Below are 56,370 nucleotides of genomic sequence, written 5' to 3'. Positions count from 1 at the left end.
CGTGGTCACGGACGACGAGCGGGCCGGGGCGGAGCTGGCCGCCCTGGGCGCCTTCGTGGTGCCCGACGCCCCGGCGGCGGGGCTGAACGCCGCGCTGCGGTACGGGGCGGACCGGGTGCGGGCCCGCGATCCGTACGCGGCGGTCGCGGCGCTGAACGGCGATCTCCCGGCCTTGCGGCCCGCTGAGCTGGCGTTGGTGCTCCGGGAGGCCGCGGGCGGCCAGGAACGGGCTTTTCTGGCCGACGCGGCCGGTGTGGGGACAACCTTGCTCGCCGCTCCGCGCGGCTCGGCCCTCTCCCCCGCCTTCGGCGGCGCCTCCCGCGCCCGCCACCTGGCCACCGGGGCCCGCGAGATCGCCCTGCGGCGGGTGCCGTCGGTGCGGCAGGACGTGGACACCGGCGACGACCTGCGCGCGGCCCTCGCCCTGGGCGTCGGCGCGCGTACGGCGCTGGCCGCCGCCGGGCTGCTGATCGCGGACTGACCCACAGGCCGGGCCGCACTAGGCTGCGGCCCATGCAGGCAACCGCGTTCACCTACGACCCCGAGACCCGCGGCGGCAGCGTGCTGCTGGACGACGGGACGCCGCTGCCCTTCGACGCCGCCGCCTTCGACGCGGGCGGCCTCCGCCTCCTGCGCCCCGGCCAGCGCGTCCGCATCAGAACCGACGGCGACGGCCCCACCCGCCACGTCGTCTTCATCACCCTCCAGACCTTCCCGGACGCTTGAGGGTTCGCCGGTAGCCGGCGAGTCAAAGGCGGCGCCGGTATCGAAAGAGACGATGAGCAGGGAGCGAGGAACGAGCGACCGTCGAAGAGGACCGTCGATACCGGATTTAAGCCGCTGGAGGCGAGAGGGCGGCAAAAAAACGAGCGCGGGCCGGGCTCCCCCTGGGGGAACCCGGCCCGTCGCGGTCCGTGGGACGGACTACTTCCTGGTGGCGCTCCGCTTGGCAGCGGTCTTGCGGGCGGTCGCGCGCTTGGCCGGGGCCTTCTTCGCGGTGACCTTCTTGGCCGGGGCCTTCTTGGCCGCCGCCTTCTTGGCGGTGGTCTTCTTGGCCGTGGCCTTCTTGGCGGCGGTCTTCTTCGCCGCCGCGGTCTTCGCCGCGACGGTCTTCTTGGCGGCGGACGCCTTCTTCGCGACCGTCTTCTTGGCCGCGGTGGCCTTCTTGGCCGCCGCCTTCTTGGTGGTGGTCTTGGTGGTGGTGGAAGCACCGCCGCTGAGGCTGCCCTTGGGCGCCTTCTTCACCGCGACATCGTTCTTCGGGAGCTTCTTGGTGCCGCTGACCAGGTCCTTGAAGCCCTGACCCGCGCGGAACCGCGGCACCGAGGTCTTCTTGACCCGGACCCGCTCCCCGGTCTGGGGATTGCGGGCGTAACGGGCCGGACGCTCCACCTTCTCGAACGAACCGAAACCGGTGACCGAGACCCGGTCGCCCGAGACCGTCGCACGGACGATCGCGTCGAGAACCGCGTCAACCGCGTCCGCGGCGGCCTGGCGGCCACCTACCTTGTCGGCAATCGCTTCTACGAGCTGCGCCTTGTTCACGTCTTCCCCTTCGGAAACTTGCCCGGCGAATGAGTGCGGGCTTTTTCGCACGCTAGGCGGATATATACCGCAAATCAAATACGAAACGGGCGAATCACCCTTGTGCCGCAACGAACTCGGTGCTCTACGGGATCAGCGATCCGGGATTCCGAGGTCGTCCAACTCAGCCGTTAACACGTCCAGGCGCCGTGCCGCGTCGGCGAGATCGTGCTTCGCCACAGCGGTCACCGCGAGCAGCCGGCGACTCAACTCCCGCCGTGTCCCATCAGGGACTTCGGGATTCGCGACGCGCAGATGCGCCTGCTTCAGACGCGCGGCGAGAACCCCGTAGAGCTGGAGTTGGCCGTCGCGTTCCATGCGTCGATTGTGCCATCTGCGGCGAGTTGTCGGGAGCGACAGGGCCAACCGGGTGTTCCGGGCCGTTTTCCGGACACTCCTGGACCGTCCGGAAGGGCCCTCCTGGGCCGCCCCCACGGGCACTTCGGGACCGGACCAGACATCGCCGGAACACGCAGAAGCGCCCTCTGCGGACGGGCAGAGGGCGCTTCTTGGGTCCGGACGGGGCCGAACGGGTCGGTCAGACCTGCACGGTGCTCGGCTTGAAGGACGGCCGACCGGCTTCGAACGCCGAGATGTCGGCCTCGTTGGCGAGGGTCAGGCTGATGTCGTCCAGCCCTTCCAGCAGCCGCCAGCGGGCGTTGTCGTCCAGTTCGAACGGCGCCGTGACACCTTCGGCGCGCACCTCGCGGGCCACCAGGTCGACGGTGATCTCGGCCTGCGGATCGGCCTCGACCAGTTTCCAGAGCGATTCCACCGTCTCCTGCGGCAATACGACCGTGAGCAGGCCGTTCTTCAGCGAATTACCGCGGAAGATGTCCGCGAAGCGGGACGAGATCACGGTCTTGAAGCCGTAGTTCTGGAGGGCCCAGACCGCGTGTTCGCGCGACGAACCGGTGCCGAAGTCGGGGCCGGCGACGAGCACGGTGGCGCCGCGTCGCTCGGGGGCGTTGAGGACGAATGTCTCGTCCTTGCGCCAGGCTTCGAACAGCCCGTCCTCGAATCCGTTGCGCGTGACCTTCTTCAGCCAGTGCGCGGGGATGATCTGGTCGGTGTCCACATTGCCGCGGCGCAGCGGTACGGCCCGCCCGGTGTGCGTGGTGAAGGCTTCCATGGGGGCTCAGACCTCCGTCAGGACAGGGGCGTCGGACAGGTCGGCGGGCGAGGCGAGGTGGCCGAGCACCGCGGTGGCGGCGGCGACCTGCGGCGAGACCAGGTGCGTACGGCCGCCCTTGCCCTGCCGTCCCTCGAAGTTGCGGTTCGAGGTGGACGCGGAGCGCTCGCCGGGGGCGAGTTGGTCCGGGTTCATACCCAGGCACATCGAGCAACCCGCGTGCCGCCATTCGGCGCCGGCGGCGGTGAACACCTTGTCCAGGCCCTCCTCGACGGCCTGCAACGCGACCCGCACGGAGCCCGGCACGACCAGCATGCGGACGCTGTCGGCCACCTTGCGGCCCTCGACGACCGACGCGGCGGCCCGCAGGTCCTCGATCCGGCCGTTGGTGCAGGAGCCGACGAAGACGGTGTCCACGGCGACCTCGCGCAGCGGCTGGCCCGCGGACAGGCCCATGTACTCCAGCGCCTTCTCGGCGGAGAGCCGGTCGCCGGGGTCGGCGAAGGACGCCGGGTCCGGTACGGCCGCGCTCAGCGGCGCGCCCTGGCCGGGGTTGGTGCCCCAGGTGACGAACGGCGCAAGGGTGGCGGCGTCGATCCGCACCTCGTGGTCGAAGGCCGCGTCGTCGTCGGTGCGCAGCGTCTTCCAGTACGCCACCGCCGCGTCCCAGTCCGCGCCCTTGGGGGCGTGCACGCGCCCTTCCAGGTAGTCGAACGTGGTCTGGTCGGGGGCGATCATGCCGGCCCGCGCGCCCGCCTCGATCGACATGTTGCAGACGGTCATCCGCGATTCCATCGACAGCTTCTCGATGGCGGAGCCGCGGTATTCGATGACATAGCCCTGGCCGCCGCCGGTGCCGATCTGCGTGATCACGGCGAGGATCAGGTCCTTGGCGGTGACGCCGGGCGGCAGTTCGCCGTCCACGGTGATCGCCATCGTCCTGAACGGCGCGAGCGGCAGCGTCTGGGTGGCCAGCACGTGCTCGACCTGGGAGGTGCCGATGCCGAACGCCAGCGCGCCGAAGGCGCCGTGCGTGGAGGTGTGCGAGTCGCCGCAGACCACGGTGGTGCCCGGCTGGGTCAGCCCGAGCTGCGGGCCCACCACGTGGACGACGCCCTGCTCGACGTCGCCCAGCGGGTGCAGCCGTACGCCGAACTCCGCGCAGTTCTTGCGCAGCGTTTCGAGCTGGGTGCGGGAGACCGGGTCGGCGATGGGCTTGTCGATGTCGATGGTGGGGGTGTTGTGGTCCTCGGTGGCGATGGTGAGGTCGGTACGCCGCACCGGTCGGCCGTTCATCCGCAGCCCGTCGAACGCCTGGGGGCTGGTCACCTCGTGGAGCAGGTGAAGATCGATGAAGAGCAGATCGGGCTCGCCCGGGGCGCGGCGGACGACATGGTCGTCCCAGACTTTTTCCGCGAGTGTCCTACCCATCGCTGTCCCTCCGGCCCGCACCCTCGCGGGCCAACTCGTGTGTGGTGCACGTGTATGCCGGACGCCGTCGGTTCCCCTGGTGTCTCCGCGGGAGCACGGCGGTCCTGCCCTGTGCCCCCAGCCTGACGGCTTCCCCGGAAAATTGAGCTTGCGTTTCACAGTGTGAGACGCGAATATCGTTGCATGGACAATTCTAGCGGCGTCGGCGTTCTCGACAAGGCGGCTCTGGTGCTCAGCGCACTGGAGTCGGGACCGGCCACCCTGGCCGGCCTCGTCGGCGCCACGGGCCTGGCCCGCCCCACCGCGCACCGCCTGGCGGTCGCGCTCGAACACCACCGCATGGTGGCCCGCGACATGCAGGGCCGCTTCATCCTGGGACCGCGGCTGTCGGAGCTGGCCGCCGCCGCGGGCGAGGACCGGCTGCTGGCGACGGCGGGCCCGGTCCTGACCCACCTGCGGGACGTCACGGGAGAAAGTGCCCAGCTCTACCGCCGTCAGGGCGACATGCGCATCTGCGTGGCCGCGGCGGAGCGCCTTTCCGGCCTGCGGGACACCGTGCCGGTCGGCTCCACGCTGCCGATGAAGGCCGGGTCGGCCGCGCAGGTCCTGATGGCCTGGGAGGAGCCCGAGCGGCTGCACCGCGGCCTCCAGGGCGCGCGCTTCACCGCCACCGCGCTGTCGGGCGTACGCCGCCGCGGCTGGTCGCAGTCGATCGGCGAGCGGGAGCCCGGTGTCGCCTCGGTGTCGGCGCCGGTCCGCGGCCCCTCCAACCGCGTGGTCGCCGCCGTCTCCGTCTCGGGACCGATCGAGCGGCTGACCCGGCACCCGGGCCGGATGCACGCGCAGGCCGTCATCGACGCCGCGGCCCGGCTGAGCGAGGCGCTGCGCCGCAGCGGCTGAACCGCCCCCGGCAGGGGCCGCCGGTGCGAACGCCCCTGCCCGGTACGGCGGTTGGACCCGTGCATGGGTACTGAACCGGCAACGAAAAAGGCCCCCACCTGAGTGAGGACCTCGGCCGTACCGTTACTTCTCTGCTTGCGTACCCCCGACCGGATTCGAACCGGCGCTACCGCCTTGAGAGGGCGGCGTGCTAGGCCGCTACACAACGGGGGCCCTAGCGATCCTGCATCATGACCAACGGGTGCGACCCAGGTGATCACGCGGGAAGGATCTGTACCCCCGACCGGATTCGAACCGGCGCTACCGCCTTGAGAGGGCGGCGTGCTAGGCCGCTACACAACGGGGGCTCGCACTGCAATGCACTGAACTATGCGCTGGGGTACCAGGACTCGAACCTAGAACAACTGAACCAGAATCAGCCGTGTTGCCAATTACACCATACCCCATCAAAACGCAACCCCTTGCGGGACTGTGCTTGGATCACGCCCCCCTGCCGGACCTTTCGGCCCTCTCGGGCGGCGCAGGAAGAACATTACCCGATGCGGGACACCGCTCCAAAACGAGTATCGCCGCGCAGCAGGTCAGCAAGCTCGGCGAGACCGGTGATGCGGGTGAGGTCGGGACGGGAGCCGAGGTCGTGGCGGTCCAGCCAGATGCCGACCAGGCCCGCGTCGGCCGCGCCACGGGCGTCGATGTCCGGCTCGTTGCCCACGTACGCGACCTCGTACGGCTCCAGGGACAGCGCCTCACAGGCCGCGTGGAAGGCCGCCGCGGCCGGCTTGGACACCCCCAGCTCCGCGGCGCACAGCAGCACCTCGAAGCGGTCCCGTACGCCCAGCGCCCGCAGCTTGCGGTCCTGTACGACGAAGGCGGAGTTGGACAGCACCGCGTGCCGGTAGTGGGGGGTGAGGCCGTCCAGGGCGGGTACGGCGTCGGGGAAGAGCGACCAGGCGGCCTCGTAGTGCGTGCGGTGGCGGTCGAACCACTCCTCGGCCTCCGCGTCCGTCAGCGGCAGCCCCAGGAAGTCCCGCACGCGGTCCCTGCGCTGCGCCTCGAAGTCGCACTCCCCCGCCGAGAACCGCGCCCAGTGGAGCTCGGTGAGCTCGCCCCAGCGCAGCACGGCGGCGTCCACGCTCGCGCACCCGTCCGGCAGTCCCTCGACGGCCAGATGGGCCCGCAGGCCGACGCGGTCGGCGCTCGCGTAGTCGAAGATCGTGTCGTCGATGTCCCAGAGAACCGCTCGTATCGGCATAACGCCCAGGGTACGAAGCGGGTCAGCTCCGCGCGACGACCTTGTTGGTCAGGGTGCCGATGCCCTCGACCGTCACGGAGACCTCGTCACCCGGCCGGATCGGGCCGACGCCCGCCGGGGTGCCGGTGAGCAGCACGTCACCGGGGAGCAGCGTCATCGCCTCGGTGATGTTGACGATCAGGTCCTCGATCGAGTTGATCATCTGGGCGGTGCGGCCCGCCTGGCGCAGCTCGCCGTTGACCGTCGCGGTGACGGCGAGGTCGGAGGGGTCGAGGTCGGTCTCGATCCAGGGGCCGAGCGGGCAGGAGGAGTCGAAGCCCTTGGCGCGCGCCCACTGCTTCTCGGTGCGCTGGGTGTCGCGGGCCGTCACGTCGTTGGCGCAGGTGTAGCCGAGGATGACGTCGCGGACCCGCTCACGCGGCACCTCGCGGCACAACCGGCTGATGACGACGGCCAGTTCGGCCTCGTGGTGCACCTCCTGCGAGAAGGAGGGATACACGATCGGGTCGCCGTGGCCGATCACGGAGGTGGAGGGCTTGAAGAAGGCCCAGGGCGCCGTCGGCACCTCGTGGCCCAACTCCTTCGCGTGGTCGGCGTAGTTGCGGCCGATGGCGACGACCTTGTTCGGCAGCACGGGCGGCAGCAGCCGCACCTTGTCGAGCGGGACCCGCGTACCGGACAGCTCGAAGTCCGCGAAGGGGATGCCCTTCATGATGTTGATGACGAGGCCGTCGTGGCCGGCTGTTACGCCGTCGCCTTCGCCGCCGTCGGTGCCTTCGGCCGCTTCGACAGCTCCAAAGGCGACATTGCCGTCGATCGAGAACCTCGCGATACGCATGGGCCCAGCTTAGTGGCCGGGCCCATACGCGCCGATCAGGCGGTGGGCAGCTCGTGCAGGACGGTGCGGCGCGGGTTCGCGGTGACCTGCGGCAGCGGCTCGGCGACGGCCTGCTCAGCGGTCGTGGCGGCCTCGGTGTCCGACGCTGCGGGGACCCCGAGTTCGGCGGCGTCCTTGAGGTGCGCGAGGGTGGTGCGGCGCGGGTTCGCGATCGGACGGAACAGCATGGTGGTCTTCATCGGCCGTGTGGACCTCGGTGGCTCGGGGCGCCCGCAGGGCGCGGGTTGACAGAAAACCGCGATGTGTAAAGCACCAGGCTAGTGCGGCCCTTTCCCGGAACAACGTGGCCCAGACATGCATCGGGCTGTGATTTTGCTCACGAAGTGAGTCGCAAAGCAGGCATTGCTCACATCCGACCGGCAGACTCAAACCGGTCAACTCCCACACAGTCGTACGATTCAGTCGTCATCGACCCGACTGGGACAGCGGATGACTCGTGCGAACAGGGGGTCGCTAAGTCCGGAATCCCCCGCTTTCACCGAATCAGATGTCAACACTCAGTGCTTGGCCCGACGCGACGAGTAACGGATTCCAACAGGTCGGCTACGGCCCTTGTTGGGAGATCCAGCACTGTGCTGGAATTCCCCGGACCGCCGCATCACATCGTGCCGGCGCGCAGGGGGCGCGTTCGAGCACCGAGCGGTGGTGAAGGGCATCAATCGGCCTCCTCGTAACCCGGGGTGGTCTGAGCCCCCATGACTCGACACCGTCCTGTCCGCTTCATCGCGGGGGACGCCTGGTCCAGAGGTTGCGACGCTAGTGCAGGGACGTTTCAAGAGGGACAGCGGCGCTGCGGGCGACCCGGAGCAGCAGCCCGGCGGGACCGGCAACGGCCCGACACCGCAGCAGGCGGGTGATTCGGCGAGCACCGCGCCGGGCACGACGGCTGCCACCGGACGGCCGAGCACGCCCAGCGGCATCGAGGCGGGCAAGATCACCGGCCTGGCGGGCAAGCCGGGGCCCCGAATAGCCATGCGCAACTGGCGCATCAGCACCAGACTCGTCTCCCTGCTCGCCCTCCCGGTGGTCACGGCCACCGTCCTGGGCGGCATGCGCATCAACAGCTCGCTGGACAACATCAACCAGCTCGAGCACATGAAGACGCTGACCGACATCACCGAGCACGCGACGCAGCTCGCCGCCGCGCTCCAGGAGGAACGGGACAGCTCGGCCGGACCGCTGTCGTCAGGCGACAAGACCAACGACGCGGTGGAAGCCTCACGGCAGGCCACCGACCGCGAGTACAAGCAGTATCTGAACGCCAGCGACAACGTCTCCGAGCGCGACCCGGTCTTCTCCGGCGTCCGCGCCACCCTGCTGGCGATCGGCACGCAGCTCGCCAACCTGGCGGAGATCCGCGACGAGGCGTACACCTCGACCTCCACCATCTCGCAGACGGTCTCGCAGTACGACGACCTGGTGCAGTCCCTGCTCTCGCTGTCCCAGGACATGGCGCAGGCGACCAACAACCCCGAGATGATCCAGAGCACCCGCGCGCTGGCGGCCTTCTCCTCCGCCAAGGAGTACGAGTCGATCCAGCGCGCGGTGATCAGCGCCGCGCTGGCCACCGGCGGCAAGCTGAACGCCAACGACTACCAGTCGGTGAAGTACGGCGCCGCGAACGAGGACACCGCGCTCACCCGGTTCCAGAAGATCTACGGGCCCAAGAGCGCGGCGCTGCTGACCCCGATCGAGGGCGGCAACCTCACGATCAGCGCGCACGACACCACGCGCCAGCGCATCGCCGCCTCGCAGAACGCGATCTCCAAGATCGACAGCTCGTACCTCGACTGGGACGACGCGGCCAAGACCAAGATCCAGGCGATGAGCCAGATCGAGCGGTCGCTGCTCAACGAGATGCAGCAGAAGGCCCTCAAGCTGCAGAGCGAGGCCAAGCAGTCCGCGCTGATCTCCGGCGCGATCATCCTGCTGGTCCTCGGCGTCGCCGTGGTCGGCGCCTTCATCGTGGCCCGCTCGATGATCCGGTCGCTGCGCAGGCTCCAGCAGACCGCCAACGACGTGGCCCAGAAGCGGCTGCCCGAGCTGGTCAAGCAGCTCTCCGAGACCGACCCGCAGGACGTCGACACCTCGGTCGCGTCGATCGGCATCAACAGCCGCGACGAGATCGGCCAGGTGGCGCGGGCCTTCGACGAGGTCCACAGCGAGGCCGTACGACTCGCCGCCGAGCAAGCCCTCCTGCGAGGGAACGTCAACGCGATGTTCACCAACCTCTCGCGCCGCAGCCAGGGCCTCATCCAGCGTCAGCTCTCGCTCATCTCCGAACTTGAGTCCCGCGAGGCCGACCCGGACCAGCTCTCCTCGCTCTTCAAGCTCGACCACCTCGCGACCCGCATGCGCCGTAACGGTGAGAACCTGCTGGTCCTCGCCGGTGAGGAGCCGGGCCGCCGGTGGACCCGCCCGGTCCCGCTGGTCGACGTGCTCCGCGCCGCCGCGTCCGAGGTGGAGCAGTACGAGCGGATCGAACTGACGTCGGTACCGTCGGCCGAGGTCACCGGCCGTATCGTCAACGACCTCGTCCACCTGCTCGCCGAGCTGCTGGAGAACGCGACGTCGTTCTCCTCGCCGCAGACCAAGGTGAAGGTCACCGGTCACTCGCTGCCGGACGGCCGGGTGCTGATCGAGATCCACGACACCGGTATCGGCCTGTCGCCCGAGGACCTCGCGGACATCAACGAGCGTCTGGCGAACCCGCCGACGGTGGACGTCTCCGTCTCCCGCCGCATGGGTCTGTTCGTGGTCGGCCGCCTGTCCCTGCGGCACGGCATCCGCATCCAGCTCCGCCCGTCCGACTCCGGCGGTACGACCGCGCTGGTCATGCTGCCCGTGGACGTCACGCAGGGCGGCCGTAACCCCAAGAACATCGGCCAGATGGGCGGCGGGCGCCCCGCGGGCGCTCCCCCGGCCGCCGCGGGCTCCGGCATCGCCGGCGCCTTCGGCAACTCGCCCAACTCCGCGCCGGTCAACCGGCCGCCGCAGCGCACCCCGGTCGCGGGCGGCCAGCAGCGTCCGGCGCTGAACCCCGGTGCGGGCCGTCCCGGCGGTCCCCCGCAGCAGGGCGGCGCGCCGCGCTGGGCACAGGACCAGAACGGCGGCCAGCAGGGCTTCCCCGGTCTCCAGGACACCCCGCGCGGCCACGAGGACGTCGAGGCGGCCTCCGCCTTCGACGCTCCCGGACAGGGCCCGCGCGGCGACTTCCAGCAGCCCGGTGGCGCCTTCGGCCGCCCCCCGGGCGGCGGTCAGGACTTCGGCCAGGGCGGTCAGGGCGGCCAGGGCGGTCAGCAGGGCGGCCAGAACTTCGGCGGCAGGCAAGGCGGGCAGCAAGGCGGCCAGCAGCAGGGCCAGTTCCCGCCGCCGCAGCCGCAGAGCACCGGCCCCTCCGGCTTCCGTTCCGACGTGTTCGGCGGTCGTTCGGGCCCCGCGCCGCGGCAGAACGACCCCGCTGACACCACGCAGTTCCCGCCGGTCCGCGACGACGGCTTCGCACCGACCGGCCAGGGCGGCCAGGGTCACGGCAACCAGAGTCACGGCAACCAGGGCCAGGGCAACCAGGGCCAGGGCGGCGGTCGCGGCAACAGCGACACCGGGCAGTTCCCGGTGCAGGGCGGCCCCAACCCGGGTCTCCCGCAGCGCGGCGCCCGCAGTCCCGAAGAGACGTACAGCACCGGCCAGTTCTCGATGCCCGGCCAACCGCAGGGCGGTCAGGGCGGTCCCGGCGACACGGCCCAGTTCCCGGCCCTGCAGGCCGACAGCACCGGCGAGTTCCGGATGCCCGGCCAGCAGCCGCAGGGCCGTCCGGGCCAGGGCGGTCAGCAGGGCCAGCCCGGTCAGCCCGGACAGCAGCAGGGCTTCCCCGGCAACAACCAGTACCAGGGCCCGCCCCCGAGCGGCCCGCGCCCCGACGCCTTCCCCGGCCAGGGTCTGCCGCAGCGCGGCGGCCCCCAGCAGGGCAACGGCGGCCAGGGCTACGACCAGAACCAGCAGCAGTACCAGGACCCGTACGGGACCGGGCAGTTCCCCGTGCAGCCGCAGCAGCCGCAGCAGCAGGGCAACACCGGTCAGTACCCGGTCCAGCAGCCGATGCAGAGCCCGCAGCAGCCCCAGGCGCCGCAGCCTCAGCAGCAGCCCCAGCAGCCCGCCGAGCCGATGGCGCTGCCCCCGGCCCCGACCCGCGGGGACGAGCCGACGCCGATCTTCTCGTCGATCGAGTCGGACTGGTTCCGTACCGGCCAGGCCGAGCGGATGCAGCAGATCCACGTGGAGCGAAGCGCGCGCGGCCAGGAGGCCCCGCCGGTCCGCCCGGTGGGCCGTACGGCTCCGCCCGCGGCCCCGCAGCGGTTCCGCCCGCAGCGCCCCGGCACGACGGCGCCCGGTGTCGGCAACGACAACGGCAACGGCGGGAACGGGAACGGCGAGAACGGGAACGGGAACGGCGGCCGGCACTCCGGCGGCGGTCAGCAGCAGCCCGTACAGGCGCCGCCCGCCTCCGTGCCCGCTTCGGCGCAGTACCAGGGCCAGGCGCCCGCCGCTCCGGTGGCGCAGCCGCTGCCCAGGGAGACTCCGAACTGGCGGTCCTCGCCCAATGACGCGCTGCGTCAGCGGGCCGAGCAGGTCCGCGAACCTTCGGCCGGCGGGGTCACTCCGTCGGGGCTGCCGCGCCGGGTGCCGAGGGCCAACCTCGTCGCCGGTGGCGCGGCGCCGCAGCAAGCGCCGCAGGGCGGCCCGCAGATCTCGCGGGCACCCGACGACGTACGCGGACGTCTGACCAACCTCCGCCGTGGTATCCAGCAGGGCCGCGAGGCCGGGGGCAACACCGACGGCCGTGGTTTCGGTACGAATCAGGAGCGTTAGTTGAGTGCGATGAGCCAGGCGGCACAGAACCTGAACTGGTTGATCACCAACTTCGTGGACAACACCCCCGGGGTGTCCCACACGGTGGTGGTCTCCGCCGACGGCCTGCTGCTCGCGATGTCCGACGGATTCCCCCGCGACCGCGCCGACCAGCTCGCCGCCGTCGCCTCCGGGCTGACGTCGCTCACGGCCGGGGCGTCCCGGATCTTCGAGGGCGGCGCGGTCAACCAGACCGTGGTGGAGATGGAGCGCGGCTTCCTCTTCATCATGTCCGTCTCCGAGGGTTCCTCCATCGCCGTGCTGGCGCACCCGGAGTGCGACATCGGCCTGGTCGGCTACGAAATGGCCCTGCTCGTCGACCGAGCGGGCACCGTCCTCACCCCGGACCTCCGTGCAGAGCTCCAGGGCAGCCTTATGCACTGAACCATCCGTCTCCCCCCATGTTTTTCCGTACTTCCCGCACCGCGACAGCACTGCCCGGACACGGAGGACCCTCATGACCCCGCCACCCGCTTCGCCGGGCCCGTACGGCGCGTCCCACCACGCGCCGTACGGGGATGAAGGCGATCAGCCGCTGGTTCGGCCGTACGCCATGACAGGTGGCCGCACCCGGCCCCGCTACCAGCTCGCCCTCGAGGCGCTGGTCAGCACGACCGCCGACCCGGGGCAGTACGCGGGGCTGCTGCCGGAACACCAGCGGATCTGCCATCTCACACGCGAGATCAAGTCGGTCGCGGAGATCTCCGCTCTGCTCGCCATCCCGCTCGGTGTGGCCAGGATTCTTGTGGCCGACCTCGCCGAGGCCGGCATGGTCGCCATCCACCAGCCGGGCAGCGGCGAGGCTGGCGGCCAGCCTGATGTGACACTGCTTGAGAGGGTGCTCAGTGGACTTCGGAAGCTCTAGGCCGCAACCGCAGCCGGCGTACGGCGCGCAGCAATCGGTGCGGTCCACCACGTCTGCGAAGATCGTGGTGGCGGGTGGCTTCGGTGTCGGCAAGACCACGTTCGTGGGTGCCGTCTCCGAGATCAACCCGCTGCGCACCGAGGCCGTGATGACCTCTGCCTCGGCCGGGATCGACGACCTGAGCCACGTCCAGGACAAGACCACCACCACGGTGGCCATGGACTTCGGCCGTATCACCCTGGACGACGACCTGATCCTGTACCTGTTCGGGACGCCCGGCCAGGACCGTTTCTGGTTCATGTGGGACGACCTGGTGCGCGGTGCGATCGGCGCCGTGGTGCTGGTGGACACCCGCAGGCTCGCGGACTGTTTCCCGGCCGTCGACTACTTCGAGAACAGCGGCCTGCCGTTCGTCATCGCCCTCAACGGCTTCGACGGACACCAGCCGTACCGTCCCGAGGAGGTCCGCGAGGCCCTCCAGATCGGCCCCGAGGCCCCCATCATCACGACCGACGCCCGCCATCGCGGCGAGGCGAAGAGCGCGCTGATCACGCTGGTCGAGCACGCGCTGCTTGCCCGGCTGAAGTAGCGGGCAGGACTCTGACGTAGGCGGAAGAAGGCTCAACAGATAGGCGCCAGCGGCGAGTTGCTGGTGAAAACAAGCCACGGGGACCGGCTGTGTCAGGAGACACGGCCGGTCCCCGTCTTCATAACATTTCGAGAGAGTTTCGACGGCCGTCGAACACGGCTCGCGCTCAGCCGGTGTCGCAGCGCGTACATCTGTCATATGGTTTGACGGGGGATTTTACTTATGCCCGTTTTATCTTCGCCGTTACTGCGCCACGTCCCCTATGCCGGACGTTTGGCTGGGGCCTACATGACGTGCTGGAATTCGCAGAACCCGAGAGTAGTAACGGCCTTCGTTCGTGCCGTCGCCGAGAGGTTGTTGGTCCAGTGAGGAACACGAGGCGAGCAGAAGCGGGCCCTGCTCAGGGTCCGCGGGGGAACTTCACGCCGCCCCAACGTCCCGGGGGCGCACCCGCCATCTCGGCTCCCGAGCCGCCGGACGACCCGGGCACCCGGCTGAGCATGCGCAACTGGCGGGTCGCGACCCGCCTCAACGTCATCCTCCTGATCCCGGTCCTGGTCGCCCTCGTCTTCGGCGGCTTCCGGGTGAAGAGCTCGGTCGACACCTGGAGCCAGGCCGACGACGCCGTGCGTACCGCGAATCTGGTACGCGCCGCCACGACCTACAGTCACGCACTGATCAACGAACGTGATGTCACCGCGGTTCCGCTGCTGGCCGGAAAACGCGACGATCCGGCGGTCTCCACCGCCCGCGCCGCCACCGACGAGGCGGCCCGCGAATTCGACGTCGCCGCGGCCAAGATCCCGCACGAGGCCGGGCTCGAGCGCCGGATGGCCAACTTCAGGACCGTCGAGCCGCAGCTCGCCACGCTCCGCAAGGTCGCGTACACCCGTCAGCTCTCCGGGGTGCAGACCGAGGAGTTCTACGTCAAGATCCAGCACCCGCTGCTGGAACTGGACAATGAGCTGGGGTACGGCACCAGCAATGTCACCGCCTACGGCCGCACCCTCTACGCGGTGTCACTGGCCAAGGCCGCCGAGTCGCTGACCAGGTCGATCGGCACGCACATCCTGGTGCAGAAGCCGGTCTCCGACAAGGAGCTGGCCCTCCAGAAGACCGCGCTCGGCTCGTACGAGTACCTCCAGGGCATCTCGGTCGCGGAGTACAACGGCAGCGGTACGGCCGCGGACGTGCAGCGGCTGAAGGACGCGCAGGCCGCCGCGGAGAAGAACGGCACCGACCAGATCGCCGCGGCGCAGCGCAAGGCGGAGGCCGCGCACACGGCGTTCGTCGTACCGCCGGACCTGCCGAAGATGGTCACCGAGATCGCCACGCCGGGGAAGACCGTCGCGCAGCTGCGCGCCGAGGGCATCACGCCCGAGTCGTACTTCGCCGCCTCCACGCTCTCCTTCGACGCGTATCACACGGTCGAGAACTCGCTGGCCGACCAGGCCGCGGCCGACGCCTCGACGATCGCGTCGAACGCCAAGCGGGACGCGATCGTGAACTCCGCGATCGTGATCGTGGCCCTGATCCTGGCCTTCATCGTGGCGGGCATGATGGCCCGCTCGATGAGCCGGGCGATGCGGCGGCTGCGCGGCGCGGCCTTCGAGATCGCCGAGACGCGGCTGCCGTCGATGGTCGACCAGCTCTCGCGGACCGATCCGGGCCGGGTGGACACCACCGTGGCGCCGATCCCGATCAACAGCCGGGACGAGATCGGCGAGGTCGCGCGCGCCTTCGACCAGGTGCACCGCGAGGCCGTACGGCTCGCCGCGGAGCAGGCGCTGCTGCGGGGCAACGTCAACGCGATCTTCACCAACCTCTCGCAGCGCAACCAGGGCCTCATCCAGCGCCAGCTCACCCTGATCACCGAGCTGGAGAACAACGAGGCCGACCCCGACCAGCTCGAACACCTCTTCCAGATGGACCACCTCGCCACCCGCATGCGCCGCAACGGCGAGAATCTGCTGGTCCTCGCGGGTGAGGAGCCGGGCCGGCAGTGGAATCAGCCGATTCCGCTGGTCGACGTGCTCCGCGCCGCCGCCTCAGAGGTGGAGGCGTACGACCGCATCGAGCTGGTGGGCATACCGGAGACCGACATCCACGGCAGCGCCGTGACCGACCTGGTGCACCTGCTGGCCGAGCTGCTGGAGAACGCGACGACGTTCTCCTCGCCGCAGACCAAGGTGCGGGTGACCGCGACCCGGCTGCCGGACGGCCGGGTGATGGTGGAGATCCACGACAAGGGCATCGGCCTGACCGCCGAGGACTTCGCGGACATCAACCACAAGCTGGCCGACCCGCCGACCGTCGATGTCGAGATCGCCAAGCGGATGGGCCTGTTCGTGGTCGGGCGGCTGTCCGACCGGCACGGCATCCGGGTGCAGCTCAGGCCGTCGGGCGAGCAGGCGGGTACGACGTCGCTGGTGATGCTGCCCGAGCCGATCACCCACGGCGGTGGCGGCGAGACCCTGCTGCCGGAGGACGACGAGCGCGACTTCACGGTCTCGCGGATCGTGCCCGAGCAGCCGGTGCAGGACGTCGGCCACCTGCCGACCGCGGCCGAGCTGGGCTTCGACGACTCGCGTTACGAGACCGCCGACGGCACGGCGGCCCCGACGCTCGACCCGGTGGGCCGGTCGCTGGTCCGCGAGGAGCGCCGCGCCCAGCTCGAAGCGGCCACGTCGGACCGTCCGGGCGACGAACCGGGCTTCCCGGAGCAGAACGGCTACCCGGAGCAGGGCCGGCAGGCGCAGCCCGCGTACGACCAGAGCTTCGACCCCGGCTATCAGCAGCAGACCTACGAGCAGGGCTTCCAGTCCGGTTACGAGCAGCAGGGCTACCAGCAGAACGGGTTCCCCGAGAGTGCGCGGGCCTTCGACGACGGCGCGGTGCCGGGCTACGGACAGGGCGCCCAGCAGGGCTATGACCAGGGCGTCCCGCAGGGCTTCGACCAGGGATTCGACCAGCCCTACGACCCCGCGTACGGCCAGAGCTTCCAGCCGGAGTTCACCGGTTACCAGGCCCCGTCGCAGGAGTGGCCGGTTCCGGAGCCCCCGCGGGAGCCCCGGCCGCAGGCGGACGTAACGGAATCCGCTCCGTCGCTCCCCCAGCGGCCGTCCGAGAGCGTAGGCTCCCCCTCGCTGACGGACGCGGGTTTGCCGCGCCGTGACCGCCAGCGGCCGGAACCACCTCAGGAACAGCCTGCCCAGGAGGCTCCAGAGCCCCGGCAGCACCGGGAACCGGAGCCGACGACCGAATGGCGGTCGACGAATGACGAGAACTGGCACCGGGCCGAGCAGGTCCGCGAGCCCAAGGCGGGCGGGGTCACCCCCTCGGGCCTGCCCCGACGGGTGCCCAAGGCCAATCTGGTCCCGGGTACCGCGGCGCAGACCCCGCAGGGCGGCCCACAGGTCTCCCGCGCCCCCGAGGACGTACGCGGCAGGTTGAGTAACCTGCGGCGTGGCGTCCAGAAGGGACGCACTGCTGGAACTGACACGAACGGACAGGCCACCGAGCACCCATTCGGCGGCCCCCAGAACCAGGAGCGCTAGTTGAGTCCGATGAGCCAGGCGGCACAGAACCTGAACTGGTTGATCACCAACTTCGTGGACAACACCCCCGGGGTGTCCCACACGGTGGTGGTCTCCGCCGACGGCCTGCTGCTCGCGATGTCCGACGGATTCCCCCGCGACCGCGCCGACCAGCTCGCCGCCGTCGCCTCCGGGCTGACGTCGCTCACCGCCGGAGCCTCCCGCATCTTCGAGGGCGGCTCCGTCAACCAGACCGTGGTGGAGATGGAGCGCGGCTTCCTCTTCATCATGTCCGTCTCCGACGGATCCTCGCTGGCCGTGCTGGCGCACCCCGAGTGCGACATCGGCCTGGTCGGCTACGAAATGGCCCTGCTCGTCGACCGAGCGGGCACCGTCCTCACCCCGGACCTGCGGGCCGAGCTCCAGGGCAGCCTGCTCAACTAGCTCGAACAGCGTCAACAAAGTGAAGGGCAGCGGTCGTCCGAGTACCAGCCGGGTACTCGGACGGGGGATCGCAGCCGTATCAGGAGGAGGACTCGTGAGCACGTCCCCCGGTGGAGACCCGTACGGCAGCCAGCATCAGCCGCCCCTCAACCCCTACACCTTCCCCTCGGCGCCCGCTCCGGAGCCCGAGCCGCAGTACCGGCAACCGCGTATCCAGCCCTACGCGCCGCCGCAGGGCCCCCGCCACGGCGGCGGCAGCGGCGGCGGTCACGGGGGCGGCGGCAGTTACGGGAACGGCGGTGGGAGCGGCGGCGCGGGCAAGCGGCCCCCCACCCCGACCGGGCTCGTCCGCCCTTACGCGATGACCGGCGGCCGCACCAGGCCGCGTTACCAGCTCGCCATAGAGGCGCTGGTCAGTACCACCGCCGACCCCGAGCGACTGCGTGGGCAGTTGCCGGAACACCAGCGGATCTGCCTGCTCTGCCGGGAGATCAAGTCGATCGCGGAGATCTCCGCTCTGCTGACGATTCCGCTCGGTGTGGTCCGGATTCTCGTGGCCGACCTGGCTGAGGCCGGACTGGTCCAGATCCACCAGCCCGGCGGCGACGAGTCCTCGGGCGGACAGCCAGCCGTGACATTGCTTGAAAGGGTGCTCAGTGGACTTCGGAAGCTCTAGCGGGGGCTCCAGCGGGGGCGATACGGTCCGCCGGTCGACCACGTCTGCGAAGATCGTGGTGGCCGGCGGGTTCGGCGTGGGCAAGACCACGTTCGTCGGGGCCGTGTCGGAGATCAATCCGTTGCGCACCGAAGCAGTGATGACGTCCGCGTCGGCCGGTATCGACGATCTGACGCACGCGCCGGACAAGACCACGACGACCGTGGCGATGGACTTCGGCCGCATCACGCTCGACGAGGATCTGATCCTCTATCTGTTCGGCACGCCGGGGCAGGACCGTTTCTGGTTCATGTGGGACGACCTCGTGCGCGGCGCGATCGGCGCGATCGTGCTGGTCGACACGCGGCGCCTGGCGGACTGCTTCCCGGCCGTCGACTACTTCGAGAACAGCGGCCTGCCGTTCGTCATCGCCCTCAACGGCTTCGACGGACACCAGCCGTACCGTCCCGAGGAGGTCCGCGAGGCCCTCCAGATCGGCCCCGAGGCCCCCATCATCACGACCGACGCGCGCAATCGCGGCGACGCCAAGAGCGCGCTCATCACGCTGGTCGAGCACGCCCTGATGGCGCGGCTGCGGTAGGCGCCGGGTCCCCCTCCCGTAACGACGTCGGGCCCCACCGCTTTCGCGGTGGGGCCCGATGTCGTCGTGGGCCGCGCCGGGCGGCCCGTGGAAGGTGCGGCTCAGCCCTGCCAGGAGTGCGGGGCGCGGAAGCCAGGGGTGCGCTCCAGGCGGCGCCAGCCGGCCGTGGAGCGGCGCTTGGGGGTGTCGGCGGCCTCGGGGGCGTCACCGGCGGCGGCGCGCGCCAGCAGGATGGCGGTGAGCGCGGCCAGCTCCTCAGGAGCGGCGTGCCCCTTCTCGACGCGCACGAGGGAATCGGCGGAAGTGCTCAAGGTGGTCTCCATGACTACTGGGGCGGGTTGCCGTGCTTGCGCGACGGCAGGTCCGCGTGCTTGGTGCGGAGCATCGCCAGCGAGCTGATCAGCACCGCGCGGGTGTCCGCGGGGTCGATCACGTCGTCGACGAGGCCGCGCTCGGCCGCGTAGTACGGGTGCATCAGCTCGGCCTTGTACTCCTTGACCATGCGCGTCCGCATCGCCTCGGGATCGTCGGCCTCCGCGATCTGGCGGCGGAAGATGACGTTGGCGGCGCCTTCCGCTCCCATCACCGCGATCTCGTTGGTGGGCCAGGCGTAGGTCAGGTCGGCGCCGATGGACTGCGAGTCCATGACGATGTACGCGCCGCCGTACGCCTTGCGCAGGATGATCGAGATGCGCGGCACGGTGGCGTTGCAGTACGCGTACAGCAGCTTCGCGCCGTGCCGGATGATGCCGCCGTGCTCCTGGGAGACGCCGGGCAGGAAGCCCGGCACGTCCAGCAGCGTGACCAGCGGGATGTTGAAGGCGTCGCACATCTGGACGAAGCGGGCGGCCTTCTCGGACGCCTCGATGTCCAGCACGCCGGCCAGCGACATCGGCTGGTTGGCGATGATGCCGACCACCTGGCCGTCGAGCCGGGACAGCGCGCAGATGATGTTGGTCGCCCAGCGCTCGTGGATCTCCAGGAACTCGCCCTCGTCGACGATCTCCTCGATGACCTTGCGCATGTCGTAGCCGCGGCTGCCGTCGGCCGGCACCAGGTCGAGCAGGACGTCGCCGCGCCGGTCGGCCGGGTCGTGGCTCTCCACGGACGGCGGGTTCTCGCGGTTGTTCTGCGGGAGCAGCGAGAGCAGGTAGCGCACCTCTTCGAGGCAGGTCTGCTCGTCGTCGTACGCGAAGTGCGAGACGCCGGAGACCTCGGAGTGGACGTCGGCGCCGCCGAGCCCGTTCTGCGTGATCTTCTCGCCGGTCACGGCCTGGACGACGTCGGGACCCGTGATGAACATCTGCGAGGTCTCGCGGACCATGAACACGAAGTCCGTGAGCGCCGGGCTGTAGGCCGCGCCGCCCGCGCACGGGCCGAGCATCACCGAGATCTGCGGGATCACGCCCGAGGCCCTGGTGTTGCGCTGGAAGATGCCGCCGTATCCGGCGAGCGCCGAGACGCCCTCCTGGATGCGGGCCCCGGCACCGTCGTTGAGGGAGATCAGGGGCGCGCCGGCCGAGATGGCCATGTCCATGATCTTGTGGATCTTGGTGGCGTGCGCCTCGCCGAGCGCGCCGCCGAAGATCCGGAAGTCGTGGGCGTAGACGAAGACCGTACGGCCGTGGACGGTGCCCCAGCCGGTGATGACGCCGTCGGTGTAGGGCCGCTTGGCTTCGAGACCGAAGCCGACCGCCCGGTGCCGCCGCAGCGGTTCCACCTCGCGGAAGCTGTCCTCGTCGAGCAGCAGATCGATCCGCTCGCGGGCGGTGAGCTTGCCCTTGGCCTTCTGGGCCTCGGTCGCGCGCTCGCTCGGCCCGCGGCGGACCTGCTCGCGGATGGCGAGCAGATCGGCTACGCGACCGCGGGCGTCGTTCACGTCCGCAGGCACCTCTTGCGATGTGGTCATGCCTCGACAGTACGAGCGGGAACCGAATAACGGGCCATCTACTTCGTACAGTGTCCGTCCGCACTTCATGGTGGATCCCAACAGAAGCGCACGCGGGCGGGGCCCCGCCGCCGGTCGGCCGGGCCCCGCTTCCTGTCGCTTTTTGCCCGTACTTGACGGGCATCCGGGTCAGCGTCCGGCGACCGCCTCGGCCAGGGCGAGGACCCTGCGGGCCTCTTCCACGTGCAGGTTCTCGATCATCCTGCCGTCCACGGTGACCACGCCGCGCCCCTGTGACGTGGCCTCTTCGAAGGCTTCGACGATCCGGCGGGACCTGTCGATCTCCTCCTGCGCGGGGGCGAAGATCCGGTTGCACGGTTCGATCTGCGTGGGGTGGATCAGTGTTTTGCCGTCGAAGCCGAGCTGCCTGGCTTGTCGGGTCTCGGCTTCGAAGCCGGGCAGATCACGTACGTCGTTGTAGACACCGTCCAAGACGGCCTTGCCGCTCGCGCGGGCCGCGAGCAGAGCGAGCGACAGACCGGTGAGCAGCGGGGCCCTGCCCGGTACGTGCTCGGCACGCAGTTCCTTGGCGAGGTCGTTGGTGCCCATGACGAGGACGGTGAGCCGCGGGGAGGCCGCCGCGATGGCCGCGGCGGCGAAGACGGCCCGCGGTGTCTCGATCATCGCCCAGATCGCGGTGCGGTCCGGGGCTCCGGCCCTCACCAGGGCCGCCTCGACCTCCCGTACGGTCTCCGGGGAGTCGACCTTCGGTACGACGACGGCGTCCGGGGCCGCTTCCGCCGCGGCCTTCACGTCGTCGGCGTGCCAGGGGGTGCCGGGCGCGTTGACCCGGATGGTCAGCTCGCGGTAGCCGTACTCGCCGCTCGCGGCGGCCTCGGCGACGCGCTTGCGGGCGTCGGCCTTGGCGTCGGGGGCGACGGAGTCCTCCAGGTCGAGGATGAGCGCGTCGGTGGGGAGGGTCTTGGCCTTCTCCAGGGCGCGGTCGTTGGCGCCGGGCATGTAAAGGACGGAGCGGCGGGGGGTTTCGGTGGTCATGCGTTGCCCTCCTTCTCGGCCGCCGCGTAGGCGTCGGCCAGCTCCGGGTCGCGGGCCGCGAGGTCGGCCGCCAGTTCCGACACCACCAGGCACTGCTTGTACGTGGCGTCGTCCTGCATCTTGCCGTCGATCATCACCGCGCCCGTACCGTCGCCCATGGCGTCGATCACCCGGCGCGCCCAGGCCACGTCCTCGGGAGCGGGCGAGAAGACCCGCTTCGCGACGGCGATCTGCACTGGGTGCAGCGACCATGCGCCGACGCAGCCGAGCAGGAAGGCGTTGCGGAACTGGTCCTCGCAGGCCGTCACGTCCTGGATGTCCCCGAACGGCCCGTAGTACGGCAGAATCCCGTGCGCCGCGCAGGCATCGACCATCCGGGCGATCGTGTAGTGCCACAAGTCCTGCTGGTACGTGGCCCGGGGCGCGCCCTCTGTCGTGGGGTCCTCCCGCACCAGGTAGCCGGGGTGTCCCCCGCCGACCCTGGTGGTCTTCATCCGGCGGCTCGCGGCGAGGTCGGCCGGGCCGAGCGACAGCCCCTGCATCCGGGGGCTCGCGCCCGCGATCTCCTCCACGTTGGCGACGCCGGTCGCCGTCTCCAGGATCGCGTGCACCAGGATCGGCCGTTCGACATGCGCCTTGGCCTCAAGCTGTGCCAGCAGCCGGTCCACGTAGTGGATGTCCGCCGCGCCCTCGACCTTCGGCACCATGATGACGTCGAGGCGGTCGCCGATCTCCGTCACGAGCGTCAGCAGGTCGTCCAGCGCCCACGGCGAGTCCAGGCTGTTGATCCGCGTCCACAACTGCGTGTCCCCGAAGTCGTTCGCCTTCGCGACCGCCACCAGGCCCTCGCGCGCGGCGACCTTGCGGTCCGCCTGTACCGCGTCCTCCAGATTCCCCAGCAGCACGTCGACCTGCGGCGCCAGCGTCGGCACCTTCGCCGCCATCTTCTCGTTGCCGGGATCAAAGAAGTGGATCATCCGCGAGGGCCGGAACGGCACCTCGCGCACGGGGGCCGGCGCCCCCACGGCCAACGGCCGAAAGAAGTCCTTCGCCGAACGCATGCCATCTCCCGTTTCATCGATCGAGGGTGGGGAGCCTACGTCTGTGCCCGCACGTATGAGCCCGCCCGCGCCCATCCGTACGCCGCTCACCTTATGGCTGCGGCCCGCTCCGGGTTACCCGACAGTACGTGTGCCGTTGCTCACGGGACTGTGGATATCTGACCAGATATACTTGGCATCCAAGCTGATATCAAAGGCGGTGCATCACATGAGCCGGACAGTGATCGACCTGGACGACGACCTGCTCGCCGACGTGGCACAGGCGCTCGGCACCGGTACGAAGCGCGAGACGGTGAACAGCGCCCTGCGCGAAGTGCTGGAGAACCGGAGACGGGCTCTCGCCCTCACGCGACTGCGCGCCCAGGCCGCCGACGGCGCCTTCGACCTGGAGATCTTCGAGAACAAGGAGAACTACCGCCGGTGAGCGCGGCCCAATTTCTGATCGACACCAGCGCCCTCGCGCGGATCATGCGTGGCGACGCGGAGCAGTTCGGCTGGGACCAAGCGGCAGCGGCCGGTCTGATCGCCACCTGCCCGATCACCGAGCTGGAGTTCTTCTACAGCGCACGGTCGGCCGCCGACCGCGCTACCGGCATCGCCGACATGCGCGTGCTGTTCGGCAGGGTGCCCGTGGACGACCGCGCGTACGACCGCGCCTGGCAGGTGCAGGGCCTTCTCACGGAACGCGGAGAGCATCGCAGCGCCGGCGCCGTGGACTTGATCGTCGCCGCCACAGCGGAATTGCAGGGCCTCACTCTCCTGCACCGCGACCGCGACTTCGAGTGCGTCGCGGCCGTCACCGGCCAGGCACTTCAGTGGTACGGGCCTCCGGCCGGGAAGTAGCCCGCTCGCACCGGGCCGGGTCGCCGGGAGAACGGGCCCTCCTACGGGCCCTCCTACGGGCCCTCCTACGGGTCCACGTAGCGGGTCGCGGTCGGCGAGGCTACGAAGCGGGCGTGAACGCGGACGCGTGGTCGGCGGCCCACTGGTGAAACGTTCGCGGGGCCGTCCCAAGAATGTCGGCCACTGCGGTGGTGACGTAGGCGGGCTGTCCGACCGCCGCACTCCACGCGGCGAGCAGCATGTCGATGACCGGGCCGGGCACCGCGCCCTCCGACAGGCTCCGGAATGCGTCCGGCGTCATCTCCTCGAAGGCGATCCGGCGCCCGAGGGCGTCACCGATGACGCCCACCTGCGCGGTCTGGGTCAGGGACTCGGGGCCCGTGAGGACGTAGTCGCCTCCGGCGTGGCCGTCCGGATGGAGGGTGCGCGCCGCGACAGCCGCGACGTCGCGGTCGTCGACCGGTGCCGTCTCGGCAGCGCCATAGGGCCAGCGGACGACCTCTCCGGCCCGGATCGCGGGCGCCCACCAGGCCAGCGAGTTGGACGCGAGCATGCCCGGCCGGATGATCGTCGGCTCGAGTCCGGTGGCCGCGATGAGCCGCTCGATGTCCGCGTGCAGCGCCGCCATGGGATTGGGCTGTCGAAAAAAGGGGTGCGGGGTCCGGTGCGGGGAGGAGAGGAAGACGACCCGCCGCACGTGGGCCGCCAGCCGCTCGACCACTGCCGGGGCGGTCCGAGGCGGGGCGGTCCAGACGAGGAAGACCGCACCGGCGCCGTGCAGTGCCGGGTCGAGCGACTCGGGCACGGTGAGGTCGCCGGTGAAGACCTCGACCTCCGCCGGCAGCGTCGCCGCCGCCTCGGAGCGATGGGTGAGGGCGCGGACCGGGACGCCCGCGTCGAGAAGCCGGTCGATGACGACGCGGCCGATCCGGCCGGTCGCCCCGGTGACGAGCACGGGAGGAGTGTGTGTCTGATTCATGCCGCCCATGAAAACGTTACTGAGTTAAAAAAGCAACTCGGTTACGAATGTTACTGTGGTCGGATGAGCGAGCCGACGGGACTGCGGGCCCGCAAGAAGGAGCGGACGCGCGACGCCATCGGCGACGCGGCCGTCTCACTGTTCCTGGAGCACGGCTTCGACCGCGTCTCGGTCAACGATGTCGCGGCGGCTGCCGAGATCTCCAAGCCGACCCTCTTCCGGTACTTCCCCACCAAGGAAGACCTGGTGCTGCACCGGTTCGCGGACCACCAGGGCGAGGCGGCACGCGTCGTATATGACCGCGGGCCCGGCCTTCAGCCGGTGACGGCGCTGCACCGGCACTTCCGGGCCGGACTCGATCGGTACGACCCCGTCACCGGCCTCAGCGACCATCCCGAAGTGGTGGCGTTCCACCGGCTGGTGTTCACCACACCGAGCCTGGCGGGCCGGCTCACGCGGTACCAGCTCGAAGACGAGGAGGCCCTGGCGGACGCCCTCGGCAACGGCATCCAGGCACGCCTGCGAGCCGCCCAGGTACTCGCGGTCCAGCGGGTCCTCGCCCGGACCAACTGGCAGAAGATCGCCGACGGCCGAACCGCCCACGACGTCCGCCCCGAGGCTGTGGCCGACGCCGACCTGGCCTTCAGTCAACTGCGGTGACGGGCGCCGCCGCCGCCCCTTCCGCACCCGTACAACGGGACTGTACGAGCCGGACGAGGGTGGCGCGGGTTTGGGACGGAAATAGAGATCGCATGCCCTACGGAAAGCGACCACGAAAAAACTCAGCGTGGCGCGTCATCGGCGCCACGGTCGGCCAGTTCAGGCGTGCGAGCGGTATGTCGCAGCAGCGGCTCGCCGACGAGGTGAACCTGAGCCTGGACCAGATCGCATCGATCGAGCAGGGCCGCAGACCGCTCGGCCTGCGGCTGGCCCGCCAGCTCGACCAGTTGCTCCGCACAAGTCAGACGCTGGAGGTGGCCGTCGCCGAAGTGCCGCAGGCGGAGCGGTATCCGCTGTTCGCGCAGGACTACATGGAGGAGGAGCCGCTGGCGCTGAGCCTGATGTCGTACGAGAACCAGGTCGTGCCGGGCCTGCTCCAAACCGAGGGTTACGCGCGAGCCGTGTTCGGCAACCTGTATCCGCCGCTGAGCCCCGACGAGCTTGAGGAGAAGGTCGCCGACCGAGTGACCCGGCAGAGCATCTTCGATCGCTTGCCCTGGCCGCCGATGATGACATTCGTCCTGGAGGAGTCCATCCTGCGACGACCGATCGGCGGCCGTAGGGAGTTGCACCGCCAGATCGCACACCTGAGGGAGCTGGCCCAGCTCCCCTTTCTGAACATCCAGATCATGCCAACCGACCGTGAGCATCACGCGGGGCTCGCAGGTCCGATGGTGCTGCTGGAAACGCCCGCTCACGAGCACTTGGCATACCTGGAAGGTCAGCACGTGAGCGTCCTGGTCGATGACCCAGATGATGTCGCTCTGCTCCAACAGAAATATGGGATGCTGCGTTCACAGGCCCTCACGCCCGAGGAGAGCATGAGCCTGATGGACGATCTGCTAGGAGACCGATGAACCGCGCAGCACGGCCGAGCCCCTCCCCCGACCTCGTCTGGGTCAAGTCCAGCTTCAGCAGTGATGCGGGCGGGAACTGCGTCGAGGTGGCCGCGCATCCGCAGGCGATTCACATTCGTGACTCAAAGGACCCCGAGGGCCCGGCTCTCACGGTCACGCCCGCCGCGTGGTCGGCGTTCGTGACGTTCGCCGCCGCGCAGCAGCCCGCGCTCTGACGTATCGGGCGACACGTCCGACGGATCGCCCGCACGGCATGAGTGCGGGCGCCGCCGTTCCGGTCCTAGACTCGGCTCATGGGTAGGACCGACCGCGCCAGCCGGGTCATCGCGGCACCACCGGCGACCGTCTACGGCGCCCTCCTCGACCGCGACTCCCTCGAAGCGTGGCTGCCGCCTGACGGTATGCGCGGCCGTATCGAGCACTGGGACCCGCGCCCCGGCGGCGGCTTCCGTATGGTGCTCACGTATCTCGACGCGGCCGACAACCCGGGCAAGTCCTCGGACGCGACCGACGTCGTCACCGTCGCCTTCACGCAGTTGGTCCCACACCGCCGGGTCGTCCAGCAGGCCGTTTTCGAGGCGGACGACCCGCTGTACGCGGGCACTATGACGATGACCTGGTCTCTCACGCCCGCCGACAACGCCGCCGACGACGCCACCGAGGTCGCCGTCACGGCCACCGACGTACCGCCCGGTATCGACCAGGTCGACCACGAGACCGGCATCGCGTCCTCGCTCGCCAACCTCGCTCTGTACGTCGAACCGATCGGCTGACCTGACCGTTTGGCCGAGCGGTACGCAATCGTTGCAGGTAGAGGGTTGTCTCCTGCCGGTGGGCCCTGTGTACTCGGCGGCATGAGTGACAGACAGCCACCTCCATACGACGGCAACAACGGCGGACAGTCCGGCCCCTGGGAGCACGACCCGCAGGGGCAGCAACAGCCCAACCCCTATGGCCAGCCCGGCCCTTACGGGCAGGGACCCATACCGTCCTACCCCGGCGGCGGCCAGCCTGACGTCGCGAACTACGGTCAACAGCCGACCGGAATGCCCCCGTTGGCCAACTGGGGCGCGCGGGCGGGTTCGTACCTCCTCGACGCGCTCATCATCGGTGTCCCGTACGCGATCCTGCGTTTCGGCATCGGCGGCACGGCCGGGGCCCTGCTGGGCGCGGTCGTCGCCCTGGCCGGTTCGATCTACTTCTCCTACCTGGAGGGTACGACCGGGCAGACGCCGGGCAAGAAGATCGTGGGCACCCGCACCCTGCGCGAGGCGGACGGCCAGGTCCTCGGCTTCGGCCTGGCCTTCGGCCGCCGCCTGCTGCACATCCTGGACGCGCTGCCCTGCTACCTCGGCTTCCTGTGGCCTGCCTGGGACGCCAAGAAGCAGACCTTCGCGGACAAGATCGTCCACTCCGTCGTCATCAAGCCCTGACCCGCACCCTGTTGTCCGTGTGCCCCGGCCCTGTCGCCGGGGCGCCCGGACACGGATAGGCCCACCGCCATGGACTGGGACCACGAACCCCCCTGGCGCGACAACATATGGGTGCGCCTCGCGGCCGCCGTGCTCTACGTCGCCGTGTGCCTGTTCGCGCGGCCCGCTTCCGCCGTCCCGGCCATCGGTTGTTCGGGGATCGCATTGGCGTTCCTGTGGCAGGACCTGAGAACCCGGCGGCACATCGCCCGGGAGACCGGGCTCACCCCCCGGCAGGTCGCCGTGGCCGCCCGCCTCATGCGCAAGGAGGACATCCCCTCCGACCCCACGGCCCGCCACGCCATGACCCTCCTGCTGCACCGCCAACGCCGGACCGCCCGCACCGCCCGCCGCCTGGTGCTCGCCCTCGCCGCCCTCTTCGCCGTCCTGGGCACCGCCCTGCTCGTCTGGGGGCCCACCGCCAAGGACCTCGCCGTCCTCCACCTGGCCCTCGCCGCCCTCCTCCTCGCGACCCTCCCCTTCGCCCGCCGTACCACCCGGCGCCTCGCCCGCACCGAAGCCCAACTCACCCCACCCGCTCCGCTGCCCTGGACCCCTAGCTGAGCCAGAGGGCCATCGCGTCGCCTTCGCTGGCTGCGGCCTGGAAGAAGGGGACGAGGGCCTCGTAGTGCTGGGTCGCGTATTCGAGCATTTCGAGGGCCTGGCCCTCGACGCTCGGGTAGAGGACGCCCTCTTCGACCTCGGTTTCGGTGAGGCCCTTGGTGAGGGCGGCGGCGGGGAGGGCGGTCAGGGCGGCGGCGGCCGTGCGGACCTGGTCGGGTGTGAGGTGGCGGGGCGGGCCGTAGCCCCAGTCGCCCGCGCCGGGTATCGGCTGGCCGCCGTGGACGATGTCGAGCGGGAACTCGATCCGCCGGAACAGGAAATCGAGCGTGTCCCACGCCTTGTCGATGTCGAGGCAGCGCGGCTGGCCCGCGCCCGTGGTCTCCTCCGACCCGGTGTACATCTGGTCGAAGACGAACTTCTGCACCCAGTCCGGTTCCCGGACGGCGCGGTCGAGTTCGGCGGGTGTCAGACGTGCGTAGTTCTCGATCATGCCCATACGTCGCATGCTAGGGCCGGGGTCTGACACCCGCTCTCCCTGGAGGGGGGTTACGGCCAGCGCATGGAGAGGTCGGGCTCCTTTTCCATGTTGCGGGAGCCGTCGTTCATGTCGACCAGCGTGAAGCCGTGGTGCTCGTAGAAGGCGCGGGCGTCGGTGTTGCGCTGGAAGGCGAAGAGGCTGAGGCCGGCGGGGCTGTGGGTCTTGGCACGGGCGAGGAGGCGGCTGCCGATGCCCTGGCGGCGCACCTCCGCCAGGAGGTAGAGGGCGTCGAGGACGCCGTCCTCGACGGACGCGTAGCCGACGACGGCGCCGCCCCGCTCGGCCACCCACACCGCCGAGCCGGGCAGCACGATGTCCCGTACCCACGCCTCCACTTGGGCGTCCGTCCGGGTGCGCGGCGGCAGGTACGGCATGGTCACCTCGCGCGAGGTGACGTGGACGTGCGCGATGGCGGCGGCGTCGGCCGCCACCGCGTCCCTGACGATGGTCTCGGGGGTGTCTGTCACCCGCGTGACCTTACGTATCGGGGGCCGTGGGCTCGACCCGTTTTCCGGCGACCGTCGCGGGTGCGGGGTGGGTGCCTGGGCCTCAGACTCGGTCGCGCGGTAAGTGAGGGCGGCACTCCTCACAGGGTGGGCAGGTGCAGGCGGCCCCGGCCCTCCCGGACGTTGGGCAGGACGGTCGGGTCGCCGACCAGCGCGCCGTCCAGGTCCGTCGTCACCCGCAGGGCGTGTTTGCCGAGGTAGACGGGGCCCGGCTCCGGCTCGTCGCGGTAGAGGACGAAGCCGGTGACGCGGTCGACGCGGTTCGGCAGCAGCCGCCAGACGCCGGTCGCGGAGCACACCGTCGCCTCCGGGACCGCCTCGGCCAGCCACGCGGCGGCGCTCGCCTCCACGGCGGCGGCGAAGCGCTGACCGTCGTCGAAGGGGCGGACGAGGTCGAGGTGGCCTGAGCCGGGGACGGGGACGCCGTCGTGCCATTCGAACCAGGCGCGGTAGTACGGGCGTTGGCCCGACAGGGCGGCGAGCCGCCGTCTCGCGGTCACCCGCAGCAGCGTCGGAGCGCTCGGGTCGCGGTCCTTCAGACCCGCCGCCAGGTCGGGGTGGGCGATCAGTACGGTCGTGGGCGTGGCGCAGGACCAGCGGGTCAGGCAGGCGGCGATACGGGTGAGGAGGTCGTCGACCGTTCCGTTACGGGGGTCGGCCGCGATCCACGGCTCGGCGACGACGTTGCCGAGGGCGTACACCTCGTAACCGCCTTCGCGGAACGCCGCGTCGAGGCTGCGCCACGCCTGCGCCCGTTCCAGGGCGTCCGCCACCGCGTTGCGCAGCTCGCCCTCTTCCGGCTCCGCCCGGTCCACCCTCAACCGCACGACGGCGTCCGGGTCGTCCGTCACCCGGAACGTCACCTCGGCGCCGCCGGCCGCGGGGAAGCGGGAACGTGCGCCGTGGACGGCCAGCCGGCTGGGGAACACCCGCTCGCCCATACGTGCGGCCACCCGGCGCTGCCGCCGCGTCCCGAGCAGACCTGTCGCCGCTCCGAGCAGCATCACCAACCACAGCACGGGGGGCTCCTTTCGCCTTCCCCCCACGCTAGCCGTCCGCCTCCGGCGCGGACCTGAGCACCCGTACTCATCCTTCTCGGGGCGCGGCCCCGTGGCGAAGGGCCTTGTGCCCGATAGGGGCGCGGGGAACTGCGCTGCCCGCCCCCACCGGCCGGTGGTCCGGAGACAACCGAACTGCCCCACCGGGGCGGGTGGTGACCTGCGGGAGCATCGTGGCTGGCCGCGCAGTTCCCCGCGCCCCTAACAACAAGGCCCTGCGCAACGGCAGCGTGCCTTCCCCGCGCCCCGGAGGGGGGTCAGCAGCCGCCGCAGGTGTAGAAGAGGGCGTCCCAGTGGCTGCCCTCGTCGGCGTAGATGTTGCCGGAGGCAGCCTGGTACTGGGGGTAGCCGTCGCCGCGGAGACCGATGTAGGTGAAGGCGTTGTGGATGTAGTTGGTGATGCAGGTGTTCTTGCCGAAGTCGAGCTTGTAGCCGTTCCAGTGGGAGTACGTGCCGCTGGCGTGGCCGGTCTCGGTGCCGCCGGTGATGTTGAGGGCGCAGCCGCTGGCGTGCTTGAGGGTGACGGCGCCCTGGGCGGTGGTGAGGTTGAGCTGGTCGAAGGACGTACACGTCGAGACGTTGCGGTTGGAGCAGCCGCCGGAGGACGACCAGGTGATGCCCGCGCCGCTGAACATGCTGGTCGCCTGGGCGTGGGTGAGCTTGCTGACGGCGAACGCGTCGGTGGAGCTGGCCAGTCCGATGCCGGGGGCGAACACCGCGGTGAGGACGAGGGTCAGGACACTGAGCACGGATCGGGCGCGCAGACGTAGCGTCATACGATTTCCTCCTGCTGTTTCCGCTGGGGTGGGTGGTGTGCGGGTGACCGGTGTGCAGGTGGCGCAGGAGGAGTGTGCCCGAGGTCTACGCGCGTCCGCCAGTGTCTGAACATGAACGGTCCCGGTCGCGAGGAACACGACCGGGACGAGGGGCACGGCAAAGACCGGTAAAGGCCGGTAAACGGACCGCAAAGGGTGACGCCCCAGGGGGCCGAAATCCCCCTACTGCTCCTGGGGTTCGAGACCCGCGCGCAGCAGCCCGTACGTGTACGCGTCGTCAAGTGCCGCCCAGGACGCGGCGATCACATTGTCGGCGACACCGACCGTGGACCACTCGGCGGCGCCGTCCGTGGTGGTGATCAGGACGCGGGTGGTGGAGTCGGTGCCCGAACGGCCTTCGAGGATACGGACCTTGTAGTCGACCAGCGCGAACGCGGCGAGCTGCGGGTAGATCCGACCGAGGGCCGCGAGCAGGGCGCGGTCCAGGGCGTTGACCGGGCCGTTGCCCTCGGCGGTGGCGACGATGCGCTCGCCCTTGGCCCACATCTTCACCGTCGCCTCGTTGGCGTGGGTGCCGTCGGGGCGGTCCTCGGTGATGACGCGCCAGGACTCGGTGCGGAAGAAGCGGCGCGGGCCGCCGTTCTCAGCGCGTTCCAGCTCCTCGCGCAGCAGCAGCGCGAACGACGCGTCGGCGGCCTCGTACGTGTAGCCCTTCAGCTCCCGTTCCTTGACGCGCGCGACGACCCGGCCGACCAGTTCGCGGTCGCCGCCGAGGTCGATGCCCAGTTCCTTGCCCTTGAGCTCGATGGAGGCGCGGCCCGCCATGTCGGAGACCAGCATCCGCATGGTGTTGCCGACCTGCTCGGGGTCGATGTGCTGGTAGAGGTCGGGGTCGACCTTGATCGCGGAGGCGTGCAGACCGGCCTTGTGCGCGAAGGCGGAGACGCCGACGTAGGGCTGGTGGGTGGAGGGCGGGAGGTTGACGACCTCGGCGATGGCGTGCGAGATACGGGTCATCTCGCCGAGCGTGCCGGGCGGCAGGACGCGGCGGCCGTGCTTGAGTTCCAGCGCGGCGACCACCGGGAAGAGGTTGGAGTTGCCGACGCGCTCGCCGTAGCCGTTGGCGGTGCACTGGACGTGGGTGGCGCCCGCGTCCACGGCGGCCAGGGTGTTGGCGACCGCGCAGCCGGTGTCGTCCTGCGCGTGGATGCCCAGGCGCGCGCCGGTGTCGGCGAGGACCAGCCCGGTGACGGCCTGGACCTGGGCGGGCAGCATCCCGCCGTTGGTGTCGCACAGCACGACGACGGACGCGCCCGCCTCGTGCGCGGCCCGTACGACGTCGGTGGCGTAGGCGGCGTTGGCCTTGTAGCCGTCGAAGAAGTGCTCGCAGTCGACGAAGACGCGGCGGCCCTGGGCGACGAGGTGGGAGACGGTGTCCGTGACCATCGCCAGGTTCTCTTCGAGGGTGGTGCGCAGGGCCAGTTCCACATGCCGGTCGTGGGACTTGGCGACCAGGGTGATGACCGGGGCCCCGGAGTCCAGCAGGGCCTTGACCTGTGGGTCCTGCGCGGCGACGGCGTTGGGGCGGCGGGTGGCGCCGAAGGCCACCAGCGTCGCGTGTTTCAGGTCCAGTTCGGTGGCGGCGCGGGCGAAGAACTCGGTGTCGCGGGGATTGGCGCCGGGCCAGCCGCCCTCGATGAACCCCACTCCGAAGTCGTCCAGGTGCCGGGCGATCGTCAGCTTGTCGGCGACGGTGAGGTTGATTCCCTCGCGCTGGGCGCCGTCGCGCAGCGTGGTGTCGAAGACGTGGAAGCTGTCGTCCAGTTCGGCGGTCATGGCTGTCGTAACTCCTGTCGGGTGAGTGGGTTCCCTTCCGGACATGCGGATATCCGGAGGATCCAGCTCCACTTGCCCCCATCGTCCCTCGCGCCCCGCCTCCCGGCGGTGGTGGGCCGGAAAACGAAAAAACCTCTCGCGGATGCGAGAGGTCTGCACGCGGGTCTGGGCGGGTGACGCTCCCCTGTGGTCAGGGGATCAGTCACTGCGGACCGGCGTGCCTGCGGCCAATAATCACGTTGGCGTACGAGGACACCTTGGCAGTGTGCCACACGTGACAGCAATGTGGTCCGCCGTCTCACGATGCGGCCCGCCTCGCGGCAGCGGCGTACGGGCTGCCCTGCGGCAGCGGCGCCCTCGCGTCGGGCTGCGAGCCCCGAAGGGGCGCGAGGAACGGCGCGAGCAACCACGCACCCGCCCGGTGGTCGGGCGACAGCCTTGACAGCCCCACGGGGGCTGGTGGTGACGTGCGGGCACGTCAGGGCTTCTCGTGCGGGTCCTCCCCTGGCTACCACCGGGAGGTGTCCCGGCATCCCTCCCCGGAGGGGGTCACGCGCCCAGCGGGTGCATCCAGCCGTACGGGTCGGCGGCCCGGCCGCCCTGGATGTCGAGAAGCGCCTCCCGTAGGCGCATGGTGACCGCGCCCGGCGCGCCGTCGGCCACCGGCCAGCTCGCGCGGGTGGACTTGACGGACCCCACGGGAGTGATCACGGCGGCGGTGCCGCACGCGAAGACCTCGGTAAGAGTGCCGTCGGCGGCGTCCCGCTTCCAGTCGTCCACGGAGATCCGGCCCTCGCCGACCTCGTAGCCGAGGTCGGCGGCGATGGTGAGGAGGGAGTCGCGCGTGATGCCCGGAAGGAGGGAGCCGGACAGCTCGGGGGTGACGATGCGGTTGCCGTACACGAAGTACAGGTTCATGCCGCCCATCTCCTCGATCCAGCGGCGCTCGATCGCGTCGAGCCAGACCACCTGGTCGCAGCCGTGCTCGATGGCCTGGGCCTGGGCGACGAGGGAGGCGGCGTAGTTGCCGCCCGCCTTCGCGGCGCCGGTGCCGCCGGGCGCGGCGCGCACGTACTCCTCGGAGAGCCACACCGAGACCGGCTTGACGCCGCCGGAGAAGTAGGAACCGGCCGGGGAGGCGATCACCAGGAAGAGGTACTCGTTGGCCGGGCGCACCCCGAGGCCGACCTCGGTGGCGATCATGAAGGGCCGCAGGTACAGGGACGCCTCGCCCGCGTCCGGCACCCACGCCTTCTCCTGCCTGACCAGCACGTCGCACGCCTCGATGAAGGTCTCGACCGGCAGCTCGGGCATCGACAGCCGGCGCGCGGAGGACTGGAAGCGCAGCGCGTTGGCCTCGGGCCTGAAGGTGGCCACGGTGCCGTCGGGCTGGCGGTACGCCTTCAGGCCCTCGAAGATCGTCTGCGCGTAGTGCAGCGTCATGTTCGCCGGGTCGACGGAGAGCGGGGCGTACGGCACGAGCTGGGCATCGTGCCAGCCGCGTCCCTCGGTCCACTTGATGGTGACCATGTGGTCGGTGAAGTACCGCCCGAAGCCGGGGTCGGCCAGGATCGCCTCGCGCTCGGCGGCGGCCAGCGGGTGGGCGGAGGGCTTCAGCTCGATGGTGGATGTCGTCATGTCCGTGTCCTTCGCCGTGTTCGCTGTCGTTCGCCGTCGTTCGCCGTCGTGCGCTGCCGGGGATGGTGATGATGATGGGGATACGAGGACAGGTCCTAGGACGTCCGAGCATCCGGTCGCACTGCGGCCCCACCGCCGATTATCGCAGCGGTGGGGCCGGGTACCTACAGGTGGGGCCGAGCCCCGAGGTCGGACCGCCGTGTCAGGCGGATACGCGGGCGGCCAGCGCGTCGCCGATCGCGACCGTGCTGCGGGCGGGCTGTCCGGTGCGCTCGGACAGGTCGGCCCGCACGGCGGCGTCGATCCGATCGGCCTCGGCCTCGTAACCGAGGTGCCGCAGGAGCAGGGCGACCGAGAGCACGGTGGCGGTCGGGTCGGCCTTGGACTGGCCCGCGATGTCGGGCGCGGAGCCGTGCACCGGCTCGAACATCGAAGGGAATTCGCGGCCGGGGTTGATGTTGCCGCTGGCGGCCACGCCGATGCCGCCGGAGACGGCCGCGGCCAGATCGGTGATGATGTCGCCGAAGAGGTTGTCGGTGACGATCACGTCGAACCGCTCGGGCTGCGTGACGAGGAAGATCGTCGCCGCGTCCACGTGCAGGTAGTCGGTGCTGACCTCGGGGAACTCGGCGCCGACCTGCTCGAAGATCCGGGTCCACAGGTGGCCCGCGTACACGAGCACGTTGTTCTTGTGCACGAGCGTGAGCTTCTTGCGGGGGCGGGCCTGGGCGCGGGCGTACGCGTCGCGCACCACGCGCTCGATGCCGAAGGCGGTGTTCAGGCTGACCTCGGTGGCCACCTCGTGCTCGGTGCCGGTCCTGATCGAGCCGCCGTTGCCGGTGTACGGGCCCTCGGTGCCCTCGCGGACCACGACGAAGTCGATCTCCGGGGTGCCCGCGAGCGGCGAGGCGACACCGGGGAACAGCTTGCTCGGCCGCAGGTTCACATGGTGGTCGAAGGCGAAGCGGAGCTTGAGCAGGAAGCCGCGCTCCAGCACGCCCGACGGCACCGACGGGTCGCCGATCGCGCCCAGCAGGATCGCGTCGTGCGCCTTGAGCCGGCCGAGGTCGTCGTCGGTGAGCGTCTGACCGGTGGCGTGGTAGCGCTTCGCGCCGAAGTCGAACTCCTCCGTCTCCAGCTTGACGTCCTGCGGAAGCACGGCGGCAAGGACCTTGAGGCCCTCCGTCACGACTTCCTGACCGATTCCGTCACCGGGGATCACTGCGAGGCTGATGCTGCGAGACATGCCGTGCACCCTACTCCGCGTCCCAGCCATTGACATGGCGTGTCCGCATGCCGGACCAGGGGCCCGGGTACGGGGTCAGCGGGCCTCGTGGCCCGTGCTGCCGCCGTTGTCGCGGCGGTCCATGCTGCGCTGGAGGGCGCGGAGGGCGTTCTGGCGGGCGGTCTCGTCCATGGTGATCAACTCCAGGGAAAACTTGAGGAGATGGATGGCGGTCGCCACGGAACGGGGCGGGGGGCGGGCGCCGCGGGGGTGACCCGCGCGAAGGGCGCTGCTCGCATCCGCCGCTCGCTCGATGGAGCGAGACGTTCGGCTTCTTACAAAGTTAGGTCAGCGTGGCCGTCCTGTCGCCACAATTACTCGGACTTCCTACTATCTGAGACGACCGTCACTCATGAGGAGGCCCCCGCCACCGGATGGGGACCGGTGACGGGGGCGTTCTGGGGGGGCGGCGGGCCGGTCGGCCTCAGCCCTGGTGCGGGTAGCGGTAGTCCGTCGGCGGGACCAGCGTCTCCTTGACGGAGCGCGTGGACGTCCAGCGCAGCAGATTCTGCGCGGCGCCCGCCTTGTCGTTGGTGCCCGACGCCCGACCGCCGCCGAACGGCTGCTGGCCGACGACCGCGCCGGTCGACTTGTCGTTGATGTAGAAGTTGCCCGCGGCGAACCGCAGCTTCTCCATCACGTCGGCCACCGCGGCCCGGTCCTGCGCGATGACCGAGCCGGTCAGGCCGTACGCCGAGACCGACTCCATCTGCGCGAGCATCGTCTCGAAGTCGGCGTCCTCGTAGACGTACACACCGAGCACCGGCCCGAAATACTCCTCGCGGAAGATCTCGTTGGCCGGGTCGGTGGAGACCAGGACGGTCGGGCGGATGAAGTACCCGACCGAGTCGTCGTACGTGCCGCCCGCGACGACCTCGATCGTCGGATCGGCCTTGGCACGGTCGATGGCGGCCTTGTTCTTGGCGAAGGACCGCTCGTCGATGACGGCGCCGAGGAAGTTGGACAGGTCGGTGACATCACCCATCGTGATGCCGTCGACCTCGGCCGCGAACTCCTCCTTGAAGCCGCCGTCCCAGATCGAGCGCGGGATGTAGGCGCGGGAGGAGGCCGAGCACTTCTGGCCCTGGTACTCGAAGGAGCCGCGGGTCAGCGCGGTCTTCAGGATCGCGGGGTCGGCGGACGGGTGCGCGACCACGAAGTCCTTGCCGCCGGTCTCGCCGACGATCCGCGGGTAGGACCGGTAGCCCTCGATGTTCTCGCCGACCGTGCGCCACAGGTACTGGAAGGTCTTGGTGGAGCCGGTGAAGTGGATACCGGCGAGGTCCGGGTGGGTCAGCGCGACCTCGGAGACGGCGATGCCGTTGCCGGTCACCAGGTTGATGACGCCGTCGGGCAGCCCGGCCTCGCGCAGCACCTTCATCAGCAGGACGGCCGAGTGGGTCTGCGTCGGCGACGGCTTCCACACCACGACGTTGCCCATCAGGGCGGGCGCGGTGGGCAGATTGCCCGCGATGGCCGTGAAGTTGAACGGCGTGATCGCGTAGACGAAGCCTTCGAGCGGGCGGTGGTCGAGCCGGTTCCAGACGCCGGGGGCGTTGGCGACCGGCTGCTCGGCGAGGATCTGCCGCGCGAAGTGGACGTTGAACCGCCAGAAGTCGACCAGTTCGCAGGGGCTGTCGATCTCGGCCTGCTGGGCGGTCTTGCCCTGGCCGAGCATCGTGGAGGCCACGATCGTCTCGCGCCAGGGTCCGGCGAGCAGTTCCGCGGCGCGCAGGATGATCGCGGCGCGGTCGTCGAAGGCCATCGCGCGCCAGGCGGGGGCGGCGGCCAGCGCGGCGTCGACCGCGTCCTGCGCGTCCTGCGCGGTGGCCTCGGCGTAGCTGCCGAGCACGGCGCCGTGGTTGTGCGGCTGCACGACGTCGCAGCGCTCGCCGCCGCCCATGCGCTGCTCGCCGCCGATGAACATCGGCAGGTCGACGGGGTTGCCCGCCAGTTCCTTGAGCTTCGCCTCAAGACGGGCACGCTCCGGGCTGCCCGGCGCGTACGAGTGCACCGGCTCGTTGACCGGCGCGGGGACCTGGGTCACGGCGTCCATGAAGCGTTTCTCCTCAGAGGTGAAGGGGCGGGCTCGGCGGGAGGGGTCAGGAAGCGGGTTCAGCGGGCCGGATCAGCGGGCGGGAAGGAAGGAGCGGAGGAAGAAGGCGAGGTTCGCCGGGCGCTCCGCGAGGCGGCGCATGAAGTATCCGTACCAGTCTGCGCCGTACGGAACATAGATGCGCATACGCGTCCCTTCGTCCGCGAGCCGCCGCTGCTCCGCGGTCCGGATGCCGTACAGCATCTGGAACTCGTACGACCCGGCCGGCCGGCGGTCGCGCGCCGCCAGGTCCTGCGCGATGGCGATCATGCGCGGGTCGTGCGAGCCGACCATCGGGTAGCCGTCGCCCGCGAAGAGGATGCGCAGCGCCCGGACGTACGCCTTGTCCACCTCGGCCTTGGTCTGGAAGGCGACCGCGGCGGGCTCCTTGTACGCGCCCTTGACCAGCCGCACGCGCGAGCCCGCGACCGCGAGCGCGCGGGCGTCGTCCTCGGTGCGGAAGAGGTACGACTGGAGGACGGCGCCGGTCTGGGGATGCTCCGCACGCAAGTCGCCGAGGATCGCCAGCGTCGAGTCGACGGTGGTGTGGTCCTCCATGTCGAGGGTGACCGTGGTGCCGACCTCGGCGGCCAGTTCGGCGACCCGCCGTACGTTGGCCAGCGCGATGTCGTGGCCGCCGTCGGGCAGCGTCTGACCGAAGGCGGACAGCTTCACCGACACCTCGGCGCGGGTGCCGAGGCCGTCGTGCCGCAGCGCTTCCAGCAGCCGCAGATACGCGTCCCTGGCGGCCTGGGCGGTGGCCCGGTCGGTGACGTCCTCACCGAGGTGGTCGAGGGTGACGTCGAGGCCGGAGGCGGTGAGCGACCGCACGGTGTCCATCGCGGGGCGCAGTTCGTCGCCCGCGATGAAGCGGTTCACCACGGGACGGGTGACGGGTGCGGCGGCGACGACGCGGCGCATACGGTCGCTGCGCGAGGCGGCGAGCAACACGGGACCGAGCACGGTGGCTCCTCCGGTACGAGGGCGGGATGAGGGCGGTACGAGGGCGGGACGGACGAGGCCGGTACGAGGGGGCGGCCGTCTCCGGCCGTCGCCCCGAATCTAGGATTCGCCTACCCGTTGGACCAGCGACACCTGTCACGCATCAGGGTGTGGTCCCTCATACAGATGTATGAGGGAGAATGGACGAGTGCGTAGTGACTACGGCGGCAGCGGCGGTTTCAGTGGCTTCGGCGGCGATCTCCAGGAGCTGGTCGACGAGGTGTCGGCGCTGCTGGGGGCGCCCGCGACCTTGGAGGACCGGGACTTCCGGCTGATCGCCTTCGGCGTGCACGACGGTGACGACGGCGCGACGGACCCGGTGCGTACCCGGTCGATCCTCACCCGCGGCTCCACCACCGAGGTCCGCGCCTGGTTCGAGCAGTTCGGCATCACCCGCGCCACCGGGCCGGTACGGATTCCGGCCGCGCCCTCGGCGGGGGTCTTCCGCGGCAGACTCTGCCTGCCCGTACGGCACGGCGGCGTCGTGCACGGCTACGTCTGGCTGCTGGACGAGGCCGAGCACACCGCCGACCAGCTCGACGCGGCGATGGCGGTGGCCGCCAGGATCGGCGACCGGCTCGCGGTGACGGCCCGCGAGGGCGCGGGCACCGGCCGGGCGCTGCGCGACCTGCTGACCGCCCGCACCCGCGCCGCCCGCGACAACGCGGAGGACGCGCTGCGCACGGCGCTCGGCCCGGACGCCGACGAGCCGCACGCGCTGGTCTGCATCCGGCCGCCGTCCGGCGGCGAGGACGACCTGCCGGGGCCGCGGACGGTCCCGTCGGCCGCCGCGCTCTGTTTCGTGCCGGGCCCGCGCGGCGACTGCGTCGCGCTGCTGGTGCGGCTGCGCACCGTACAACTGCTGGCCACGGCCAGGTCAGCGGCGGCGCGGGTGCTCGGGGAGGTGGCATCGGAGGGCGCGGTGGCCGGGGTCAGCGACGGGCGCAAGTCGCTCGCCGAGCTGCCGGAGGCGTGGCGGGAGGCGGGGGACGCGGCGCGCGCCGCGCTCGCGCAGCCGCTGCACGGGCCGATCGCGAAGTGGTCGGGCATCGGCCCCTACCGTTTACTGACCGCGCTCCCGGCGGACGCCGCGCCGGACCCGGTGATCGCTCCTCTGCTCTCCCCCGCGCACAGCGAACTGGCCCACACCGCCGAGGCGTTCCTCGACAACGCCGGGCAGGCCGGCCGTACCGCCACCGCGCTGGCCATCCACCGCCAGACCCTCTACTACCGGCTCTCGCGGATCGAGCAGTTGACCGGCCTCGACCTGGCCGACGGCGAGTCGCGGCTGCTGCTCCACATGGCCCTGAAGGCGGCGCGGCTGTGAGTAGCCGTGGATTCCTCAGCGGCGTTCCTGATCGGCGACGGGCAACGCGCCTGTATGGCGCGGGGCTGCCTACATGTCGTCGATCGCGGCGAGATCGATGTCGAGGGTGAAGGGGGCCGAGAGCTTGAGCCGGTCATGGAAGATGCCCACGGGCACATAGGTGGCGGTGGCCGGCTCCAGCTCGAAGGCGTAGACGACCGGGCGGCGCCCGGTGCTCTGCTCCACCCGCCAGAAGTGGCGGATACCGGCCTCGGCGTAGAGCTGCGGCTTGCGGGTTCTGTCGCGCGCCTCCGACTCCGGGGAGACCACCTCCACCGCCAGCACCACGTCCTGTGCCGTGAACGCGGTCTCATCGCCGGTCTCCGACACCGCGGCCCGGTGCACGACCGACACGTCGGGCTCCGGTCGGTTGCGTTTGTCGAGCACCACCGTCATCTCGCGGCCCACCCGGAATTCGGCCGGAGCCTGGGCCCGCAGCGCGAATTCCAGCAGCGAGATCACCAGCGCGTGGAAATACTTCTGCGGGCTCACGAAGACAAGGCTCCCGTCGATCAGCTCGGTGTGCGGCGGGAGTTCGGGGATGCGGTCCAGGTCGTCCGCCGTGAAGCCGCCCGGGGGCGGGAACACCCAGTCCGGAAGCTGTTCGGCAGTCATGATTCCTCCCATGGAGCGGGATTCTGTCCGCGGTGATCAGACTAGCGCCGGGAAACGACGGCGCCGCCATCCTGACGAGTGAATGGCGGCGCCGTGTCGGCCGGTGGGGCCGGGTCGGCCGGGGCCTGAGCCGAACCGGGGGTCAGTCCGTCAGGTTCACCGCGCGGGCGGACGTCGCGCCGATCTCGGCGGCGATGTCGCTGAGGACACCGGCCGGGATGGTGGAGTCGACGGTCAGCGCCACCAGGGCGTCGCCGCCGGCGGCGGCGCGGGCGACCTGCATACCGGCGATGTTGACGCCGACCTCGCCGAGGATGCGGCCGAGGGTGCCGACCACGCCGGGGCGGTCGGTGTAGCGCAGGAAGGCCATGTGGTCGGCGAGCACCAGGTCGGTGTCGACGTCGCCGACCGCGACGATCTTCTGGATGTTCTTCGGGCCGGCCAGCGTGCCGGAGACCGAGACCTCGGTGCCGTCGGCGAGCGTGCCGCGTACCGTCACCAGATTGCGGTGGTTGGGCGACTCGGAGCTGGTGGTGAGGCGGACCTCGACCCCGCGCTCCTGCGCGAACAGCGGCGCGTTGACGTAGGAGACCGTCTCGGCGACGACGTCCTCGAACACGCCCTTGAGCGCGCTGAGTTCGAGCACCTTCACATCGTGCTGGGTGATCTCGCCGCTGACCTCGACGTCGAGGCGGGCCGCGACCTCCCCGGCCAGCGCGGTGAAGATCCGGCCGAGCTTCTCGGCGAGCGGCAGGCCGGGCTTGACGTCCTCGGCGATGACGCCGCCCTGGACGTTGACCGCGTCCGGGACCAGCTCACCGGCGAGCGCGAGGCGGACCGAGCGGGCGACGGCGATGCCCGCCTTCTCCTGCGCCTCGTCGGTGGAGGCGCCCAGGTGCGGGGTGGCCACCACGTTGTCGAACTGGAACAGCGGCGAGTCGGTGCACGGCTCCTTGCTGTACACGTCCAGACCCGCGCCCGCGACCCGGCCCTCCTTGAGCGCCGAGGCCAGCGCCTCCTCGTCCACGATCCCGCCGCGCGCGGCGTTCACGATCCGGACCGACGGCTTGACCTTGTGCAGCGCCTCGTCACCGATCAGGCCGAGCGTCTCGGGCGTCTTGGGCAGGTGCACGGTAATGAAGTCGGCGGCTTCGAGCAGCTCGTCCAGCGTGAGCAGCTTGACGCCCATCTGCGCGGCGCGCGCGGGCTGCACATAGGGGTCGTACGCGACGATGTTCATCCCGAAGGCGGACATCCGCTGGGCGACCAGCACGCCGATCCGGCCGAGGCCGACGACGCCGAGGGTCTTCTCGCTCAGCTCGACGCCGGTGTACTTGTTCCGCTTCCACTCGCCGTTCTTGAGCGCGGCGTTGGCCGGGGCGATGTTGCGCGCGCTGGCGATGATCAGACCGCAGGCCAGCTCGGCGGCCGTCACGATGTTGGAGGTCGGCGCGTTGACGACCATGACGCCGGCCTTGGTGGCGGCGGAGACGTCGACGTTGTCGAGGCCGACGCCCGCGCGGGCGACGACCCGGAGTTTACTCGCGGCGGCTACGGCTTCCGCGTCGACTTTGGTGGCGCTGCGGATCAAGATGGCGTCGACATCGGTGATCGCGGACAGCAGGTCGGCTCGGTCCGCCCCGTTGCAGTGCCGGATCTCGAAGTCCGGGCCGAGCGCGTCCACCGTGGCGGGCGACAGCTCTTCTGCGATGAGTACGACAGGCTTCTGGCTCACGTGGTCCTCACTTGTCCTTCGTGGGCGGCCGGTCCCGCGGTCGCTCCAGGGAGGGAGGGGATGGCATGCCGCGTGGAAGACGCACGACGCTGTGAGCCTGACGCGCTTGTTAAGGCAGTGTATCGGCGCGTTGACGGGCACCCTACGCCTTGGTGTAAGGATCACCCGAAGGTGGTTGTACGCCACGGCCAAGGGGCTTCTCACCCGCCGGACAGACCCCTTGGCCCGCCCGGCGGCCGAGAGCCCCCGAGACCGCGTGAGAGGGTGTTACGCCTCCGTTGGCCTCTCTGTTAGAGGCTGTTACGCCTCTTCGTCGACCCAGCTCATCAGCTTGCGCAGCTTGCGGCCCGTGGTCTCCAGCAGGTGGTCCTCGTCGGCCTTCTTGTACTCGTTGTACTTCGGCAGACCGGCGTTGTACTCCGCGATCCAGGCGTTGGCGAAGGTGCCGTCCTGGATCTCGCCGAGGATCTTCTTCATCTCGGCCTTGGTGTTCTCGTTGATGATCCGCGGGCCGGAGACGTAGTCGCCCCACTCGGCGGTCTCCGAGACCGACCAGCGCATCTTCTCCAGGCCGCCCTCGTACATGAGGTCCACGATCAGCTTCAGCTCGTGGAGGCACTCGAAGTACGCGATCTCCGGCTGGTAGCCCGCCTCGACCAGGGTCTCGAAACCAGCCTTGACCAGCGCGGAGGTGCCGCCGCACAGGACCGCCTGCTCACCGAAGAGGTCGGTCTCGGTCTCCTCGGTGAAGGTGGTCTTGATGACGCCGGCGCGGGTGCCGCCGATGCCCTTGGCGTACGACAGGGCCAGCGGGAAGCCCTTGCCGGTGGCGTCCTGCTCGACAGCGGCGATGCAGGGCACGCCGCGGCCTTCCTCGTACTGACGGCGGACCAGGTGGCCGGGGCCCTTGGGGGCGACCATGCACACGTCGACACCGGCCGGCGGCTTGATGAAGCCGAACCGGATGTTGAGGCCGTGGCCGAAGAAGAGGGCGTCGCCGTCCTTCAGGTTGTCCTTGATGGACTCCTCGTAGACCTTGGCCTGGATCGGGTCCGGGACCAGGATCATGATCACGTCGGCTTCGGCGGCGGCCTCGGCCACCGACACCACGCGCAGGCCCTGCTCCTCGGCCACGGTCTTGGACTTGGAGCCCTCGTGCAGACCGACGCGCACGTCGACGCCCGAGTCACGCAGCGACAGCGCGTGGGCGTGGCCCTGGCTGCCGTATCCGATGACCGCGACCTTGCGGCCCTGGATGATGGACAGGTCGGCGTCGTCGTCGTAGAACAGCTCGGCCACTTCGGGTCTCTCCTTGGATCGGGTTGTGCTGCCCACCGTACGACGGGTGGGGACACGGGGGTTGCGGGGTCTCGCCATACGGATTCGGGCGAGCAGGCGTGACGTGACGCCGCGGTGCTACGCGGAGCGGTCCAGCGCGCGCAGGCTGCGGTCGGTGATGGAACGGGCGCCCCGGCCGACGGCGATGGTGCCGGACTGGACGAGTTCCTTGATGCCGAAGGGCTCCAGCATCTTGAGCATGGCCTCCAGCTTGTCGGCGCCGCCGGTGGCCTCGATGGTGACGGCCTCCGGGGAGACGTCCACGGTCTTGGCGCGGAAGAGCTGGACGATCTCCACGATCTGGGAGCGCGAGTCGTTGTCGGCCCGCACCTTCACCAGAACGAGTTCGCGCTGAACCGCCGACGCGGGGTCGAGTTCGACGATCTTCAGCACGTTGACGAGCTTGTTGAGCTGCTTGGTGACCTGCTCCAGCGGCAGTTCGTCCAGCACGTTGACCACGATGGTGATGCGGGAGATCTCGGGGTGCTCGGTGGTGCCGACCGCGAGGGAGTCGATGTTGAAGCCGCGCCGGGAGAACAGCGCGGTGATCCGGGCGAGGACACCGGGCTTGTTCTCCACCAGGACGGAGAGGGTGTGCTTGGACATGGTCGGGATTCCTTCTCTCACGTGTCCGCGGTCGCTTCAGTCGTCCAGCTCGTCGCTGAAGTCCGGGCGGACGTCGCGGGCGGCCATGATCTCGTCGTTGGAGGTGCCTGCGGCGACCATCGGCCACACCATCGCGTCCTCGTGGACGATGAAGTCCACGACCACCGGGCGGTCGTTGATGGAGTTGGCCTTGGCGATGACCGCGTCCAGCTCCTCGGGGGTCTCGCAGCGCAAGCCCACGCAGCCCATCGCCTCGGACAGCTTCACGAAGTCCGGGACGCGGGTGCCGCGGTTCTGGATCGAGCCGACGCCCTGCGTGGAGCCGGGGACGTTCTCGGCGCCGGAGTGCAGCACGGTGTTGGAGAACCGCTCGCCGTAGAAGAGGTTCTGCCACTGGCGGACCATGCCCAGCGCGCCGTTGTTGATGATCGCGATCTTGACCGGGATGTTGTTGAGCGCGCAGGTGACCAGTTCCTGGTTGGTCATCTGGAAGCAGCCGTCGCCGTCGATCGCCCAGACCGTGGCGTCGGGGCGGCCGGCCTTGGCGCCCATGGCGGCCGGGACCGCGTAGCCCATGGTGCCCGCGCCGCCGGAGTTGAACCAGGTGGAGGGCTTCTCGTACTTGATGAACTGCGCGGCCCACATCTGGTGCTGGCCGACGCCCGCGGCGAACAGCGTGCCCTCCGGGGCGAGTTGGCCGATCCGCTCGATGACCTGCTGCGGGGACAGGCTGCCGTCGGCCGGCAGGTCGTAGCCGAGCGGGTAGGTGTTGCGCCAGAAGTTCAGGTGCTCCCACCAGCCGGTGTAGTCGCCCTTGTGACCGGCCTCGTGGTCGGCCTGGACGGCGACGATCAGATCGGCGAGCACCTCGCGGGCGTCACCGACGATCGGGACGTCCGCGACGCGGTTCTTGGAGATCTCGGCCGGGTCGATGTCGGCGTGCACGACCTTGGCGTACGGCGCGAAGGTGTCGAGGCGGCCGGTGACGCGGTCGTCGAAACGGGCGCCGAGGGCGACGATCAGGTCGGCCTTCTGGAGCGCGGTGACCGCGGCGACGTCGCCGTGCATGCCGGGCATGCCGACGTGCTGAGGGTGGCTGTCGGGGAAGGAGCCGAGCGCCATCAAGGTGGTGGTGACGGGCGCGCCGGTCAGTTCGGCGAGGATGCGCAGCTCGCCGGTGGCGCGGGCCTTCATGACGCCGCCGCCGACGTAGAGCACCGGACGCCTGGCCTCGTTGATCAGCCGGGCGGCCTCGCGGATCTGCTTGGCGTGCGGCTTGGTCACCGGGCGGTAGCCGGGCAGGTCCTGCTGCGGCGGCCAGGAGAAGGTCGTCTCGTTCTGCATCGCGTCCTTGGCGATGTCGACCAGGACCGGGCCGGGGCGGCCGGTGGAGGCGATGTGGAACGCCTCGGCGATGGTGCGCGGGATGTCGGCCGCGTCGGTGACCAGGAAGTTGTGCTTGGTGATCGGCATGGTGATGCCGCAGATGTCCGCCTCCTGGAAGGCGTCGGTCCCGATGGCCTTGGCGGCGACCTGCCCGGTGATGGCGACGATCGGCACCGAGTCCATGTGGGCGTCGGCGATCGGCGTCACGAGGTTGGTCGCGCCGGGGCCCGAGGTGGCCATGCACACGCCGACCTTGCCGGTGGCCTGCGCGTAGCCGGTGGCGGCGTGGCCCGCGCCCTGCTCGTGCCTGACCAGGATGTGCCGGACCTTCGCGGAGTCCATGAGCGGGTCGTACGCGGGCAGGATCGCGCCCCCGGGAATGCCGAATACCGTGTCGGCGCCAACGGCCTCGAGGGAGCGGATGAGCGACTGCGCGCCCGTCATGCGCTCGGGGGTGGCTGCTGCGGCGGGAGCCGCGCTGCGGGTCCGCGGCTGCGGATGGTGGGACCCGTTGGCCTGCTCGGTCATCTGCGTTCTCTTCTCTCGAAGATGGGGGTGATGAGGGTTGTGTGGGGGTGTCCGACGGGGGCCGGACAACAAAAAACCCCTCGTGCCGTGAGGCAGGCGAGGGGAGCGCGTCGGTGCGTGTGCGAGGTTGTCCTGACAGACATGGCCTCGGTCAGCCGACGCGCTTTCCAAGTACGAGAATTCGGGTGCGCATGGCCTTGACCTTCCTCCCGGACCCCGGCGGGTGTCAAGCCGGTGGGACACGCGTCTCATTATGTGAGCGACGCGAGGGCAGCGGAAGTCCGTTCGATGTGACCTGTTCACGGGGTGTTTCCCGCGGTACGGGATAGCCGCCGCGGGTCAGCGAGCCGCGCAGCCGGTGCTCGTCCAGCGGCCCAGAGAAGGCCATGCCCTGGCCGTGCGTACAGCCCATGTCGCGCAGGACGTGCAGCTGCTCGGGGCGGTCCACGCCGTCGGCGACGCTGCCCACGCCCAGGTCGTGGGCGATCCGCAGCAGACCGCGGGTGATCTTGTACAAGCGGGCGGATTCCACGACGCCCTCCACGAAGCAGCGGTCGAGCTTGACGAGGTCGACGGGGAGTCTGCGCAGCGCGGTGAGCGAGGCGTAGCCGCCGCCGAAGCCGCCGAGCGCGATCCGTACGCCCATCCTGCGCAGCGCCGACAGCCGCCGCTCCAGGTCGTCCAGGGCGATCCGGGGGTCGCCGCCCGCCAGTTCCAGCACGAGGCCGCCGGGGGGCAGTCCGTGCCGGGTGAGCATGGTCTCGATGCCGGACACGGGGAGGTCGCGGTGGAGCAGGCGGTGGGCGGGGAGCCGGACGGCGACGGGGACGGTGTGACCGGCCCCGTACCGCAGCGCCGCCTGTTCCACCGCTTGTTCGAGCAGCCACCGCCCCAGCTCTAAGGAACGGTCGGTGTCCTCGGTGGCGCGCAGGAATTCGGCGGGGGTGAAGAGGATGCCCTGCGCGGACCGCCAGCGGGCCTGCGCCTCGACGGAGGTGACCCGGCCGCTGTCCAGTTCCACCACGGGCTGGTGGAGCAGGGTGAACTCGCCGTCGTGCAGCGCCTTGCGGAGCCTGGTGGCCAGTTCGGTGCGGCGGACGACGTCGGCCTGCATCTGCGGTGCGTAGACCTCGACGCGGCCCTTGCCCGCCTGCTTGGCGCGGTACATCGCCAGGTCCGCGTTGCGCATCAGCTCGCCGGGGGTGGCGCCGGGTTCGGCGAAGGCGATGCCGATGCTGGCGGCGACCCGTACCTCGCCGCCCTCCACGCGGTACGGCTCGCAGAGCACCGACCGCAGGCGTTCGGCGATGTCGAGGATCTGGAACTCGCGCTCACGCGGGTCGGCGCTGGCGCCGCAGACCAGGGCGGCGAACTCGTCGCCGCCGAGCCGGGCCGCGGTGTCACCGGAGCGCAGCGCGTCCCGTATCCGCCGGGCGGCCTGGACGAGCAGTTCGTCGCCCGCCTGGTGGCCGACCGTGTCGTTGACGGCCTTGAAGCCGTCGAGGTCGACGTAGAGCAGGGCGGCGTGGGTGTCACCGGCCCGCCGGCCGCTCAGGGCGCGGGTGACGCGCTCGGTGAACAGCGCGCGGTTGGGCAGGTCGGTGAGCGGGTCGTGCGAGGCGTTGTGCTGCAACTGGGCCTGGAGCCTGACGCGTTCGGTGACGTCCCGGCTGTTGAAGATCAGACCGCCCTGGTAGCGGTTGACGCTGGACTCGACGCTGAGCCAGCAGTCGTCGGCCGTCGAGCCGTCCCGGTTGCGGGTGTGACCGGAGCGGATGCGGCACTCGATCCGGGTGGCGGGTTCGTCGCCGGGCGGCGCGGCGAGGAATCTGCGCACCTCGTGGACGACGCGTCCCAGGTCGTCGGGGTGGATGTGCGCGGCCAGTTCGGTGCCGACCAGTTCCTCCGGGTCGCGGCCGTAGACGCCCTGCGCGGCGGGGCTGACGTAGCGCAGCACTCCGGTGGGCGCGGCGATCATGATGACGTCGCTCGACCCCTGGACCAGGGAGCGGAAGTGGTTCTCCTTCTGGGCCAGTTCCTGGGTGAGCGAGATGTTGTCGAGCAGCATGATGCCCTGGCGTACGACGAGGGCGAGGACGACGGTGCAGCCGGTGAAGAGGACGACGCGGTCGCACTTCTGGCCGGTGATCACGTTGTAGAGGATGCCGAGGGTGCAGACGGCGGCGGCCAGATACGGCGTGAGGGCGGCGAGCGAGCCGGTGACCTTGCGGGTCGCGGTGGCGGCGGTGCGCCGCACCGGGTCGGTGCGGGTGCCGGTCCACGGCGCGTACGCCAGCAGCATGCTGCCCGCGAACCAGCCCGCGTCGAGGATCTGGCCCGAGCGGTAGTGCTCGCGCAGGATCGGCGAGGTGAACAGGGCGTCGCACAGCACGGTCATGGCGAGCGCGGCGATGGCGGTGTTGACCGCGGCGCGGTTGGCGGCCGAGCGCCGGAAGTGCAGTGCGAGCACCATGCTGACCAGCACGATGTCCAGCAGCGGGTAGGCCAGCGAGAGCGCCATGCGGGCCGTGCTCGGGCCGTCCCAGGCCGCGGTGCGGGCGAGCGCCAGGCTCCACGACAAGGTGAGCAGCGAGCCGCCGATCAGCGACGCGTCCAGCGCCAGGCAGACCCAACCGGCTCTGGTGACCGGGCGTTTGGCCAGTACGAGCAGGCCGATGATGGCGGGCGGCGCGAACATCAGGAAGCAGAAGTCGGCGGCGGAGGTCTGCGGCACCGGGCGGCGCAGCACCACCTCGTACCAGCCCCAGATGCCGTTGCCGAGCGCGACCATCGCGGAGGAGACCGCGAACAGCAGCCAGGCGGGGCGGTGTTGGCCGCAGACCTTGCGTGCGTAGACCAGCGAGGAGACGGTGGCGGTGGCCGCGGCGGCGGAGAGGCCGAAGTCGCCCATGACCAGGGCGACTTCGCTGGAGCCCCAGCCGAGCACGGCACCGGTGGTGTAGCCGCCGCACAGGACCGCGACCAGGAGTTGGGGCAGCAGGCCCGCCCGGCCGCCGCGCGCCGAAGGGCGGGCGAGCACCGCCCCGGTGGAGCTCACCGTGCGGTCCGGTGTCGTCGGCGCGGGCCGAACGGCCGCGGTGTGCTGCTCAGTACGGCGCTCCGGGCCCGCGCGCTGGAGTGACCGGAGTGAGTCCATTGGCCGTGCATCGCCCATCGCCCCCCTTCACTTGCTCGTCGTTCACACCACCGTGGCCGTCCCTCCCGGCCCCGGTGAGTCCCCCGGTCGGGACGATACACCAGATCCGTCACTCAGGGACATAGTTCCTCTACTCAGCGTAACCACAGGGAAGATGGCGGATCGGCGCGCGGTCACCGTGTGCCGAAGGGGCGCCCTCCCCCGTGCTGTAGGCGTGCCCGTCCCACGTCACGCGTACGCATCGGCCGCCGGTCGGCGGCCTCGGGTTCACGAGTGCGGTGCCGGTCAGCTGGTCGCGACGACGTTCTCCAGCGGTGCACCGGCCGCGAAGCGTACGAGCTGGTCGCGGATCAGCCGCTGGGCGCGCGGCATGAAGGCGGAGGTGCTGCCGCCCGTGTGCGGGCTGATCAGCACGCCCGGCGCGTGCCACAACGGGTGCCCCGGGGGCAGCGGTTCGGGGTCGGTGACATCGAGCGCCGCGGTCAGCCGCCCCGACCCGGTCTCGGCGAGCAGCGCCCCGGTGTCGACGACCGGGCCGCGCGCCATGTTCACCAGCAGCGCGCCGTCCTTCATCCGGGCCAGGAACTCCGCGCCGGCCAGGCCGCGGGTCTGCTCGGTCAGCGGGGTGGTGAGCACCACCACGTCGGCGGACGGAAGGAGGCGCGGCAGCTCGGAGAGGGCGTGCACCGGTCCGCGCGGCGCGTTCCTGGCGCCGCGCGCCACCCGCACCACCTCGCACTCGAACGGGACCAGCCGCTCCTCGACGGCCGCGCCGATCGAGCCGTACCCGACGATCAGCACCTCGCGGTCGGCGAGCGCCGGGTAGAAACCGCCGTGCCACTCCTCGGCGTCCTGGCCGCGTACGAAGCGCGGGATACCGCGCAGCGAGGCGAGGACGAGCGCGAGGGCGAGTTCGGCGGTGCTCGCCTCGTGCACCCCGCGCGCGTTGCACAGGCGCACGCCGGGCGGCAGTCCCTTCAGGTGCGGCAGGATGTGGTCCACTCCGGCGCTGAGCGTCTGCACGGCGCGCACCCCGGTCATCCGCGGCAGCGGCAGCGCTCCCGCGGTCGCGCCCTTCATGTAGGGGACGACGTAGAAGGCGGCGTCCGCAGGGTCGGCGGGGAAGTCACCGTCACCGTCCCAGAAGACGTACTCGAAGGCGTCCGGCAGTCCGTCCACGCCCTCGGGCGGCACGGAGAGCCACACCTGGGGACGGCGGTCTCGGGTCATGTCGTTCATGGTCAGGAGGCTATGACACAGTGGGGCGGCGGCTGGGACCGGTCCGGCGGATCACGAACGGCCCTTTGAGGGAGGACGGTCGGGTGGAGCGCAGGACAATCGGTGCAGCAGCTCTCGAAGTGGGCGCCGTGGGCCTGGGATGCATGCCGATGAGCTGGGCGTACAGCACCTCGCGCCAGGACGGCGAGACATCGCTGCGGGCCGTGCACACCGCGCTCGACATGGGTTCGACGCTGCTGGACACCGCCGACATGTACGGCCCGTTCACCAACGAGCTTCTGCTGGGGCGGGTGTTGAAGGAACGGCGGCGCGACGCGTTCGTCTCCACCAAGTGCGGGCTGCTCGTCGGCGAGCAGCACATCGTCGCCAACGGCCGTCCCGGGTACGTCAAACGCGCCTGTGACGCGTCGCTGCGCCGCCTCCAGACCGACGTCATCGACCTCTACCAGCTCCACCGGGTGGACGGCGAGGTGCCCATCGAGGAGACCTGGGGCGCGATGGCGGAACTGGTCGCGGCGGGCAAGGTGCGGGCGCTGGGCCTGTGCGCGGTCGGCGCGCGCGGCAACCGCCGTACCGGCGCGCACCTGCACGACGAGACGGTCCGGCACCTCGTACGCGCCCAGCAGGTCTTCCCGGTCAGCTGTGTGCAGGCCGAGCTGTCGGTGTGGGCGGCCGAGGCCCTGGAGTCGCTGCTGCCGTGGTGCGTGGCGCGCGGGATCGGCTTCATGGCCGCGATGCCGCTGGGCAACGGCTTCCTCACCGGCACGCTGACGCCCGGCGGCGGTTTCGAGCCGGACGACCTGCGCGCCCGGCATCCGCGCTTCACCGCCGAGATGATGGCCGCCAACCAGCCCGTGGTGGCCGGGCTGCGCCGGGTGGCGCAGCGGCACGACGCGACCGCCGCACAGGTCGCCCTGGCCTGGGTCCTCGCCCAGGGGCCGCATGTCGTGCCGGTCCCCGGCGCCAAGTCGGCCCGCTGGACGGCGGAGAACGCCGGGGCCGCGCGGCTGCGGCTGACCTCGGACGACCTGTCGGAGATCGCGGAGCTGCCCGCCGCGCGCGGCTCGTGGGACTGACGCGGGTCTGCCGTACGGCCCCGGCGGGTACGGGTGACCGGCGAGCGGGACGCGGCTCGCGTGTGATGTGCTGGGGCGAAACGAGGGAGTGAGCGCCGTGAGGTCTTGGAGCGCGACCTGGAGCACGTCTCGGAGCACGTCTTGGAGCACGTCTCGGAGCACGGTGCACCGCGGGCCGGTCCGCCGGACGGCGGCCGGGGCCATGGCCGCCGTGGCCGTACTGGTCCTCGGCGGCTGCTCGTCGGACGGCCCGAATCTCGTCACTCCCCGGCCGTCGGGCAGCGGCGGCTCGCCGTCCGCGCCCGCGGCGAGCGGCGGTACGGCCGGGACCACCGCCCCGCCGACGAGCCCGTCGGAGTCCGCCGCGCCCGCCAAGGGCACCGCGAAGGTGACCGGCACCGTCGCCTCCGGACTCGACACCCCGTGGGGCGTCGCGACGCTGCCCGACGGCACCCTGCTGGTCGGCTCCCGCGACACCGGCAAGATCGTCCGCGTGGACCCGGTCAAGAGGACCACCAGCGCGGTCGGCACCGTGCCCGGCGTCCAGGCGGGCGGCGAGGGCGGCCTGCTCGGCCTCGCGGTCTCCCCCGACTTCGGCTCCGACCGGCTGGTCTACGCGTACTTCACGACCGCGTCGGACAACCGCATCGTCCGCATGCTGTACGACACCTCGCGCGCCAAGGGCCAGCAACTCGGCGCCCCCGACACGATCCTGCGGGGCATCCCCAGCGGCACCATCCACAACGGCGGGCGGATCGCCTTCGGCCCCGACAAGATGCTGTACGCCGGGACCGGTGAGACCAACCAGCGCGGGCTCGCGCAGGACAAGTCCTCGCTCGCCGGGAAGATCCTGCGGATGACGCCCGACGGGCAGCCGCCGCAGGACAACCCCACGCCCGGCTCGCTCGACTACTCCGACGGCCACCGCAATGTGCAGGGCCTGGCCTGGGACGACAAGGGCCGCCTGTGGGCCTCGGAGTTCGGCCAGGACACCTGGGACGAGCTGAATCTCATCGAGCCCGGCAAGAACTACGGCTGGCCGGTCGTCGAGGGCATCGCGCACCGCGCGGGGTACGTCGATCCCGTCGCCCAGTGGCACACCGACCAGGCGTCGCCCAGCGGGATCGCCTACGCCGCCGGGTCCATCTGGATGGCGGCCCTGCACGGCGCCCGCCTGTGGCGCATCCCCCTCGACGGCACGCACACCGCCGCCGCCCCGCAGTCCTTCTTCACCGGCGCCTACGGCCGCCTGCGCACCGTCGTCGCCGCCGACGACGGCACCTTGTACCTGACGACCAGCAACACCGACGGCCGCGGCACCCCCGCCAAGGGCGACGACCGCGTCCTGCACCTCACGGTGAGCTGACCCGCGCGGGCCGGGTCAGGACGCCGCCGGGGCGAAGAGGTTCAGCCGGTGGGCCAGCGCGGCGGCCTCACCGCGGGTGGACAGGGAGAGCTTGGCGAGGATGTTGGAGACGTGAACGCTCGCCGTCTTGGGTGAGATGAACAGGACTTCGGCGACCTGACGGTTGGTGAGGCCGTCCGCGACCAGGCGGAGCACATCGCGTTCACGGGCGGTGAGCCCGAGGGATTCGACGGGGTCCGCGGCGGGGGGCGCGGGGCTGTCCAGGGGCAGCCGGCCACGCTGGGCCAGTCGGGTGATCCGGTCGCGCAGGGGGCGCGCGGCGAAGGCGTCCGCCGTCGCGTACGCCTGCGCGAGCAGGCACCCGGCCTCCGCACGGCCCTCGGAGCCCGCGGCCAGCAGCGCCTCGGCGTGCCGGTGGCGTACGTCGGCCAGCTCGTACGGCCGTTCCTGGCGGGCGAAGGCGAGCGCGGCGGCGGCCCACAGGTCGGGCTCCGTACGGCCTTCGGCGCGGGCCAGTTCGGCGTCCACCACCAGGGCGTACGCCTCGGCGAGCGGCGTCGGCCTGGACAGTTCGCGGGCGGCGGCCCGGATACGTTCCAGGACGCGCGGGTCGGCGGCGCCGTCGGCCTCCGCGGCGGCTCCCGCGGCGAGCAGGGGCCAGGCGAAGCGGGTGGACCCGGTGGCGAAGCCGCTGTCGACCGCGCCGAGGAGTTCACGGCGCGCGTCGTCGAACCGGCCCTGAGCCGCGGCCAGTTGGAGTGCGAGGGTGCGGCTCGGGATGAGGTGCTGCGGCTGCGTGTCGTGGAGGAGGCCGGTCCGGGCCGCGGCCTGGTAGCGGACGGCGGCCTCGGTGTCGCCGAGCAGCAGGGCGAGGAATCCGTGGTGCATCTCGATGCCCGCGCGCGGATACGAGCCCTCGGCGTACCGCAGCGCCTCGGCGAGGGCGACGGCGGCCTCCGCGTACCGGCCGAGCGAGATCAGCGACTCACCCTCGTTGGTGAGCAGCCACGAGCGGATGCCGAGCGAGACGCGCGCGCCGATCAGCCGCTGGCCCTCGCGGGCGACGGCGACGGCCTCGCGGGAGCGGCCCGCGCCCTCCAGGACGGAGGACAGGTTGCCGTAGGTGCGGGCGATGGCGCCGGGCACCGCGTGGTCGCCGCTGAGCAGCCGCCGTACCTCCTCGACCTCCGCGATGCCGCCGTCGATGTCACCGCCGTCGGCCTGGAGCAGGCCGAGGGTGACGCGGGCGTGCAGTTCGGTGTCGCGGGCGCCGGCCTGCCGGGCGTACTCGACGGCGCGGCGCCCGATGTCGATGCCCTCGGCGCCGGATTTGTGCACCATGATCCAGCTCGCGATCATCGTGAGGACCTCGGCGTGCGCGGCGGACGGCGGCTGGCCGCGGACCAGTTCGCGGGCGCGCGACAGCTCGTCCCAGCCGTCGCCGCGGCCCAGCGCCTCGGTGACGCGGGAGCGCTGCGCCCAGAACCAGGCGGCGCGCAGCGGGTCGTCGCCGCTGTCGTCGCGGTCCATCAGCCGCAGTGCCCGCTTGGCCATCGCGTGCGCACGCTCCCGCTCGCCGCCGAGCCGGGCGGCGACGGTGACCTCGGCGAGCAGGTCGAGCAGGCTCAGCGGGGTGTCGGGGTGGCAGCCGCACGCCGGGTACGCCTCCGCGTAGTCGGCGGGCCGCAGCTCGGCGCGGGTCTCCTCGGGAGCGTCGTCCCACAGTTCGAGCGCGCGTTCCAGCAGCCGGTACTGCTCGGCGTACGCGTGCCGCCGCCTGGCCTCGACGGAGGCGCGCAGGACGGCGGGCAGCGCCTTGGCCGGGTCGTGGGCGGCGTACCAGTAGCTGGCGAGCCGCGCGGCCCGCTCGTCGGCGCGGACGAGCGTCGGGTCGGCCTCGACGGCCCGCGCGTACCGCCGGTTGATCCGGCTGCGCTCGCCGGGCAGCAGGTCGTCGCCGACGGCCTCGCGGACCAGGGAGTGCCGGAAGCGGTAGCCCTCACCGCTGTCGGAGGGCAGCAGGATGTTGGCGCCCACGGCGGTGCGCAGCGCGTCCAGCAGGGCGTCCTCGTCCAGTCCCGTAATGGCCTCGAGCAGCCGGTACTCGACGGTGCTGCCGCCTTCCGCGACGAATTTCGCCACCCGCTGGGCGTCGTCCGACAGCGCCTCGACGCGGACCAGCAGCAGGTCGCGGAGGGATTCGCTGATGCCGGTGGCGCAGCCGCGGGTGATGCTGCACGCCAGTTCCTCGACGAAGAAGGGGTTGCCGTCCGAGCGGGTGAAGACCTCGTCCACGACGGCGTCCGCGGGCTCCGTGCCGAGGATCGACGCGAGCTGACGGCGTACCTCGGCGCGGCTGAAGCGGGGCAGTTCGATGCGCTTGACCGTCCGCAGCCGGTCGGTCTCGGCGAGGAAGGGCCGCAGCGGGTGCCTGCGGTGGATGTCATCGGCGCGGTAGGTGCCCGCGATCAGCACGCGGGCCCGCTGGAGCGAGCGGAAGAGGTACGCCAGCAGCTCGCGGGTGGAGCGGTCGGCCCAGTGCAGGTCCTCCAGGACGACGACGAGCGTACGGTCGGCGCCGAGGCGTTCCAGCAGGCGGGCGGTGAGCTCGAAGAGGCGGACCCGGCCGTCCTCGTCATGCGGGTCGCGCGGCAGGCCGCCGCCGGATTCGGCCAGCTCGGGCAGGAGCCGGGCCAGCTCGGCCTCCTGCCCGGCCGCGGCGGCCGTCAGCTCGGCGCCGAGCGCCCGGTACAGGGCGCGCAGCGCCGTCGAGATCGGGGCGAACGGCAGTCCGTCCGCGCCGATCTCCACGCAGCCGCCGACCGCGGTGACGGCGCCGGCCGCCCGCGCGGCGGCCACGAATTCCTCGGTCAGCCGGGTCTTGCCGACCCCCGCCTCCCCGCCGATCAGCACCGCCTGCGGCTCCCCCGCCGCCGCGGCGGCCAGCGCGGCGCCGAGCTTCGCCAGCTCGGCGTCACGGCCAATGAAC

General features: G+C 70.9%; 52 protein-coding genes and 3 tRNA genes (1 of these 55 only partly in view). 22 read left to right on the top strand and 33 right to left on the bottom strand.

Annotated elements, in window-relative coordinates; genetic code table 11:
- Together cofC and BGM09_RS30625 are read left to right on the top strand one after the other, a co-directional pair.
- Positions 1-481: the 3' portion of a 2-phospho-L-lactate guanylyltransferase gene (gene cofC, locus BGM09_RS30630; RefSeq protein WP_317452959.1), read on the top strand. The gene continues 173 nt to the left of window position 1, outside the view; 481 of the gene's 654 nt are visible here — the last part of the coding sequence; the start codon falls outside the window, past its left edge; it ends in the stop codon at positions 479-481.
- A gap of 32 nt (positions 482-513) precedes the next feature.
- Positions 514-726 carry a hypothetical protein gene (locus BGM09_RS30625; RefSeq protein ID WP_188284979.1) on the top strand — a complete coding sequence of 71 codons (213 nt, stop codon included), beginning with the start codon at positions 514-516 and terminating at the stop codon, positions 724-726.
- Positions 727-924: 198 nt separating this feature from the next.
- Here the strand turns inward: BGM09_RS30625 and BGM09_RS30620 are convergent, their stop codons facing one another.
- The 4 genes from BGM09_RS30620 to leuC all read right to left on the bottom strand — a co-directional run bounded on the left by BGM09_RS30620 (position 925) and on the right by leuC (position 4,147).
- On the bottom strand, positions 925-1,545 hold the full coding sequence (locus BGM09_RS30620) for an HU family DNA-binding protein (protein ID WP_188284978.1): 621 nt from the start codon (positions 1,543-1,545) through the stop codon (positions 925-927).
- A gap of 132 nt (positions 1,546-1,677) precedes the next feature.
- On the bottom strand, positions 1,678-1,902 hold the full coding sequence (locus BGM09_RS30615; RefSeq protein WP_188284977.1) for a hypothetical protein: 225 nt from the start codon (positions 1,900-1,902) through the stop codon (positions 1,678-1,680).
- Between the two features lie 220 nt (positions 1,903-2,122).
- On the bottom strand, positions 2,123-2,716 hold the full coding sequence (leuD, locus tag BGM09_RS30610) for a 3-isopropylmalate dehydratase small subunit (protein WP_188284976.1): 594 nt from the start codon (positions 2,714-2,716) through the stop codon (positions 2,123-2,125).
- 6 nt (positions 2,717-2,722) lie between these two features.
- Positions 2,723-4,147 (bottom strand): 3-isopropylmalate dehydratase large subunit, encoded by a 1,425-nt coding sequence (leuC, locus tag BGM09_RS30605; RefSeq protein ID WP_188284975.1) that lies wholly within the window; start codon positions 4,145-4,147, stop codon positions 2,723-2,725.
- A 183-nt stretch (positions 4,148-4,330) separates the two neighbouring features.
- Here leuC and ndgR point away from each other — a divergent pair, with 183 nt between their 5' ends.
- On the top strand, positions 4,331-5,047 hold the full coding sequence (gene ndgR / locus BGM09_RS30600; protein WP_188284974.1) for an IclR family transcriptional regulator NdgR: 717 nt from the start codon (positions 4,331-4,333) through the stop codon (positions 5,045-5,047).
- Between the two features lie 140 nt (positions 5,048-5,187).
- On the opposite strand, the gene BGM09_RS30595 is transcribed toward ndgR, so the two are convergent.
- The 6 genes from BGM09_RS30595 to BGM09_RS30570 form a co-directional block, all read right to left on the bottom strand.
- Positions 5,188-5,260 (bottom strand) — tRNA-Glu (locus tag BGM09_RS30595).
- 61 nt (positions 5,261-5,321) lie between these two features.
- Positions 5,322-5,394: transfer RNA gene (locus BGM09_RS30590), tRNA-Glu, on the bottom strand.
- A gap of 27 nt (positions 5,395-5,421) precedes the next feature.
- Positions 5,422-5,493 (bottom strand) — tRNA-Gln (locus BGM09_RS30585).
- Positions 5,494-5,579: 86 nt separating this feature from the next.
- Entirely contained in the window at positions 5,580-6,299 is a 720-nt protein-coding gene (locus BGM09_RS30580) for an HAD family hydrolase (RefSeq protein ID WP_188284973.1), read from the bottom strand.
- 22 nt (positions 6,300-6,321) lie between these two features.
- Positions 6,322-7,137: a fumarylacetoacetate hydrolase family protein gene (locus BGM09_RS30575; RefSeq protein ID WP_188284972.1), complete on the bottom strand. Its 816-nt coding sequence runs from the start codon at positions 7,135-7,137 to the stop codon at positions 6,322-6,324.
- Between the two features lie 35 nt (positions 7,138-7,172).
- Complete coding sequence (locus BGM09_RS30570; RefSeq protein ID WP_188284971.1) at positions 7,173-7,376, bottom strand: hypothetical protein; 204 nt, start codon at positions 7,374-7,376, stop codon at positions 7,173-7,175.
- Positions 7,377-7,956: 580 nt separating this feature from the next.
- Here BGM09_RS30570 and BGM09_RS30565 point away from each other — a divergent pair.
- From BGM09_RS30565 to BGM09_RS30530, 8 genes are all read left to right on the top strand, one after another.
- Positions 7,957-12,066, top strand: a complete 4,110-nt coding sequence (locus BGM09_RS30565) for a nitrate- and nitrite sensing domain-containing protein (protein WP_188284970.1) — start codon at positions 7,957-7,959, stop codon at positions 12,064-12,066.
- 9 nt (positions 12,067-12,075) lie between these two features.
- Complete coding sequence (locus BGM09_RS30560) at positions 12,076-12,489, top strand: roadblock/LC7 domain-containing protein (RefSeq protein ID WP_317452960.1); 414 nt, start codon at positions 12,076-12,078, stop codon at positions 12,487-12,489.
- Positions 12,490-12,562: 73 nt separating this feature from the next.
- Positions 12,563-12,970: a DUF742 domain-containing protein gene (locus BGM09_RS30555; protein ID WP_188284968.1), complete on the top strand. Its 408-nt coding sequence runs from the start codon at positions 12,563-12,565 to the stop codon at positions 12,968-12,970.
- Complete coding sequence (locus BGM09_RS30550; RefSeq protein WP_391050368.1) at positions 12,951-13,559, top strand: GTP-binding protein; 609 nt, start codon at positions 12,951-12,953, stop codon at positions 13,557-13,559. The genes BGM09_RS30555 and BGM09_RS30550 overlap by 20 nt, the downstream gene beginning before the upstream one ends.
- A gap of 500 nt (positions 13,560-14,059) precedes the next feature.
- Complete coding sequence (locus BGM09_RS30545; protein WP_223187827.1) at positions 14,060-17,116, top strand: nitrate- and nitrite sensing domain-containing protein; 3,057 nt, start codon at positions 14,060-14,062, stop codon at positions 17,114-17,116.
- A 9-nt stretch (positions 17,117-17,125) separates the two neighbouring features.
- Positions 17,126-17,539 carry a roadblock/LC7 domain-containing protein gene (locus BGM09_RS30540; RefSeq protein WP_033173109.1) on the top strand — a complete coding sequence of 138 codons (414 nt, stop codon included), beginning with the start codon at positions 17,126-17,128 and terminating at the stop codon, positions 17,537-17,539.
- Positions 17,540-17,633: 94 nt separating this feature from the next.
- Positions 17,634-18,215, top strand: a complete 582-nt coding sequence (locus tag BGM09_RS39025) for a DUF742 domain-containing protein (RefSeq protein WP_188284966.1) — start codon at positions 17,634-17,636, stop codon at positions 18,213-18,215.
- Positions 18,196-18,795 carry a GTP-binding protein gene (locus tag BGM09_RS30530; protein ID WP_188284965.1) on the top strand — a complete coding sequence of 200 codons (600 nt, stop codon included), beginning with the start codon at positions 18,196-18,198 and terminating at the stop codon, positions 18,793-18,795. The genes BGM09_RS39025 and BGM09_RS30530 overlap by 20 nt, the downstream gene beginning before the upstream one ends.
- 101 nt (positions 18,796-18,896) lie before the next feature.
- On the opposite strand, the gene BGM09_RS30525 is transcribed toward BGM09_RS30530, so the two are convergent.
- The 4 genes from BGM09_RS30525 to BGM09_RS30510 form a co-directional block, all read right to left on the bottom strand.
- Positions 18,897-19,118: an acyl-CoA carboxylase epsilon subunit gene (locus tag BGM09_RS30525; RefSeq protein WP_188284964.1), complete on the bottom strand. Its 222-nt coding sequence runs from the start codon at positions 19,116-19,118 to the stop codon at positions 18,897-18,899.
- 2 nt (positions 19,119-19,120) lie between these two features.
- Entirely contained in the window at positions 19,121-20,704 is a 1,584-nt protein-coding gene (locus tag BGM09_RS30520; RefSeq protein WP_188284963.1) for an acyl-CoA carboxylase subunit beta, read from the bottom strand.
- Between the two features lie 168 nt (positions 20,705-20,872).
- A complete protein-coding gene (locus BGM09_RS30515) occupies positions 20,873-21,739 on the bottom strand; it encodes an HpcH/HpaI aldolase/citrate lyase family protein (protein WP_188284962.1) in 867 nt (288 codons plus the stop codon).
- Complete coding sequence (locus BGM09_RS30510; RefSeq protein WP_188284961.1) at positions 21,736-22,800, bottom strand: HpcH/HpaI aldolase/citrate lyase family protein; 1,065 nt, start codon at positions 22,798-22,800, stop codon at positions 21,736-21,738. The genes BGM09_RS30515 and BGM09_RS30510 overlap by 4 nt, the downstream gene beginning before the upstream one ends.
- A 208-nt stretch (positions 22,801-23,008) precedes the next feature.
- Here BGM09_RS30510 and BGM09_RS30505 point away from each other — a divergent pair, with 208 nt between their 5' ends.
- Positions 23,009-23,224: a type II toxin-antitoxin system VapB family antitoxin gene (locus BGM09_RS30505; RefSeq protein ID WP_188284960.1), complete on the top strand. Its 216-nt coding sequence runs from the start codon at positions 23,009-23,011 to the stop codon at positions 23,222-23,224.
- The gene (locus BGM09_RS30500) at positions 23,221-23,643 is read left to right on the top strand and encodes a PIN domain nuclease (protein ID WP_188284959.1); all 423 of its coding nucleotides are present in this window, start codon (positions 23,221-23,223) and stop codon (positions 23,641-23,643) included. Before BGM09_RS30505 ends, BGM09_RS30500 begins: the two co-directional genes overlap by 4 nt.
- Before the next feature lie 100 nt (positions 23,644-23,743).
- Here the strand turns inward: BGM09_RS30500 and BGM09_RS30495 are convergent, their stop codons facing one another.
- Entirely contained in the window at positions 23,744-24,622 is an 879-nt protein-coding gene (locus BGM09_RS30495; protein ID WP_188284958.1) for an SDR family oxidoreductase, read from the bottom strand.
- A 63-nt stretch (positions 24,623-24,685) separates the two neighbouring features.
- On the opposite strand from BGM09_RS30495, the gene BGM09_RS30490 reads away from it, so the two are divergent.
- From BGM09_RS30490 to BGM09_RS30465, 6 genes are all read left to right on the top strand, one after another.
- A complete protein-coding gene (locus BGM09_RS30490; protein WP_188284957.1) occupies positions 24,686-25,282 on the top strand; it encodes a TetR/AcrR family transcriptional regulator in 597 nt (198 codons plus the stop codon).
- A gap of 92 nt (positions 25,283-25,374) precedes the next feature.
- On the top strand, positions 25,375-26,199 hold the full coding sequence (locus BGM09_RS30485) for a helix-turn-helix transcriptional regulator (protein ID WP_188284956.1): 825 nt from the start codon (positions 25,375-25,377) through the stop codon (positions 26,197-26,199).
- A complete protein-coding gene (locus BGM09_RS30480; RefSeq protein ID WP_188284955.1) occupies positions 26,196-26,414 on the top strand; it encodes a DUF397 domain-containing protein in 219 nt (72 codons plus the stop codon). Before BGM09_RS30485 ends, BGM09_RS30480 begins: the two co-directional genes overlap by 4 nt.
- 78 nt (positions 26,415-26,492) lie before the next feature.
- Positions 26,493-26,972, top strand: a complete 480-nt coding sequence (locus BGM09_RS30475; protein WP_188284954.1) for an SRPBCC family protein — start codon at positions 26,493-26,495, stop codon at positions 26,970-26,972.
- Positions 26,973-27,053: 81 nt separating this feature from the next.
- Positions 27,054-27,632 (top strand): RDD family protein, encoded by a 579-nt coding sequence (locus BGM09_RS30470; RefSeq protein ID WP_188284953.1) that lies wholly within the window; start codon positions 27,054-27,056, stop codon positions 27,630-27,632.
- Between the two features lie 69 nt (positions 27,633-27,701).
- Complete coding sequence (locus tag BGM09_RS30465) at positions 27,702-28,235, top strand: hypothetical protein (protein WP_188284952.1); 534 nt, start codon at positions 27,702-27,704, stop codon at positions 28,233-28,235.
- On the opposite strand, the gene BGM09_RS30460 is transcribed toward BGM09_RS30465, so the two are convergent.
- From BGM09_RS30460 to BGM09_RS30415, 10 genes are all read right to left on the bottom strand, one after another.
- Complete coding sequence (locus BGM09_RS30460; protein WP_188284951.1) at positions 28,228-28,731, bottom strand: YfbM family protein; 504 nt, start codon at positions 28,729-28,731, stop codon at positions 28,228-28,230. The two genes, BGM09_RS30465 and BGM09_RS30460, sit on opposite strands and share 8 nt — an antisense overlap.
- A 50-nt stretch (positions 28,732-28,781) precedes the next feature.
- The gene (locus BGM09_RS30455; RefSeq protein ID WP_188284950.1) at positions 28,782-29,240 is read right to left on the bottom strand and encodes a GNAT family N-acetyltransferase; all 459 of its coding nucleotides are present in this window, start codon (positions 29,238-29,240) and stop codon (positions 28,782-28,784) included.
- 119 nt (positions 29,241-29,359) lie between these two features.
- The gene (locus tag BGM09_RS30450) at positions 29,360-30,298 is read right to left on the bottom strand and encodes a hypothetical protein (protein ID WP_188284949.1); all 939 of its coding nucleotides are present in this window, start codon (positions 30,296-30,298) and stop codon (positions 29,360-29,362) included.
- Positions 30,299-30,594: 296 nt separating this feature from the next.
- Positions 30,595-31,113 carry a hypothetical protein gene (locus tag BGM09_RS30445; protein ID WP_188284948.1) on the bottom strand — a complete coding sequence of 173 codons (519 nt, stop codon included), beginning with the start codon at positions 31,111-31,113 and terminating at the stop codon, positions 30,595-30,597.
- A gap of 222 nt (positions 31,114-31,335) precedes the next feature.
- On the bottom strand, positions 31,336-32,949 hold the full coding sequence (cimA, locus tag BGM09_RS30440) for a citramalate synthase (RefSeq protein ID WP_188284947.1): 1,614 nt from the start codon (positions 32,947-32,949) through the stop codon (positions 31,336-31,338).
- Between the two features lie 549 nt (positions 32,950-33,498).
- The gene (locus BGM09_RS30435; RefSeq protein WP_188284946.1) at positions 33,499-34,587 is read right to left on the bottom strand and encodes a branched-chain amino acid aminotransferase; all 1,089 of its coding nucleotides are present in this window, start codon (positions 34,585-34,587) and stop codon (positions 33,499-33,501) included.
- A 202-nt stretch (positions 34,588-34,789) separates the two neighbouring features.
- Positions 34,790-35,833 (bottom strand): 3-isopropylmalate dehydrogenase, encoded by a 1,044-nt coding sequence (locus BGM09_RS30430; RefSeq protein ID WP_188284945.1) that lies wholly within the window; start codon positions 35,831-35,833, stop codon positions 34,790-34,792.
- 75 nt (positions 35,834-35,908) lie between these two features.
- Positions 35,909-36,052 carry a hypothetical protein gene (locus BGM09_RS30425; RefSeq protein ID WP_188284990.1) on the bottom strand — a complete coding sequence of 48 codons (144 nt, stop codon included), beginning with the start codon at positions 36,050-36,052 and terminating at the stop codon, positions 35,909-35,911.
- 244 nt (positions 36,053-36,296) lie between these two features.
- Complete coding sequence (pruA, locus tag BGM09_RS30420) at positions 36,297-37,928, bottom strand: L-glutamate gamma-semialdehyde dehydrogenase (protein ID WP_188284944.1); 1,632 nt, start codon at positions 37,926-37,928, stop codon at positions 36,297-36,299.
- A gap of 72 nt (positions 37,929-38,000) precedes the next feature.
- Complete coding sequence (locus BGM09_RS30415; protein ID WP_188284943.1) at positions 38,001-38,930, bottom strand: proline dehydrogenase family protein; 930 nt, start codon at positions 38,928-38,930, stop codon at positions 38,001-38,003.
- Between the two features lie 169 nt (positions 38,931-39,099).
- Between BGM09_RS30415 and BGM09_RS30410 the strand changes: the two genes are divergently transcribed.
- A complete protein-coding gene (locus BGM09_RS30410) occupies positions 39,100-40,296 on the top strand; it encodes a PucR family transcriptional regulator (RefSeq protein ID WP_188284942.1) in 1,197 nt (398 codons plus the stop codon).
- 69 nt (positions 40,297-40,365) lie between these two features.
- Here BGM09_RS30410 and BGM09_RS30405 read toward each other — a convergent pair whose 3' ends face one another.
- The 7 genes from BGM09_RS30405 to BGM09_RS30375 all read right to left on the bottom strand — a co-directional run bounded on the left by BGM09_RS30405 (position 40,366) and on the right by BGM09_RS30375 (position 50,930).
- A complete protein-coding gene (locus tag BGM09_RS30405) occupies positions 40,366-40,950 on the bottom strand; it encodes a Uma2 family endonuclease (protein WP_188284941.1) in 585 nt (194 codons plus the stop codon).
- 142 nt (positions 40,951-41,092) lie between these two features.
- Positions 41,093-42,685 carry a phosphoglycerate dehydrogenase gene (gene serA / locus BGM09_RS30400; protein WP_188284940.1) on the bottom strand — a complete coding sequence of 531 codons (1,593 nt, stop codon included), beginning with the start codon at positions 42,683-42,685 and terminating at the stop codon, positions 41,093-41,095.
- 300 nt (positions 42,686-42,985) lie between these two features.
- The gene (ilvC, locus tag BGM09_RS30395) at positions 42,986-43,984 is read right to left on the bottom strand and encodes a ketol-acid reductoisomerase (RefSeq protein WP_188284939.1); all 999 of its coding nucleotides are present in this window, start codon (positions 43,982-43,984) and stop codon (positions 42,986-42,988) included.
- A gap of 117 nt (positions 43,985-44,101) precedes the next feature.
- Complete coding sequence (ilvN, locus tag BGM09_RS30390) at positions 44,102-44,629, bottom strand: acetolactate synthase small subunit (RefSeq protein WP_188284938.1); 528 nt, start codon at positions 44,627-44,629, stop codon at positions 44,102-44,104.
- Between the two features lie 36 nt (positions 44,630-44,665).
- Complete coding sequence (locus tag BGM09_RS30385) at positions 44,666-46,543, bottom strand: acetolactate synthase large subunit (protein ID WP_188284937.1); 1,878 nt, start codon at positions 46,541-46,543, stop codon at positions 44,666-44,668.
- A 226-nt stretch (positions 46,544-46,769) separates the two neighbouring features.
- Positions 46,770-49,700, bottom strand: a complete 2,931-nt coding sequence (locus tag BGM09_RS30380) for a putative bifunctional diguanylate cyclase/phosphodiesterase (protein WP_188284936.1) — start codon at positions 49,698-49,700, stop codon at positions 46,770-46,772.
- A gap of 285 nt (positions 49,701-49,985) precedes the next feature.
- Complete coding sequence (locus tag BGM09_RS30375; RefSeq protein WP_188284988.1) at positions 49,986-50,930, bottom strand: 2-hydroxyacid dehydrogenase; 945 nt, start codon at positions 50,928-50,930, stop codon at positions 49,986-49,988.
- A 92-nt stretch (positions 50,931-51,022) separates the two neighbouring features.
- On the opposite strand from BGM09_RS30375, the gene BGM09_RS30370 reads away from it, so the two are divergent.
- Both BGM09_RS30370 and BGM09_RS30365 read left to right on the top strand, forming a co-directional pair.
- The gene (locus BGM09_RS30370; protein WP_188284935.1) at positions 51,023-52,015 is read left to right on the top strand and encodes an aldo/keto reductase; all 993 of its coding nucleotides are present in this window, start codon (positions 51,023-51,025) and stop codon (positions 52,013-52,015) included.
- 202 nt (positions 52,016-52,217) lie between these two features.
- Entirely contained in the window at positions 52,218-53,381 is a 1,164-nt protein-coding gene (locus tag BGM09_RS30365) for a PQQ-dependent sugar dehydrogenase (protein WP_188284934.1), read from the top strand.
- Positions 53,382-53,396: 15 nt separating this feature from the next.
- On the opposite strand, the gene BGM09_RS30360 is transcribed toward BGM09_RS30365, so the two are convergent.
- Positions 53,397-56,370: helix-turn-helix transcriptional regulator (locus BGM09_RS30360; protein ID WP_188284933.1), on the bottom strand; the 2,974-nt coding region annotated here is incomplete at its 5' end.

The organism is Streptomyces sp. CBMA29, assembly GCF_014596445.1.
Classification (GTDB): domain Bacteria; phylum Actinomycetota; class Actinomycetes; order Streptomycetales; family Streptomycetaceae; genus Actinacidiphila.
This window is presented reverse-complemented; position numbering and strand designations above follow the sequence as displayed.

Coding starts and splice junctions, on each gene's coding strand:
- BGM09_RS30430 (WP_188284945.1), bottom strand. CDS start 35,833: ATGTCTCGCAGCATCAGCCTCGCAGTGATCCCCGGTGACGGAATCGGT.
- BGM09_RS30435 (WP_188284946.1), bottom strand. CDS start 34,587: ATGACGACATCCACCATCGAGCTGAAGCCCTCCGCCCACCCGCTGGCC.
- leuD (WP_188284976.1), bottom strand. CDS start 2,716: ATGGAAGCCTTCACCACGCACACCGGGCGGGCCGTACCGCTGCGCCGC.
- BGM09_RS30560 (WP_317452960.1), top strand. CDS start 12,076: ATGAGCCAGGCGGCACAGAACCTGAACTGGTTGATCACCAACTTCGTG.
- BGM09_RS30445 (WP_188284948.1), bottom strand. CDS start 31,113: ATGACGCTACGTCTGCGCGCCCGATCCGTGCTCAGTGTCCTGACCCTC.
- BGM09_RS30540 (WP_033173109.1), top strand. CDS start 17,126: ATGAGCCAGGCGGCACAGAACCTGAACTGGTTGATCACCAACTTCGTG.
- BGM09_RS30470 (WP_188284953.1), top strand. CDS start 27,054: ATGAGTGACAGACAGCCACCTCCATACGACGGCAACAACGGCGGACAG.
- BGM09_RS30570 (WP_188284971.1), bottom strand. CDS start 7,376: ATGAAGACCACCATGCTGTTCCGTCCGATCGCGAACCCGCGCCGCACC.
- ilvN (WP_188284938.1), bottom strand. CDS start 44,629: ATGTCCAAGCACACCCTCTCCGTCCTGGTGGAGAACAAGCCCGGTGTC.
- BGM09_RS30615 (WP_188284977.1), bottom strand. CDS start 1,902: ATGGAACGCGACGGCCAACTCCAGCTCTACGGGGTTCTCGCCGCGCGT.
- BGM09_RS30465 (WP_188284952.1), top strand. CDS start 27,702: ATGGACTGGGACCACGAACCCCCCTGGCGCGACAACATATGGGTGCGC.
- cimA (WP_188284947.1), bottom strand. CDS start 32,949: ATGACCGCCGAACTGGACGACAGCTTCCACGTCTTCGACACCACGCTG.
- BGM09_RS30460 (WP_188284951.1), bottom strand. CDS start 28,731: ATGGGCATGATCGAGAACTACGCACGTCTGACACCCGCCGAACTCGAC.
- BGM09_RS30490 (WP_188284957.1), top strand. CDS start 24,686: ATGAGCGAGCCGACGGGACTGCGGGCCCGCAAGAAGGAGCGGACGCGC.
- BGM09_RS30575 (WP_188284972.1), bottom strand. CDS start 7,137: ATGCGTATCGCGAGGTTCTCGATCGACGGCAATGTCGCCTTTGGAGCT.
- BGM09_RS30555 (WP_188284968.1), top strand. CDS start 12,563: ATGACCCCGCCACCCGCTTCGCCGGGCCCGTACGGCGCGTCCCACCAC.
- leuC (WP_188284975.1), bottom strand. CDS start 4,147: ATGGGTAGGACACTCGCGGAAAAAGTCTGGGACGACCATGTCGTCCGC.
- BGM09_RS30375 (WP_188284988.1), bottom strand. CDS start 50,930: ATGACCCGAGACCGCCGTCCCCAGGTGTGGCTCTCCGTGCCGCCCGAG.
- BGM09_RS30475 (WP_188284954.1), top strand. CDS start 26,493: ATGGGTAGGACCGACCGCGCCAGCCGGGTCATCGCGGCACCACCGGCG.
- BGM09_RS30410 (WP_188284942.1), top strand. CDS start 39,100: ATGAGGGAGAATGGACGAGTGCGTAGTGACTACGGCGGCAGCGGCGGT.
- pruA (WP_188284944.1), bottom strand. CDS start 37,928: ATGGACGCCGTGACCCAGGTCCCCGCGCCGGTCAACGAGCCGGTGCAC.
- BGM09_RS30385 (WP_188284937.1), bottom strand. CDS start 46,543: ATGACCGAGCAGGCCAACGGGTCCCACCATCCGCAGCCGCGGACCCGC.
- BGM09_RS30520 (WP_188284963.1), bottom strand. CDS start 20,704: ATGACCACATCGCAAGAGGTGCCTGCGGACGTGAACGACGCCCGCGGT.
- BGM09_RS30525 (WP_188284964.1), bottom strand. CDS start 19,118: ATGGAGACCACCTTGAGCACTTCCGCCGATTCCCTCGTGCGCGTCGAG.
- BGM09_RS30365 (WP_188284934.1), top strand. CDS start 52,218: ATGGCCGCCGTGGCCGTACTGGTCCTCGGCGGCTGCTCGTCGGACGGC.
- BGM09_RS30580 (WP_188284973.1), bottom strand. CDS start 6,299: ATGCCGATACGAGCGGTTCTCTGGGACATCGACGACACGATCTTCGAC.
- BGM09_RS30515 (WP_188284962.1), bottom strand. CDS start 21,739: ATGACCACCGAAACCCCCCGCCGCTCCGTCCTTTACATGCCCGGCGCC.
- BGM09_RS30405 (WP_188284941.1), bottom strand. CDS start 40,950: ATGACTGCCGAACAGCTTCCGGACTGGGTGTTCCCGCCCCCGGGCGGC.
- BGM09_RS30480 (WP_188284955.1), top strand. CDS start 26,196: ATGAACCGCGCAGCACGGCCGAGCCCCTCCCCCGACCTCGTCTGGGTC.
- BGM09_RS30495 (WP_188284958.1), bottom strand. CDS start 24,622: ATGAATCAGACACACACTCCTCCCGTGCTCGTCACCGGGGCGACCGGC.
- BGM09_RS30485 (WP_188284956.1), top strand. CDS start 25,375: ATGCCCTACGGAAAGCGACCACGAAAAAACTCAGCGTGGCGCGTCATC.
- ndgR (WP_188284974.1), top strand. CDS start 4,331: ATGGACAATTCTAGCGGCGTCGGCGTTCTCGACAAGGCGGCTCTGGTG.
- BGM09_RS30545 (WP_223187827.1), top strand. CDS start 14,060: ATGCGCAACTGGCGGGTCGCGACCCGCCTCAACGTCATCCTCCTGATC.
- BGM09_RS30380 (WP_188284936.1), bottom strand. CDS start 49,700: ATGGACTCACTCCGGTCACTCCAGCGCGCGGGCCCGGAGCGCCGTACT.
- BGM09_RS30510 (WP_188284961.1), bottom strand. CDS start 22,800: ATGCGTTCGGCGAAGGACTTCTTTCGGCCGTTGGCCGTGGGGGCGCCG.
- BGM09_RS30625 (WP_188284979.1), top strand. CDS start 514: ATGCAGGCAACCGCGTTCACCTACGACCCCGAGACCCGCGGCGGCAGC.
- BGM09_RS30505 (WP_188284960.1), top strand. CDS start 23,009: ATGAGCCGGACAGTGATCGACCTGGACGACGACCTGCTCGCCGACGTG.